We start from the raw sequence: 57,671 nt of genomic DNA, 5'->3' as shown, positions 1-57,671 counted from the left end.
CTTCAGGTCCTACAGTTGGTGCAACAGGATTAATCTCAGGTATGACTGTTGGTACAAGTTATACAGTAACCTCAGAAAATGGAAGTTGTACCTCAGTTGCATCAGCAAGTTTCAGCATTGATGAACAATTAGTTTCGCCTTTAGTAACGATAACACACGGTTGTAATGGAATAGATTATCAGTTAATTGCTTCGGAAACATTGAATGCAAGTTATCAGTGGTTTAATAGTAATGGCGATTTAATTGGCTCTAATTCTATGATTGTTGTAGCTACTCCTGATACTTATGAGGTTCAAGTTTCTTTAAATGGATGTATTACAAATGATTTCGTAACTATTAATTATACATTTTGTTCAATTCCTAAAGGTGTTTCTCCAAATGGAGATGGATTAAATGACAGCTGGGACTTATCAAATTTTGATATTGATAAAGTTGAAATATTTAATCGTTATGGGACAGAAGTTTATTCAAAACGTGATTATACAAATGAATGGAATGGAAGATCGAATAATGGTAATGAATTACCAACAGCAACTTATTATTACGTTATATTCTTTAAAAACAACACAACTAAAACAGGTTGGGTTTATTTAAACAGAGAAAATTAAAATTAAGATGAATAAATTTTATTTAGTTTCGATATTAATGTTAGGCTTTATCATAGAAGGCTTTTCACAACAAGATCCTCATTATACTCAGTACATGTATAATATGAGTGTTATGAACCCTGCTTATGCGGGAAGTAAGGAGAACCTTTCTATGGGTTTATTATACAGGAAGCAGTGGGTTGAGATAGAGGATGCGCCTACTACAGCTACATTTTTCGGGCATACACGTGCTGGAAAGAATGTTGGATTGGGTTTATCTGTTATATCTGACAAGATTGGTCCAGTTGAGGAGAATAACATTTATGGTGATTTTTCATACACATTAAACTTAGGTGAAGAGCATAGATTAGCTTTTGGATTAAAAGCGGGTGTTACTTTGCATAAAGTAGGTTTGTTTAGTGATGTCTATAATACATTGCCAGATGCAAATGACCCTGCCTTTTCTGAGAATACGAGTAATGCGTATTTGAATATTGGGTCAGGTTTGTTTTATTATACCAATAAATACTATTTAGGTTTTTCTGTACCTAATATTATCAAGTCAAAACATTTAGATTTTAATGGTAGGGAGTTTGGTTCAGAATATTCTCATTATTTCTTCACTGGAGGATATGTCTTTGATGTTAATGAGTCTATCAAGTTCAAACCATTTTTCATGTTGAAATCAGCCTTTAGCGCACCTACATCATTAGATTTATCAACTAACTTTTTGTTCAATGATAAATTTGAAGTTGGCGCAACGTATCGATTAGATGATAGTTTTGGTGCTATGGTAAATTATGCCATTACTCCTGATATTAAGATTGGTTATGCTTATGATCATATTGTTTCAGATTTAAAAGTAGCTACACCGTCATCACACGAGATTATATTGTTATTTGATTTGAAATTCTCTAAAAAAGTATCAAGTTCACCAAGATATTTCTAATAATAAAGCGACAAAAACATGAAGAAATTATATATCACCTTAAGTTTTGTAATCGCTAGTGGAATACTAAGTGCACAAAACAAAAACACAAAGACAGCTGATAAGTTATTTGATAGATATGAATATACTGAAGCTGCAACAGAATATTTAAAATTAGTAGAAAAGGAGCAGGCCGATAATTATGTTTATAAGCAATTAGCAGATAGTTACTATAATGTTTTCAACACAAAAGAAGCTATAAAATGGTTTGCTAAATTGGTTGAGGAGAAACAAGATGCAGAGACCTATTTTCAGTATGCTCAAATGCTAAAAGCAGAAGGCAATTATACTGAGGCTAATAATCAAATGAAGACATTTGCTTCAATGAAGCCAAACGATAGTAGAGCTAAAGCATTTACCGGCAATCCAAATTATGTTTCAGATATAAATGCTCAATTTAAATTATTTGGCGCAACCAAATCTGATATTAGTAGTGATAAAGCAGACTTTGGAGTTTTTTTAACCAATGATAATACACTTTACTTTGCAAGTGCAAGAAACACATCAAGAAAAGAGTATGGTTTAAACGAAGAGCCTTACTTGGACTTGTACAAAGCAACGTATAATTCAAATAAAACCATAAGTGAAGCTACTACAGTAGATAACTTAAACACAAAATGGCACGATGGTCCGGCTACGATTACTTCAGACGGATCAACTATGTATTTTGCAAGTGAGAGTTTCAACGAGAGTAAAGGTTTTGAAAAAGACAAAGAGAAGCAATTAAAGTTTGGTAAAATTTATCTTTACAAAGCAATAAAAGAAGGCGATACTTGGTCAAACAAAAAGGCATTACCTTTTAATGATAAAACATACTCGGTAAGAAATCCAAGTATTAGTAAAGATGGTAAAACATTGTATTTTTCATCAAATATGCCTGGAGGTTTAGGTGGAGAAGACATTTGGAAAGTAAGCGTTAATGGAGATTCTTACGGAACACCTGAGAATTTAGGTTCACGAGTAAATACAGAAGGGAATGATAGTTTTCCATTCGTTACAGATGATAATGTATTATATTTTTCATCAGATGCAAGAGCAGGTTTAGGAGGTTTAGATGTGTTTAAAGTTAATTTAAACGACAACTCAAGTGCAATGAATATTGGATTACCCGTAAACTCAGAGAAAGATGATTTTGCTTTTAGTTACAATACACAACACAAAATAGGATTCTTTTCAAGTAATAGAGATGGTGTAGATAACATTTACATTGCAGATCCAATCTGTGGAGTAGAAGCAACTATAACAGTTAAAGATGCTAAAACAGGTAAAGTACTTCAAGGAGCTACTGTTGCAATGATTGATGATAAATTAGAATTAGCAGGTAAATCAGAGACTTCAGAAAATGGAGAAAGCGTATTTAAAGTCAATTGCGAAATGGAATATGCAGTTCAAGCTTCAAGATTAGGATATGAGAATGGAGTAGGAACAATGGAAAAATCTGAAGGAGGTAAAGCGACAGTTGTAATAAACTTAGAGCCACTTAAACCAATTATAACAGAAACAGAAGTTATTTTACAACCGATATTCTTTGAATTCAATAAGAGTAACATTACTGCAGAAGGAGCAGCTGAGTTAGATAAATTAGTTGAAGTGATGAATGAGCATCCAGAGATGGTAATTTTTGCTAAATCTCACACAGATAATAGAGGTGGAGATAAATACAACTTGAATTTATCAGATAGAAGAGCAAAGTCTACTGTTCAATATGTAATTTCTAAAGGAATTGCAAAAGAAAGAATAACAGGTCAAGGATTTGGAGAGACTGAACCAAAAGTAGATTGTAAAAAATGTACTGAAGAAGAACATGCTCAAAACAGAAGAAGTGAATTCTTAATCGTGAAAAAATAAAAGTTAAAAATAATTTTGTTAGATTTTTTATTTTTAATTAAAAGTACCGTTTTTTTTAACGGTACTTTTTTATTTTCAGAAAGACTGAATTTTCAATTTTAAGTCATTTTTTTCTGAATTAAAATAAATTATTGCTATTGCATCCTTATTATATTGTTTGTAAGTCTTCTGTTGGTGAATTCTGAAATCAAAAAAACATTAATTTTTTGACTATTTTTTTAAAGTTATAGTGATAAATTTGGTTGTTGAAAGAATCTTGTTTTTAGATTGTTTTCTGATAATAAATAATTTATGAGTAATTTTATATCAAAGTCGAATTTCTTTTTTGCTCTTGTTTTTTTGACAATTTCGAGTATTAAAGGTCAAAATATTTTAATAAGCCAAGGAGGTACAGTAAATGTTTCTGGAGGGGAAATGTTTTATGATGCAGGAGGTGCTGCTGGAAATGATGGTAATGTTAGTTATACTATTACTTTATTACCTGCCATTTCAGGTCAAGGAATTTGTGTTGATTTCACATCTTTTAGCTCTTATGAAACTTTAGAAATATTTGATGGAAGTTCAGTTGCGGCTAACAATATAGGTACATTACAAGGTAATTATGGTGCTGCTTATAATGCGGCTGGAGCTCCCTTTAATACGGGGCAAGCTCTAACAGGAGCAATAGGTGCGGAGCTAAAACCTGGTATATTTTGTAGTAATAACATCAATGGTGCATTAACTTTTAGGTTTACAAATATAAACGGTTCACAATCAACTGGATGGGAAGGAAATGTTATAACTTATGTGAAGAATAATGTAGGTTGTAATGTGTCGATTACTGCTAATCCAACAACTGTTTGCTCTGGTGATGCTGTTACATTAACTGCAGTTGGTGCAGTTGGTTCATCAGCCTTAAATAATGATTTTAATTCTGGTACAATTGGCTCTGGATGGAATAGTACTCCTGGAGGTGTTGCATTCGTAAGTGCTTTAACTTGCGAACCAAACTATTTACATTCTACTATTAATGATGGGTCCCTTTATGCTTGGATGCAGAATGTTCCTGCACCTCGTGTATTAGAATCAAATGGTTTTGACGTGAGTAATGGTGGGGTTATCAGTTTTGATTTTAGAGAAGCATCCGATGATAACGGTGGAAATGGTTGTGAAGCTTTAGATAATAGAGAAGGTGTTTGTGTGCAATATTCTGTTGATAATGGAGTCACATGGGTAAATATGAAATTAATGTTTCCAAGTATTGAAACTGTATTTCCTTCAGCAGGAAATATAGGTTGTGGAACATATGTTTATGATTGGAATACTACAACTGTTCCTATTCCTGTATCAGCATTTTCTGCGAATACAAAATTTAGATGGTATCAAGATAGATCAACTTCAGGAACTCAAGATAGTTGGGGTGTTGACAATGTAAAAATAATTAAAAATAATACGAATACCTTAACAATTACTGATTTGTCAACAGGAATAGTTGTTGCATCTTCTACGACAACTTCAGTTTCAGTTACGGTAAATCCGACTTCTACTAGAACATATAGAGCAACAATTACAGATGGTGTAACTTCATGTACAAATGATATAATAGTAACGGTTAATGGGGGGTCTCCAACAACTATTAATTATGGAGGAAGTCCATATTTGCCAAATGCTGGTTCTTCAAATGTAACTGTAACTAACGGACCAGTTTCTGGAGTTTATACTGCTTCACCAGCTGGTTTAACTATAGATTCAACAACCGGAGCTGTAACTCCAAGTTCAAGTACTCCTGGTACTTACACAGTATCAGTTCCTACAACATGTGGAACTGCAACAGCAACTGTTGAAATTTTATCTTCTGCTTTTGCTACTTGTGCCACTGCAAGTTGTCCGGTAATTTCTATTACAGAAACTACCGCAGCATTAGGTCAAACAAATATTTCTACCGCTTTAGCAACGGCTGGTGATCAATTGGGAAATGCTCCTTTGGTTCCTGGAGATAATATAACAATATGTGTTCCAGTAACTGTAGTAGCTGGTTCATCTTTGTTAGGTTTTAAACAATTATCGTCATCAAGTCCTGGAGGTTGTGGTAATCCTGCTGAAGAAGTTATTACATATCAATTAACTAATTCTTCGTGTGGTGCAGTAATTCCACCTAGTAGATCTAATGCGTCATCTGTTTCAAGTGGTTTTAATCCGGAGTGGGATGGTTTAGCTCCTGGAAGTTACATATTATGCTTTACTTTAAATGTAACAAGTGGTGCAATATGTTCAAGTGTGGATTTACAAGGTCTTGGTTATTATAACGTTATTCCTGCTGCAGTACCATGTCAAGATTATCAAATTCAAATGTATTCAGATGATTTATTGATAAATCCTATTACTAAAACGAACTTCACGTGTTCTGATGCATCAGTTTTTTTAGGTCCGGATACTTTTTTATCTATATTTGACTCTGGTTTACCATATAATTCTGTTAATATTAACATTGTTGCCAATACGGGAAATTTAAATAATCTTGTTGTGTACAGGTATAATTCAGCAAATGTTTTAGTTGAAACCTTGACTGTCCCTCCCGGCGGAGTTTCAAACAATTATTTTTTACGCCCAACAGGTTGTTATTATTCTCTAGATAAAACTAATTTAGCAAGTGGAAATTATTCATATACTATTACAGACAATACTTCAGGAACAGTATTAGCTTCAGGGACTTGGATTATTACTGCTGGAGCAGAATCTTTAAAAACAGGATTGTTATTCTTTCAAGGTACAGGTGTTTATTCAGGTACAGGTGTTACAAATGGATTTGACCCAGCCCCTGCTGGTTCTGCAGGTGATGACTATACAGATGATAGAGGTATTGGTGTCTTTAATCCTCAAGCGGCTGGTGTTGGTTCTCATACCATAACTTATACATGGGATAATGGCTTGCCAGCCCCAAATAATTGTACTTTGACTAGAACAATGAATGTTACAGTCACTGGACCAAGTGCTCCAACAATTTCAAACATTTCGATTTGCTCTGGTCAAACGGCTACTTTAACTGCTTCTGGAGTTTCTGGAACTGTTAATTGGTATGCTACATCTTCGGGTGGAAGTTCTATATATACTGGAAATCCTTTTGTTACTCCTTCGTTAACTTCTGCAACTTCATATTGGGTATCTCAAACAGTTGGTTCTTGTGAAAGTGCAAGAACTCAAGTTGATATCAGTATTTCAGCAGCAACTCCAGCAACCTACACTACAACTTTAGTAAATTGCGAACCTGGTTCTATAACTTTATCATCTATTTTACCTTCTGGAACTACCTTCAACTGGGTAAGTGGACCTTCCGGTTATACTTTTCCTGCAGGTTATCAAACTCCGTTAACAACTAATACAACTTTAACTGGATTACCAGCTGGTAATTACTGTGTAGATGTTGCTTCTCCAAATTCTTTAGGTGGTATCATAACTCAAACTTTATTTACAGAAACTTTTGAGTCTGGTCTTGGAAATTGGACTATAGACAATTCAAATGGACCAAATATTTTTGTTTTAAATAATGACTATGTTGGAGGAAGTTGTGTGACTGGCTTAGGTACTTTTAATGTTCCAGCAGTTCCAAATCAACCTGCTATAATTACTTCTAGTCCAAATAGCAACTATTTACATATAAAAGCAACTACAACTTCAGGCGTTACATGTGGTCCTGGTTCTGTTAATTTTATTCCAAACAATGCAAACTTTGATGGTCAAGTTTCTGATCAAAAAGCAATATTAAATACTGTTTTTAATACTGTTGGTAAAACTAATGTAAGATTTAATTTTTATTGGTTAGCACAAGGAGAAACAAATGCGAATGGTGCGGATGATTTTGGAAGTATTGAATACAGTTTAAATGGTGGAGCTACCTGGATTCAAGCTGGAGCTAAACTTAGAAGACAAACTACATGGTTGTCAGATTTTAGAACTGATCCTTCTTGGGATAACCAAGCTAATTTAAGATTTAGAATAAGATGGCAGAATGATGCTAGTTCTAGTATTGACCCTCCAATTTCAATAGATGAAGTTGTAATAACTGCTGATGTTACATCTGTTGCGTCTTGTGGAACAACTACTCAAGAATGCTTTACAATTTTAGCTACACCAGCAGTTCCAACAATTACAACTTCGGCAGCTACTTGTTCAGCAGCAGGAAGTTCAACCATCACGAATTACAATGCTGCTAACACATATGTATTTACTCCTGCAGGCCCTACAGTTGGTGCAACAGGATTAATCTCAGGTATGACTGTTGGTACAAGTTATACAGTAACCTCAGGAAATGGAAGTTGTACCTCAGTTGCATCAACAAGTTTTAGTAATGCTGCTCAATTGACTACACCACCAGTTCCAACAATAACAACTTCGTCAGCTACTTGTTCAGCAGCAGGAAGTTCAACCATCACGAATTACAATGCAGCTAACACATATGTATTTACCCCTGCAGGCCCTACAGTTGGTGCAACAGGATTAATATCAGGTATGACGGTCGGTACGAGTTATACAGTAACCTCAGGAAATGGAAGTTGTACCTCAGTTGCATCAACAAGTTTTAGTAATGCTGCTCAATTGACAACACCACCAGTTCCAACAATAACAACTTCGGCAGCTACTTGTTCAGCAGCAGGAAGTTCAACCATCACGAATTACAATGCGGCTAACACATATGTATTTACTCCTGCAGGCCCTACAGTTGGTGCAACAGGATTAATCTCAGGTATGACGGTCGGTACGAGTTATACAGTAATCTCAGGAAATGGAAGTTGTAGCTCAGTTGCATCAACAAGTTTTAGTAATGCTGCTCAATTGACTACACCACCAGTTCCAACAATTACAACTTCGGCAGCTACCTGTTCAGCAGCAGGAAGTTCAACCATCACGAATTACAATGCGGCTAACACATATGTATTTACCCCTGCAGGCCCTACAGTTGGTGCAACAGGATTAATATCAGGTATGACGGTCGGTACGAGTTATACAGTAATCTCAGGAAATGGAAGTTGTACCTCAGTTGCATCAACAAGTTTTAGTAATGCTGCTCAATTGACTACACCACCAGTTCCAACAATTACAACTTCGGCAGCTACTTGTTCAGCAGCAGGAAGTTCAACCATCACGAATTACAATGCAGCTAACACATATGTATTTACCCCTGCAGGCCCTACAGTTGGTGCAACAGGATTAATCTCAGGTATGACTGTTGGTACAAGTTATACAGTAACCTCAGGAAATGGAAGTTGTACCTCAGTTGCATCAACAAGTTTTAGTAACGCTGCTCAATTGACTACACCACCAGTTCCAACAATTACAACTTCGGCAGCTACCTGTTCAGCAGCAGGAAGTTCAACCATCACGAATTATAATGCAGCTAACACATATGTATTTACCCCTGCAGGCCCTACAGTTGGTGCAACAGGATTAATATCAGGTATGACTGTTGGTACGAGTTATACAGTAACCTCAGGAAATGGAAGTTGTACCTCAGTTGCATCAGCAAGTTTTAGTAATGCTGCTCAACTGCCAACTACAATACCTTTATTTACACAAGTTTCACCGATTTGTTCAGGAGGCTCTTTGTCAGTATTGCCAACAACATCAAATAATGGAATAACTGGGACGTGGTCACCAGCGTTAAACAATACAACTACAACAACATATACATTTACTCCAAATAGTGGTAGTGGTGTATGTGTTTCCAACGCACAAATGACAATCACAATCACACCACGTCCAACAGTTATAATTACAAATAATCTTCCGAGTATTTGTTCGGGTTCATCTACAGATATTGTTTTAACTAGTAATGTTCCAGGAGCAACCTTCAGTTGGAATGCAGTAGGAACAAATGTAAGTGGATCAACAAATGGTACAGGTACATCAATCAATCAAATATTGACTACTACATCTGATTTAGTTGGAGAAGTAGTTTATACAGTAATAGCTACTGCAAATGGATGTTCAGGAGACCCAATAGAGGTAAGGGTTAATATCAATCCTATACCTGATGTTGTTGTTACACCAACATCAGAAACAATATGTTCAGGTACGTCAACTAATATTTCTTTTAGTGGTTCAATATCTGGAACAGTATTCAATTGGACAGTTGTTCAGTCAGGAGTTACAGGAGCTACATCAGGAACAGGAACAAGTATTCAGCAAACATTGGTAACAACTAGTTTGATTAGCTCTGGTACAGCTACATATACAATTACTCCAGTTTTAAATGGATGTTCTGGTACACCAGTTGATGTTATAGTTACAGTTAATCCAACACCAGAGATATTAGGAACACCGACTCATTTACCAATTTGTAGTGGAGAGTTCACTAATATTAATGTTTCGGCAATGGATCCAGCTACAGTATTTGATTATACAGTCAGTGCAGTTGGAGTTATAGGCGCAACAGGAGGAACAATTACAGCAGGAGCACCAATAGCACAACAATTAGAGACTATTTCAAACTCTCAAGGTTATGTAGATTATACCATAACACCAACTTTAAATGGATGTTCAGGAACGCCTATTGTAATTAGAGTGTATGTAAATCCATTACCATTACCAGTATTAGAAGATGGAGTTATTTGTGTTGAATTATCAACAGGAAATGTTTTCCAAACGTATTATTTCCATACAGGATTGAGTAATTCAACTCATACGTTTGTTTGGTATTATGAGGGAGTTATTATTCCTGGAGCTACATCAACAAGTTATGAGGCAACAGCAGCTGGATCATATTCAGTGATTGCTACAAATATCGCAACAGGATGTAGTTCATTAGAAGTGTTTGGAACAGTGAATGCGACGAATCCAGCAACAAGTTTTACATATACAGTTACAAACGCATTTACAGATAATGCTACAATAGTTGTAAATGTACCAGATGGAAATGGAACAATAATGTATCAAATAGACGATGAGGCATTACAAAGCTCAAATATCTTTACAGGAGTAAGTCCTGGAATGCATGTAATTACAGTTGTAGATACACAGGGTTGTACTTACTTAACAGAAGAGGTAATGGTTATTGATTATCCAAAATACTTTACTCCAAATGGAGATGGTTATAATGACTACTGGAATATTATTGGATTACAAAACCAACCAGGAGCTAAGTTATACATCTTTGATAGGTATGGTAAGTTGATTAAACAAATTAGTACAACTGGTCAAGGTTGGGATGGAACATTTAACGGACAACAATTACCATCAACAGATTACTGGTTTACAGTTGAGTTTGAAGAAGCAGGACAACAAAAAGTCTTTAGAGCTCACTTCTCTTTAATTAGATAATTTATTAGATATGGATAGGATTAAGAACATTGTTAATAATTCAATAATTATTATTAACACGTTAATATCTTTAGCATTGTTAATATTCGCAATAAAAATATAAAATAAATGAAAGTTATTATTTCAATTATTATTAACAGTAATATTCGTTGTAGATAATGAGTAGGGTTTGATTATGTTAACACCTTTCTCTTAAAAAAGAAAGGTGTTTTTTTTAAAATTAAAATGTATTAAAATGTATTACAATCAAGAAACAGTTATTTTTTTAAACGGAAAATTTGTAAAAGCAAATGAAGCAAATGCTAGTTTGTATAATCAAACAATGCATTATGGAAATGGTGTGTTTGAGGGTATTAGGGCTTATGACACTCCAGATGGTGTTAGAATTTTTAAAGCAAAAGAGCATTATGAAAGACTGCAATATTCTGCAAAAGTAATGCATATTGATTTACCATATTCAGTAAAAGAATTAGAACAAATTAGTTATAAACTTTTAGAACTAAATAATTTTAAAGACGCTTACATAAGACCATTAGTTTATTTAGGTGATAACATGTCATTAACTCCTACCAATGAAGTTCATGTTGTTATGATGGCATGGGAATGGGGTAAGTATCTTGGAGATAGTTTATTGAGAGTTATGTTGTCTTCTTTTCAACGACCGAACCCAAAATCGTGTTTTGTAGAAGCAAAAGTTGTTGGACATTATACGAATAGTATACTAGCTACAACAGAGGCAAAGTCAAAAGGTTATGATGAGGCTTTATTAACGGATATGAATGGATATGTGGCTGAAGGACCTGGGGCTAATTTTTTTATCGAAAAAGATGGTAAATTATTTACTGCTCCATTAGGAAATATCTTAGCAGGTATAACCAGACAAACAGTATTTGAAATTGGTCAAGAGTTGGGGTACGAAATAGTGGAAAAATTCTTTACACCAGAAGAGATATTCAATGCTGACAGTGCTTTTTTCTGCGGAACAGCAGCAGAAGTAATAGGTATACAATCTGTAAACGATTATAAATTTCCATTAGAATGGGAGGATAGTATAGGAGCAGTAATTCAAAGAAAATATAAAAGAAGAGTCGCTTTTAATGAATACCATAATGTATACTTATAATGGAGTTAAATAAACATAGTAAAACGATAACACAAGATCCTTCTCAACCTGCATCACAAGCAATGCTGTACGGAATAGGATTAACCGAAGAGCAATTAACAAAACCATTTATAGGTATTGCCTCTATGGGTTATGATGGAAATACTTGTAATATGCACTTAAATCATTTGGCTTCTTTAATAAAGAAAGAAGTTAATAATGAAGAAATGGTGGGGCTAATTTTTAACACCATTGGAATTAGTGATGGTATTACAAATGGTACTGATGGAATGCGTTATTCATTAGTTAGTAGAGAAATAATAGCTGATAGTATAGAAAGTGTTGTTTCAGGACATTATTACGATGGCGTTATTGCAATTCCTGGATGTGATAAAAATATGCCGGGAAGTATAATAGCAATGGGAAGATTAAATCGTCCGTCTATAATGGTATATGGAGGAACAATTGCTCCTGGAAAATACCAAGGAAAAGATTTAAATATTGTTTCAGCTTTTGAAGCATTAGGTGAAAAAATTGCAGGAACTATTTCTGAAGAAGATTTTAAAGGTATTATAAAAAATGCTTGTCCAGGAGCAGGGGCTTGTGGAGGAATGTATACGGCTAATACAATGGCAATAGCAATTGAAGCTTTAGGAATGAGTTTGCCTTATTCAAGTTCAAACCCTGCAATTAGTCATGATAAAATAGAGGAATGTGAAGCTGCAGCAAGTTATATGAAAATATTACTTGAAAAAGATATTTGTCCAAAAGACATAATGACTTTTGAAGCTTTTGAAAACGCAATAACGGTTTTAATTGCTTTAGGAGGAAGCACCAATGCAGTCCTTCATATTATTGCAATGGCAAAAAGTGTTGGAGTAAAGATTACTCAAGATGACTTTCAAAAAATAAGTAATAAAACTCCTTTAATTGCTGATTTTAAACCAGGAGGAAATTACCTTATGCAAAATCTTCATGAAAAAGGAGGAGTGCCAATGGTTTTAAAATACTTGTTAAGTGAAGGGATGTTACATGGTAATTGTTTTACGGTAACTGGAAAAACAATAGCTGAAAATTTAGAAAATGTTTTAGATATTGATTTTGAAGATCAAAATATTATTCGTCCAATCGAAAATCCAATAAAAACAACCGGGCATCTTCAAATTTTATATGGAAATCTTGCAACAAAAGGTTCAGTTGCAAAGATAACAGGAAAAGAAGGAGAGTTTTTTAAAGGTCCAGCGAGAGTTTTTAATGGGGAAAAAGAATTGATTAAGGGTATTGAGGACAAAAAAATTAAAGCTGGAGATGTTGTGGTTATTCGATATGTAGGTCCAAAAGGAGGACCAGGAATGCCTGAAATGTTAAAACCAACATCTGCAATTATTGGAGCAGGATTAGGAAAAAGTGTTGCACTTATTACAGATGGTAGATTTAGCGGAGGAACACATGGTTTTGTGGTAGGTCATATTTCGCCAGAAGCCTATGATAAAGGAACAATTGCGCTTGTAGAAGATAATGATGTAATTGAAATTGATGCTGTAAACAATATTTTAAAACTTCATGTCAATGATGAAGAATTGAAGACACGAGCGTCAAAATTAGAGTTACCAACATTAAAAGTTTCTAATGGAGTTTTATACAAATATGCAAAATTAGTAAAAGATGCTTCAGAAGGTTGTGTAACCGATGAATCATAAAATAAATAAAATGAATACATTAATAAAAGACACAGATAAAGTAACGATAACTGAAAAATTAGTTTCAGGAAGCTTTACTGTAATAGATGCGTTATTAAAAGAAAATGTAACTACTGTTTTTGGTTATCCAGGTGGTGCAATTATGCCTATCTATGATGCATTGTTTGATTTTAGGCAAGAATTAAATCATATTTTAGTTCGTCATGAACAAGGGGCAATTCATGCTGCTCAAGGATTCTCTAGAGTAAGTGGTAAAACCGGAGTTGTGTTTGCGACTAGTGGACCAGGAGCTACAAATTTAGTAACAGGTTTGGCAGATGCGATGATCGATTCTACTCCTTTAGTTTGTATAACAGGCCAAGTTTTTGCACATCTTCTAGGAACTGATGCTTTTCAGGAAACAGATATTGTTAATATTACAACTCCTGTTACAAAATGGAATTATCAAGTTACTGATGCAGCTGAAATTCCTTCAGTTTTAGCAAAAGCTTTTTTTATTGCAAAAAGCGGAAGACCTGGACCTGTTCTTATTGATATAACTAAGAATGCGCAACTTCAAATGCTAAATCATCAAGAATATCAATCCTGTAATTTTATTAGGAGTTATAAACCTTCTCCAGATATTCGTGTAGAATACATTGAACAAGCAGCTAAGGTTATTAATGAAGCCAAAAAGCCCTTTATTGTTTTTGGTCAAGGTGTTATTTTAGGCAATGCAGAGAATGAGTTTTTACGTTTTATTGAAAAAACTGGAATTCCTACAGCTTGGACCATAATGGGAATGAGCGGTATTCCAACAAATCACCCACTAGCAGTTGGTATGTTAGGAATGCACGGAAATTACGCACCTAATTTATATACAAATGAATGCGATGTTTTAATCGCTGTTGGAATGCGTTTTGACGATAGGGTTACAGGTCGTTTGGATAAATATGCTAAACAGGCAAAAATTATTCATTTAGATATTGATCCTGCTGAAATAGACAAGAATGTTCTAGTAGATGTTCCTGTTTGGGGCGATTGTAAAGAAACTATACCTATGTTGACGGATTTAGTTGATGAACAATCTCATCATGATTGGTTACAACAATTTAAAAATGCAAAAGAAGTGGAAGTTGAAAAGTTAATTCAACCCGAATTATTTCCTTCTGAAGGAGAAATTACAATGGGAGAAGTGGTTCAGCTGCTTAATGAATTAACAAATGGAGAAGCAGTAATTGTTACCGATGTTGGTCAGCATCAAATGATAGCTTGTCGATATGCGGAGCAAACAAAAACAAGAAGTAATATTACAAGTGGTGGTTTAGGAACAATGGGGTTTGCTTTACCAGCAGGTATTGGAGCTAAATACGGAGCTCCAGAACGAACAGTAGTTGCTATTATGGGCGATGGTGGAGCGCAGATGAACATTCAAGAATTAGGAACTATAATGCAGTTTCAACCGAATGTTAAAATATTGATTTTAAATAATAGTTTCTTAGGAATGGTTCGTCAGTGGCAAGAATTATTTCACGAAAAACGCTATTCATTTACAGATATTCAAAGTCCTGATTTTGTTCAGGTTGCAAAAGGTTATGGAATTGAAGGAAATAAAGTTAAAGAAAGAGAAGGTTTAAAAGCAGCTTTAATTGAAATGTTAGAATATCCTAAATCGTATTTGTTAGAAGTAGCTGTTCGAATGGAAGATAATGTTTTTCCTATGGTGCCTCAAGGTAAAGGTGTTTCAGAAATTGTTTTATGTAAAGAAGATATATAATGGAAACAGTTAAGAAAGAATATACATTAACAATTTATACAGAAAATCATGTTGGGTTAATCAATAAGATTGCCATTATGTTTTCAAGACGTAAAATTAGTTTGGAGAGTTTCAATACTTCACCAAGTGAAGTGCCAAATATCTACAGATTTACAATTGTAGTTATTGAAGCAGAATCGGTAGTCAAAAATCTAGTTAAACAAATTGAAAAAATCATCGATGTTTTCAGAGTGTATTGTAATACTAATGATGAGATTGTATGGCAACAAATGGCTTTGTATAAAGTTCCAACTAAGGTAATCATGCATGAAGTTCGTGTAGAACGGTTGTTGAGAGAATTTGGAGCGAGTGCAGTAGTAATTAGAGAAGATTATACCATTTTTGAAGTAACAGGGCAGAAGGAAGAAATCAATGCCTTCTTAGTGGAATTAGAAAAGTATGGATTAATAGAATTTGTGAGAAGTTCTAGAATTGCAATAATAAATAAGAGTGAAGGAATTCATAAATCTGTTTTAGAAATGGAAAAATTAAACCCGGCTTTAAAATCAATAAATAATGAATTTTTAGATAAAAAAGATCAAGTATTTCAAATGTAAATTTTAAAAATTAAGTAGTATGGCAACAATAAATTTTGGAGGAGTAAACGAAACAGTAATCACAAGAGATGAGTTTCCTTTAGAGAAAGCGTTAGAAACATTAAAGCATGAAGTAATTGCAGTAATTGGATACGGAGTACAAGGTCCAGGACAATCATTAAATTTAAGAGACAACGGATTTAATGTAATTGTAGGGCAACGTAAAGGCGGAAAAAGTTGGGACAAAGCAATTGCAGACGGTTGGGTTGAAGGTAAAAACCTTTTTGATATTGATGAAGCATGTGATAATGCAACTATTATACAGTATTTGTTGTCTGATGCAGGTCAAATAGATGCTTGGAAAACAGTTAAAAACCATTTAACAGCAGGCAAAACATTGTATTTTTCTCACGGTTTTGGAATTACATTTAATGAAAAAACAGGCATAGTACCACCATCAGATATCGATGTAATATTAGTTGCGCCAAAAGGGTCTGGTACATCATTACGTCGTTTATTTTTAAAAGGTGAAGGAATTAATTCAAGTATTGCAGTATATCAAGACGCAACAGGTAGAGCTCATGATAAAGCAATTGCATTAGGAATTGGTGTTGGTTCAGGATATTTATTTGAAACAGATTTTAAGAAAGAAGTATTTTCAGATTTAACAGGAGAACGTGGAATTTTAATGGGTGCTTTAGCAGGATTGTTTGAAGCTCAGTATAATGTTTTACGTAAAAACGGACATTCTCCATCGGAAGCATTTAATGAAACAGTAGAAGAATTAACGCAAAGTTTAATGCCTTTAGTTGCTGAGAACGGAATGGATTGGATGTTTGCAAATACTTCAGTTACTGCACAAAGAGGGGCTTTAGATTGGAAAGGGAAATTTAGAGACGCAACTACACCAGTATTTGAAAGTTTATATGATGAAGTTGCATCAGGTAGAGAAGCAACTCGTGTAATAACTGAAGGTAGTAAGGCAGATTATCGTCAAACTTTAGAAGTAGAATTAAAAGAAATACGTGAGTCAGAATTATGGCAAGCAGGTGCTGCTGTTCGTAAATTACGACCAAAATTAGCATAATGAATGTGTTTGATAAAATACTAGAAGCAAAAGAAAATTTGAATGAAGTGGTACTTAAAACGCCACTTCAATTCAATATAAATTTATCTGATAAATTCAAATCTAAAGTTTATTTAAAACGAGAAGATTTGCAGCAAGTTCGTTCCTATAAAATTAGAGGAGCTTATAATAAAATAAGCCATTTAAATCAAATTCAACAATCAAAAGGAATTGTCTGTGCGAGTGCTGGGAATCATGCTCAAGGTGTTGCGTATTCGTGTAATTTATTAAAGATAAAAGGCATTATTTACATGCCTAAAACCACACCTAAACAAAAAATTAAACAGGTTCAGTTATTTGGAAAAACATTTGTTGAAATTGTTTTAACAGGAGATACTTTTGATGATGCTTTTCATGCTGCAAAACACTTCTGTAATCAAGAACATTTAAATTTCATACACCCTTTTGATGATCTTGAAGTGATTGCCGGACAAGGTACTGTTGGACTAGAAATTATAGAGGAGCAATTACCTTCAATCGATTATCTATTATTACCGGTTGGCGGTGGTGGTTTAGCTGCAGGTGTTTCTACAGTATTTAAACACTTAAGTCCGGCTACAAAGATAATTGGAGTTGAACCTGAAGGGGCGCCTTCAATGCAAGAAGCTTTAAAACAAAATGCTCCTGTTGAATTAGATAGTATTGATAAATTTGTAGACGGGGCTGCGGTTAAAAAAGTAGGTGCTGAAAATTTTGAAATTTGTAAGTCAACATTAAATCGTATGATTTTAATTCCTGAAGGAAAAGTGTGTTCTACTATTTTACAAATGTATAACGAAGAAGCAATTGTTGTAGAGCCGGCTGGAGCTTTATCTATAGCTGCTTTAGATCTCTTAAAGGAGGAAATTATTGGTAAAACAGTTGTCTGTATCGTAAGCGGAAGCAATAATGATATTGAACGAACAGAGGAAATTAAAGAGCGTTCTTTAATATATGAAGGATTAAAGCATTATTTTATGATTCAATTTCCACAAAGACCTGGAGCTTTAAAGGAATTTGTAAATGATGTTTTAGGAGATACTGATGATATCACTTATTTTCAATTTATTAAAAAAAATAACCGTGATGTTGGACCTGTTATCGTTGGGTTGGAATTAAAAAAGAAAAAACATTTACTTTCAATAAAAGAAAGAATGTTGGAAAGTGGTTTTAATTTTCAGTATTTAAATGAGAAAGATCCATTGTTAGCATTACTGATCTAAAATTTCATTAGAAATCTAAATAAAAAATCCCTAAACAGTTGTTGTTTAGGGATTTTTTGTTTGTAGCGAGAGGCAGATTCGAACTGCTGACCTCAGGGGTATGAATTGATTTTTTTTTCAAAAATTATACCCCAAATACTAACTTATTTAAGTAAATCGTGTACGGTATCGTGTACTGTTATTTGTAGTCAAATATACTAAATAAATAACATTTATTTTCAATTTTTTTAGCCTAAATTATAAATCTTGTTTTCAAATCAAACATTTTGGAAACGACTGGAACGTAATGGCCGAGATATTAATTACACTATACGAACAATTTATAGAGAATAATACTATTACACACATTACTAAGAACCTCTACGCTTCAGAAATAGAAAAAATGTATGGTAATCGTTTGCGTTCTAGGATGCGTAACATGTTTAACGTGATCTCTTTTGAAGGTAATTAAAAAGATAAAAGATAGTTTTTACTTTAAATACGGAAAACCGTAAAGTTATATTTTTATTATTTCTTAAATTTGAAAATATTTATTTTATAAAAAATTACTGATAAAAAACACAAACTTATTCATAATTTGAATTGGTTAGTTTGTTTTAAATTTTTTAGATTTACAAAGTAATAATTTAATAAAAGTAGACTTCAATAAATGAATAATTTGACTGTCATAGATTTTTTTTGTGGTGCTGGAGGTTTTTCCGAAGGTTTCAAACAAATGGGTTTTGAAATTAAACATGGTTATGATCATTGGAAACCAGCTATTGATACATATAACCATAATTTTAATTTAGAATGTCAAGTAAAAAATATTTTAGATTTCAAGAAATCAATTGAAGAAATAGAAAATCTTCCCGACACTGACATAATAATTGGTAGTCCGCCTTGCGTAAGCTTTTCAAGTTCAAATAAATCTGGTAATGCAGACAAATCTCTAGGAGTTGAATTAACTGAAACATTTTTAAGAATAGTTGCAGTAAAGAAACATCAACCTAACTCCATTTTGAAAGCTTGGTTTATGGAAAATGTAGTTAATTCTAAAAGATACTTACAAACTCAATATACATTTAAAGATCTAGAATTAACTGAATGGGCAAACAAACACAGAATTAGTCCATTAAAAATTGCTATTGATTTATTTGATAATACTTCAGTTATAAATTCAGCAGATTATGGTTCTATTCAATCAAGAAAAAGAGTCATATCCGGCGAAATTATAAAAAAGAAAAAATTAATTGTACCTCAGCCAACTCACCAAAAAAAAGAGTCTCAACTAAATTTACCTCTTTACAATTCAATTAGTTTAATTAAGAGAAATTTCCCTTCTCCTTTTGAAATAAAAAGTAAAGTATTAATTGAGGATATTCAATATCCTATAAAACTTGAGCTAGACAAAATTACTGATCATTTCTATGACACTGGAGTGTATGAAGCAGAATGGAGATTTTCTAAACACTGGAAAACAAACCATCCATTTATGGGTAAAATGTCATTCCCTGAAAATGAAAATAATCCAAGCAGAACGATAACTGCTACTAAAATAGCCAATTCAAGAGAATCTATAATTTATAAATCTGAAATCAACAGAACTGGTGACGGTGAGTATAGGTTACCAACAGTAAGAGAAGCTGCTATAATTATGGGTTTTCCAATTACATATCAGTTTATAGGTTCTGATAATGCAAAATGGCGATTAGTTGGCAATGCTGTTTGTTCTTCTGTAAGTAGAGCATTTGCATCAACTGTATTAATTACACTTGGAATAAAACAAGGAAAAACATTAATTATTAATACTGTTCCTAATTTAAAGGGGGTATTAAACTTAAATAATTATTCAAGAAAAGTATTTAACAATCCACCTATAAAAAATAAAAATGCTAGATGTAGATGGCAACCGTTTAAGGAAGGAAATATGACAGTTACACTTTCAAATTACAATATTGAAAAAAATAATAAAGCAGATGGAAAATGGAGAACTTCAATACAGTACGGAACAGGTAAAGGATTCCCTATTCAGCATATTGATGATCAATACTATATGAAATTAGAGTCTATTATTTCTAAGATTAAAGGTGGACCTAAATTTTTAAAAGTGATTAATAATGGTTTTTCGGAAAAAATAGGTAGTTCACAAGAACTTCAAGAGATGTTTGAATTACAAAAGTCCACAGCGAATTTTTTAGAACCAACTCTTCTTGTAGATGAAGTAGGTAATGTTATTCAAAATACAAAAATTGATGAAACTAATTTTATCCAGTCTGATATTAATATTTTTCTTAAAAACATTGTTCCTGCTAAACAACTTTTTGCCTTGTATGCTATTAATAAAATAGCAACAATTGCTAATTCAAAATAACTTATGCCTGTAATTTTTCATCCAAATAATCCTATTGACGCTTTAGAGAAAATAATTCTTCATAAAAATGGAAATCCATTAAAAGGTGAAATATCTGTTTACAGAACACTTTTTAATGAGTTAAAAGATAGTCCAGAAGATTTTTTTGTTTGGCACGATTTAAAATTAGGCACACATTCAGAAACTCGAAATCCATACAAAAAAAATGAAGCCCAAATAGATTTTTTACTTATTTGTAAAAAAGGAATCTGCGTTATCGAAGTTAAAGGCGGACATGTTGAATTTCATAATAGTGAATTTAGTTTTCGACATGAAGGAAATTTGGATTTAATGAAACAGAGTCCATTAAAACAGGTTGAGGGTTATAAATTTACCTTAAAAGAGAAAGTACTTCAAAAATATTCAAAAAAATTATTTATAGATGTTTGTGTATTTCCATTTACAAAAATTGATTTTTCACAACAAAAAAAATTATTCGGTGATGTCGTCTACACTAATGTTCAATCACAAAGAGGTATTTCATTAACCCAATTTATATCTAACAGGTTTGATTCTACTAAAAATAAAATAGAAAGCAAACACCATTTCAAATTTGATGAAATAACAGACAAGGATTTAAATAATATTAAAAGTATATTATCACCCAGTCTTGCAGATTCAAACCCATTCATTAGTAACAAAGAAACTTATGAGTGGTTAGGTCTTATGAATTTTGAAATTTTTAGTGGTTTAAGTAAAAACCAGCGTGTTTTAATCGAAGGCATTCCTGGTTGTGGTAAAACAACTTTTGCTCTTGCTTATGCAGATCAAAAAAGGCATTTAAAAGGTCTTTACTTATGTTGGAATAGGCTACTAAAAATTCAAATTGAATCAAGGGTCAAGGAAAGACAATTGACTAACTTAGAAGTAAATACCTACTTTTCTTTTTTAAAAGAATTAGGTTTAAATAATCTTTCCTTTGATGATACTATCGATGATTTTAGGAATAAAGTATTGACTTTTTTCTCCATGAACATAAAGAACCAGTATGATTATATTATTATAGATGAAGGACAAGATATTATTAACCGAGGAGTAGAAAGCTTAATGGATAAATTAAGTGCTAATGGTAAAGGTTTGGAAAACGGCAATTTACTTTTTTTGTGTGACAGCGAACAAGCATATTCATTAAGCGAAGAAAACATAAACGATGACATTGATTTGTTAAGTATGTATTTTACTCATTATCAAATGAATCTTGCACATAGGTCTGTGAATAATCCAATTATAAGACAGTTAGCCTCAATAATTCTAGAAGATGTTTATCAGCTTGATACAAATTTAACAATGGATTTATATCCTGATATTGTAATGCAATTTTCAACTTTCAAAGAAGCAAAAAATCAAATGGTTAAAGATTTTTTAAAATCAATAAGAAAGCCAGATAGTAGTTTGAGAGGGAAGGATTGTATTTTGCTTGTTGAATCCTCTCTGCTAAAAAGTGAAAATCTCGAAGAATTAATTATGAATGATTGCGAAGCTTTAACAGAAAGTAATCTTACAGATAAATCAAATGTTCTTAGATATATTTCACCATTGAAATTTAAAGGACTAGAAAAAGAGAATGTAGCTTTAATTGTAAAAAAACCTACAGCCATAAACCAACATGAAATTTATGTTGGTATTACAAGAGCTAAAAGTAACCTAAAAATTTATGTTGTTTATGAGTAGGATTATCACTGATAACTATATTAACAAACTAAATGATTTAATTGAGAAACTCGAGAGCTCTCAAATTTTTTGTTCTTTACTGGATTTTTTTATAGATGAAGTTAAAAAAGATCAAAATAGAAAAGGAAATAGAAATCAAAAAGTTTTCTCAGTAAAAGATCTTGAAAAGCTAAATGAAATAAAAAAATGTGATGAATTAAATAGAATTTTTGACTACATTAATATAATAATTAAAGCATTTTCAGGTCAATATTTACACATTCATATAAATGCAAATTTATCTGACTACTTCCTTGATAATCTTACGTCTTTATTTGCATGGAAAACTTTAGTTGGATGTTCATATGATGAAGATTTTTTAGATAATGAAATAAACTTTTTGAAAAAAGTTACTAAAAGTGATCTTTTAATGCCAAGTGACAATAACGGACATGCCACTAATCAAATATTTAGAAAGAGGCATGGGCTAAAACATAAGTTAAAATTTATTGAAAAAATAAAAAGCATAAATAGTAATAATCAAAAAAATGGATTGCTACTAAACTTCAATTCAAGTGCAGGAAAATGTGTCAATTTATCAGATTTTTCAATATTCCCTAAGTCGTTGAATACTTATGTGAATTTTGGAAACAGTTTACAAAATATTTATGATATTGATGATTTTATTCTTCAAAACATTGGCACTATAATAAGTTTATTTCCAGCGGAGAGAGGAAAAAAAGTTTGGTATAGTGATTTTATATCTGAAAACATTAATGCTTGGAATCAATTGCCAGGAATTAACTTCACTAAGGTTATTACAATAACTTCAGGAGAAAAAACACCTGAAGCACTTTTGGAAATGTATAAACAAAATAAATTTCAGTCCGAAGAAATATATACCGTATTTTCTTTTGAATTATAAATTACAAATATGAATATTAATTTTTATAATATAGAAGAAGCTCAATTACTTTCCTACCATTTTTTTGTTGCTCAAGTAAACAATAATAACTTGAAGGAATTAAACGGTTATAAAATACGAAATATATTATCCCTCGTATTTAATTCAAAAATTAAAGATTTTATTTTAGAAGATTTGTTTAATGAGAATGGCTCATTTCTGTCAAGTGATACAAAACAGGAACTATTCAGATATTTATCATTAGATGAGAGAAATGATTTGAAAATTTATCTATCAAACTATCTAGATTACCAAATAGATTCTAAATGGTACAATTCACTAACTGAATTTTTGAACAAAAAATCCATAAATACAATTGTTATTTCAACACAAATATTAAATCATGATTTAATATTTGATCTTCTAAAGACACTATTTCCAAAAAAGAAGTTTGTAGATTGGTTAAGTTTCAATGAAAAATCAAACTCACTTGTTCTAGATTATAATCATGCTTGGAAAAAGCAAAATATCTTTACTATAAATGAATTTAGTTCTTATGCTTATTTTCTAAAACACTTTTTTGAAAATACTTATTTATGGAAAGCATATAACGATGATAGACATCTTTTTAATAGGATGAATACACAAACAAGAGAATTATTAATTGGAAAAGAAGTTATATCTGAAATAAAAGAAAAGCTTACATCATTCAGACCTCAAAAATCATTAAATGAATGGGATATATTGCATGAAAGTGAACATAAAAATTCTTTTAACCCGCAAGAGGAAATTATTATTCACTTCAACTCTACCAATAGTTATAGATACCGATTTAGTTCATCTTTTCTTTTAGAGAAAGACAAAAAATTCTATATTAAAAGTGCTAAAGAATTAATGATCAATACTGACTCGTTAGAGGGAAAATTTCTTTTTTCAAATTTAGAAAATATTATTACCCAAATAGATTTAAGTAAATTAAATAAGGCTATTGAAAAAGATGAAAGTATATTTCAAATTATACAACCACTATGGGAGAAATTTAATTTAAATGAACATGATGGTAGGTTATGGAAACAGTTACTTCAAAGTAAGGCCAAAGAATATGGAGTTGAAAATGTTTTCAATGAAATCGAGAGTGTTTCAGGTATCAAACAATTTGTTAGTTTAAATACTTTTGAAAACGCATACTGCAATCCTGAAAATAATACTATAATCCCTAGAGAAAAAAAAGTTTTTAAAGCTATTTGTAAATATTTGGGTCTACCGCTTGAATACCGAGCTGCTATGCATAGAGAACGTAATTTAATTGGTGGCCATTCACAAGAGTTACATAGTAAATTAAAAGAGCTTATTAAAGCCATTGTTGAATATGGTATCCTTGATAAGCATATAAATGATGATGCTCTTTTAGATATTTTAACCTTTTCGATTGATAAAATAGAAAAAAGAGTTGACATGGATTTCTTTGGGTTTACCAAAGACTCACTAAATTATGCGTGTATTCAAATATGCTATGAAATAATTGAAAAAATGAAATTAAAACCTATCCATAAAATTGAACACATTGTTCCTAATTAATTATGTCTAATATTAAAACAAAAAGAGCTTCATTAGAAGCGTATCTAAGAGAACAAGTAATAGGACCTGGTGCTGGAAGAAATAGAGTCGTTAGAACTAATAATGAAACTGAATTCACCTTTCTCAACCAAAATTATTCTGATAATAGTGAAGAAGCACTTACTGTAGTTCCGGGTATTTATTATAGTTCGGGTATTTTATTTCCTAATAAAGGTAAGAAAAAAGCTGAAGCGAACACTGTTGAAGAAACTGACAATAACACCGTTGAAGGAGTTATTGAGAATCCTATTGAAGATACCGATGATAACAATATTTTGGAAGAAAGAAATTTATCAGATGATGATGATGAAACTCAAATGGATCAGATGTATCCCAAAACAATGGGGTTTACGTTTTGCATGAAGGAAGATGATTTAACAAAGGAAGGTTTTGAAATTTTATTAACTGGGCGTCACTACAAAAGAGTCAATAATGATGATGTTAAGAATTTTGGAATACGAATTGAGTTACCTAAAGATGAATTCATAAAAGTATTAAATACAAAGTTAGGTGATTTCGGAACTTTAGGAATTTATTTTAAAATAGAGGAAATCGGTAGCTTTTCTTTTGCAAAACAATTTTCAAACTACCCAGTAATTAATTTAGTTGATAGCAATGGAAATCCAATATTAAATTCACAAGGAAAACAAAAACAAAGAATTGAAAATATTTTAAATCTTGCCTCCAGTGAACTAGGAAATCATTTTTATCAAGACAATTTAAATTTGTTTACAGAAGGTTTTAGTCAAGAGAATGTTAAAACAGTAGATAGTCTGTTAAAGCATTTATGTAATCAGCTGCTAAAGTTTTGTAAAGATTCCAATCAGAGAAAAATTTTATATGAAGCCAGTCAACAGTTAGAAAAATATCAAAATATTTTAAGCCATTTAGCTGATGCACATGAAACATTTACTGGGCGTTATGGTGTTTGGGAATCAAAAACCCTAAAGAAAAAGATTAATGTTAAAAAATTAGAGTTAGGTAAATCAATTAAGAAGATTTTTAGTGGAGATAAATTGCATCAAGCTGATTTTATTGATGAGGAAGGTAATAGCTTTTCAACTTTAAAGGACCTAATTAAAGTTGATTTAAATGATGCTCAAAAAGCAGCATTAAGTATTAACCTTCAGTTGAGTAAAGATACAAGAGGAAACAATGATTTAATATATTGTAAAATACAAGTATTAAATACAAGTAGTGATTTTATTGAAACGGATAAGAAATATTTCTCCATGGCTACTGAAGGAGTGAATGAACGTTGCTTTTTCGGTGTTGAATGTAAAGTGGTCTCCAAAAAATTAGAAGCATACAATGATAGAAATACTGATACAGCAATAGATGATAAAGAAGGTGCTGCGATTCGATTCCTATACAGAGAAATGAAGGATTTTGGGATTGGTCATGGATGTAGCGTTTCTTGGGGAAATGGTTTCGTAAAAACTAATTATATGCCATATTGTGATACTCCTGATGTGGACCCTACACCAAGAGACACATCACAAACACCTATTAATGGTAGCGCTCCAGAGTTTTTAAAAAACACCAAAATTCAACAAATTAAGTTCTTATCAACACTTTCTGATGCAAGGGATGAAGAAATTATTAAAGGTCTTAAAGAATTTATTGAAGCTTATGGAACATGGATCTCCCAAAAACAAAAGTTTGTTGATAAGGAAAATTTAAATCAAAAGGAAAAAGAAATTGCTAAAAATGAATTGGCGAAGTGTTCTGGTGATTATCAAAGACTAAAGTATAATGTTGAAACATATCTCTTAAAAGGCTCTGATAATTTGAAGAAATTTAGATTAATGAATACTTCCATGTTTATACAGATGTGGCATGGTAAATATTCAGACAAAAAGTTCAAACAGGAAATAAAAAGCCTTATGGACGATGACCAGTTTTCAGGTTTTAACGCCAAATTTTATAAAGATAAATGTAAAGATGATATTTTCCAAAAAGGAGTATCAGCTGGCTGGAGAGCTTTTCAATTAGCATTTATACTACTTAATTTGGATGGCATTTTTGACGATAATTCAGAAAACGAAAAAAGAAATGAATTAGTTGACTTAGTTTGGTTTCCTACTGGAGGAGGTAAAACCGAGGCTTATTTGGGATTAATTTCTTTAACAATTATCCACCGTAAAATGAAATATGGCGCAACAGGAGGAGGAACAGCTGCTATAATGCGTTACACATTAAGGTTGCTAACTTTACAGCAATTTCAGCGTGCAAGCAAGTTGATTATTGCACTAGAATTGATGCGTAGAGGGCATGAAAGTTTTGGTCAAGACTTAGGAGTTGAACCCATACGAATTGGATTATATGTAGGAGATAACCAAATACCTAATAAAACCAAAGATACACGAAACCAAGGTAAAGGTTTGATAGATGAATTTAAGAAACTAAATGACAAAATACCATCAAAAATTCCATTCGAAAAATGTGTTTGTTGTGGTTCACCTATTAAAGGTTTAGAGAAAATTTTAAATGATCAAAATAACAATTTCAATCATGATATTGGACGTTTAGAGTGCACAAATATTAAATGTGCAATGAGGACACCTTTAGGTCCTCAAGTCAAACAAAGGCCTGACATGGGCTTTTTCCCATTTTTATTATCAGATGAAGCTATTTATCAGCATCCTCCCGCATTATTATTTGGTACAGTTGATAAATTCGCTCAATTAGCGCATAGAATTGATAATTCAAACGAAGGCAGAAAAAAAGATTCTAGACGTATATTTGGAAGAGGGAATTGGGAAAGTTACAAACCAAATAACGGATATTTACCACCTGATTTAATTATTCAAGATGAGCTGCATTTGTTATTAGGACCTTTAGGCACTGGGGTGGCTTTATTTGAGAGTGCTTTTGAACAACTCTGTACTAGAGAAGACGGTACTAAACCAAAGGTAATAAGTTCAACTGCTACTACTAGAAATACTGGTTTACAAATTGAAGCTTTATTTAATAAAAACTTAAGCATATTCCCAAAGCCAGGTATAGATTGCGACGATAGTTTCTTTGGAATGTATAAAAGAGACTACAAACATGAATACCCAAAAGGATACAATTACGCTTCTAACAGGAGATATATTGGCATTTTACCTACCGGAAGAACTCAGGTTTGGATGCAAATGAGAATTGATGCACTCTGTTTAGCTCACAGGGCTTTATTTGAATTAGAGTATCATAAAGACGATACTATAACTCCTAATTTTACTGATGAATTAGAAAAAACACAAGACTATTACCACTCTGTAGTCTCATATTTTAATAGTGTTAAAGAAGTAGGAAGAACACAATCTCAAGTACAAACATATATCCTTAAAGAAACACGAAAGGTACTAAATCGAAGTATGCGAAGCCAAAAACTTCTTAAGCCGATTTATGCAATGAAGGACAAATTGGTAGAAGCAGAATTAACTGGTAGGCTTTCTGGTGAAGAAGTAAAAAAAGAATTGGAAAGAGTTGAAAGTAACTGGAGTCCTAATCGCTTTCCAATAGAAGAATTAGATAAAGAGGGTAAAATCTGGGTTAAACAACAATATAACACTGTTCCTGAGTTTGTGGTAGCCACAAACATGATTTCGGTTGGATTGGACGTAAGCAGGTTCAATACAATTGTCATGAACTCAATGCCAAGAAATACGGCCGAGTATATTCAGGCTAGTTCACGTGTAGCAAGAAATGATTTAGGATTGGTAATAACAGTACATCATCCTTTTAGAGCTAGAGATCTTTCTCATTACGAAAAGTTTATCGAGTTTCATGAGAAAATGTATAGTTACGTAGAGCCCATTTCTATAACTCCATTTACTAAAAAGGCTGTAGATAAGTTTATGCCATTGTATGTGGCTACAATTGTGAGACATTTTTTTGAAGAATTTGCGAATAGAAATACAGCAAATAATATCACCCAAACGGATGTTGATAATATAGTACAGCGATGTATTTCATATTTTGAAAATAGACAAACTAGATTAGCGAATCATACAGAAAAAGCAATACGAGAATTGTTGTCAGAGACTGATTTAAATTATATTAAAGAATGGATAATAATTGCTATTAGGAGTTGGTTAAATGGAAAAAATATTTCTAATATAGACAACCTAGAATTGGTTTTTAAAAACGCTAATTTTGGAAAAGCTGAGGCTGAGGCTGATTTATACAGTCCGTTAAATAATTTAAATATTAAAGAGTATCAAAAAAAATGGCAAGTTGCAATGAGTTTAAGAAATATAGAGCCTACTGCACTAATTCATATAAACCAATTTTAAAATGAGTATTTTAACACGAAATCAATACAACTTAGGGATGGACAAGTATAAATTACTATCATCCACATCAGGTGTAGGAGCAATAATAGCAGCTAAAACGGGTAATTATATTTTAATATCATCTATAAATAAATGGCCTTTTATTCAAAGTGCTGTTAATATTATTCAAAATGAAAGAGAGACTAATATGGCTACTTTGTTGGAGAATTCAACAAAAAGAATAAAAAATGAGTTAGGCTTAAGTACAATTGATGACGATAGGTTTGTTGGATTTTTAAAAATCTCTGAAAACTTATCGGCATTACTACTACTACTACCTATCCCCGAAATAAATCTTAATGACTTTTTCAACACTCCTGAATGGAATAATCATCCTATAAGACTGTCTGTTAATAATGCTGTTTCAAACAACTACATGATTCAAGCAACTCATTTTCCTAAGTGGTTTGTGGGCAAAAATAATAAGCTTCAAACACTAGATAAGTGGAGGTTAGATTGGGGAAATTTGGTACAATGCAATGCAAATGTTAAAACCAGTCACTTCGCACCTCCAAGAGATCCTGGGCTATTAAAAAGTAAAAATGTACGCAGAAAAACTGATGCGGATGGTAATTATGAAACAATGGATATTTATAATGAATTAACCCAGACCAATTTGGCCTTAATTTGCGAACATGGGCATTTAATGGATATTCCTTGGAGCAAATATATTAATAACTTCAATTCTGGAAATGACCCTGTAAATCTTGATGAAATTGAATATTGTTGTGGAAATCCATCTCTAAAATGGACAGAAAGCACAAACAAATCAGAAGGGTTTGAAAATGTTTTTGTAGAATGTATTTGCGGTAAGAAAAAAAATCTGGGTGGTATAAACAGTTTTAAATGTTTATGTAAAGGACATAAACCATGGGAAATAAATGTAGACGGAAAGTTTACGGAAAATAGTAATATTCATAATGAATTATGTTCATTTAATGGTAACCGAGGTGTAATGCAAGTTTCATTAGTTACAGCTAATAGAATGTATTATGCTACTGGTAAAAACAGTTTATATGTACCTCTCCAATTAAAACCTAATGGCTTTGAAAATCAAGACCTAGCAAAAGGTTTAAGTTTTTGTGAAGTTAGGTTTAATAAACAATTTTTAAGAAATCAAAAGTTATTAAAAGAAGAGTGGTTTGATGGTAAAGTTGATGAAGACTTTTTAATTGATGAAGCGGGAATTGATGAGAATATAGTTAACCAAGATTTCATAATCCAATTAAGAAGTGTTTTTTTTAATAAAGAAAATTGTACTCAGAAAGACTTAAAAGAATATGACGATGAAAATTATCGTCTCTATGAATATAAATGTTTTACTGATAATTTTGAAGTTAATGAAAGCGGCTTAAGATTCAATAATGTTAACTTATCTGATAATTTAACTCAATATTTTACATCTTTAAAACAAGTTTCTGAACTAAAGCTTACCCAAGTTCAATTATCCTTTAACCGCAATAAGCCTAGGGTAGGATTTCAAGATCAAAATGGTAATATTGGTTATTCTTCTAATGTTAAAAGGATTTATGAAGGTGAAGATGACCAACAATATGTTTTACCTTCTGTTCAAAATTATGGAGAAGGAATTTTTTTTCAATTTAACGAAGACAGTTTGAATAAGCTTGTAAATGACACAAGGATTCAAAACATTATTGTAAGAAACCTCGATAAACATGACCAAGGTTATGGTACATGGGAAATGCTAAATAGATGTGGACAAAAGTATTTTATTATTCATAGTTTTTCTCACTTGATTATGCGTGAGTTAGAATTTGCATGTGGTTACCCAACAGCTAGTTTAAAGGAACGATTGTATATATCTTCTGATAGCAAAGAATTTATGGCTGGAATTTTAATTTATACGACAGATGGGTCAGAAGGAAGTATGGGAGGCCTTGTTTCGCAGGCATCTGAACACAATATAGAAAAGCTAATTAAAAATGCATTGCTAAGAGGTGTAGATTGTAGTTCTGATCCTTTGTGTTGGGAATCAGAAGGTCAAGGTCTTTTTGATTTTAACTTGGCAGCTTGCTTCTCTTGTTCCTTAGTAGCTGAAACAGCATGTGAAGTAATGAATTTAGGTTTAGACAGAAGGATATTAGTTGATGAAGAATATGGATATTTTTCTAAAATGATAAAATAGCAACAGCTTTTGAAATCAACAAACAGTTTAATTCAGAGAGTAAATAATCAATAGTTTAAATAAAGTAAACTTAATAACAAACTATATGTGGATTAACCATCCAAGATTAAAAAAAAAAAACAATATAATTAGCTTTAAAGTTTGTGAATAACTTTTCCTTTTATTTAAATAATTTATTCCAACTTTATACTAAATTAGACAAAATTTGACAAGTCAATTACAGTAACATGAAGTTTGGAGAATACATAAAACAATTACGGGAACAAAACCAACTATTGCAAAGACAATTAGCAAATGTACTAGATATGGATACTGCAATGCTAAGCAAAATTGAACGTGGAGAAAGAAGAGCCAAAAGAGAACATATTCCTATCCTAGCATTACTTTTAAAAGCAAATGAGAAGGATTTGTGCACAATTTGGTTAGCTGACCAAGTTTGTAATTTAATAAAAGAAGAGGATAATGCAACTGCTATATTAAAATTATCCTTAGATAATTTAGAACGCAAATAATCAATTTGAAAGAAGAACAAGAAATAATGATAGAAGCTTTTGATAATAAAAAATTTAAATTGAGATTTATTGACAATATTGATAACAAAAAGGCTATAGTAACTCATTTTTTACATAATCTTCAAAATGGTATTGGAAATCATTTTGAAGAAGAAGCGTTTCAATATCTTGACGAAATTATCGAATTTAAAAATGATACTGACAATCTTAAATTAAATCGTAACGATGTTGTACAGCAAATCCAAGAAAACATTATAAATGTACCATTCCCTACACCTAATAATTTTACTTTTACTTTTATAGACCTTTTTGCTGGGATAGGTGGTTTTAGATTAGCCCTTCAAAACAATGGAGGTAAATGTGTGTTTTCAAGTGAATGGGATAAATTTGCCCAAATAACTTACAAAGAAAATTTTGGAGAAGTACCTTTTGGAGATATTTCTCAAGAAACAACAAAATCTTATATACCTGAGCAATTCGATGTGCTCTGTGGAGGTTTCCCATGCCAACCTTTCTCAAACGCAGGATTAAAAAGAGGTTTTGAAGATACAAGAGGAACACTTTTTTTTGATGTAGTAGATATTTTAAATCGAAGAGTAGAGTCAGGCAATCCAGTTAGTGTTGTTTTTCTTGAAAATGTAAAAGGGTTAAGAGGTCACGATAAGGGAAATACATTAAAAACAATAATTAGAACTTTAGAAGAATTAGGATACACAGTTGCTTCACAAGTTTTAAATTCTAAAAATTTTGGGATTCCTCAAAACAGAGAGCGCCTTTTCATTGTTGCTTGGCGTACCAATTTAAATTTAACATTTAATTTCCCATTAGGTATCGACCAAGATGAAAATTTAATTTTTCATGTAAATGAATTAATTAATGCAACCAATACTAATGTTGGACAAATATTAACCGAGAACCCAGATCCAAAGTATACAATTTCAGATAAATTATATGCTGGACATATAAGACGAAGAAAAGAGCATAAAGAAAAAGGAAACGGATTTGGCTTTTCATCAGTTAACGAAAACACACAATATACAAGTACAATATCAGCTAGATATTACAAAGATGGAAGTGAAATTTTGATTGAGCAAGAAGATGCAAACCCAAGAAAATTAACACCTAGAGAAGCTGCAAATTTACAAGGATACCCAGAAAATTTTATAATCCCAGTTTCTGATAATCAAGCATACAAACAATTCGGAAATAGTGTGTCTGTTCCTGTTATTCAAACCATATTTCAAGAAATAAACAATCAATTACTATGATTTCAGAAGATTTAAAACAATATCTCGTTGATGTAAATAATAAGTCGAAATTTAAAGCACTTCTTAGTGAAAGAGGCGGATATATTTCCTTTTCTAATACTAGTGATAAGTATTTCGTTCTTGGATTAGATTCTTTTATTTTAATTATAAAAGACATATTGAATAATACTGGTATTTTCTATGGACACCAAACTTACGTTGAAAAAGAATGGAGAGATTTAGGAGCGTTACATTTTAAGGATCCAGCTGCAAATGCAATTGTTACCGTCCAAACAAAACCTCTTTTTACAACTATTTCAAAACTAATACTTTGGGCAAACAAAGTTGACATCAATCTTTATTCAGATAATGAAATTGATTTGAATGAAAATATTTTAAATACAACTATTCAAGAACTCGAAAATTTAGCTCAAAAATATGAGCCTAAAATAGCTTCTAGTCTGAATAATATTATTTTTGAAAAACAAAAATTAAAGTGGATAATATTTAATTCCTTTAAGTATTTACTTAAAAATCATGATGTTAAGTTATTATTAAAGAACTCTAAAATAAAAGAAAGTCAAATAAATGAAACAAAATACTCAGGTATATCAATTCCAGATTATTTTAATTCAGATAATTTAATTGGACAGTTTAAGACTGAACAATTAAAAGAACAACTCACATCAAGTAATACCATAAGATATTTTGAGGATGGATTTACTATTTTAGAGAATGATTTTTCTTATTTTTCAACTCAATGGGGAGATGTCGAAGGAAATGGATTGACTCTTAAAAATTTCAATCGTTATTTAAGTGATATTACTAATAATACTTTAGAAATAATAAAAGAAGGAAAACTATACTCTCTAATTTTTATAAACAAAAACAAATCACCTTTAATAAAAACCGAAAACACTATCTATTATGGTGCGCCAGGAACAGGAAAATCTTTTAAGGTTGATAAAATAATAGAAATATTAGATCCAAAATATTACGAAAGAATAACTTTTCATCCTGAATATGATAATTCAAGTTTTATTGGTGGCTACAAACCAATTTCTTTCAAAAATGAAAACGGCGATGATATAATTAAGTATGAATTCGTTCCACAAGCCTTCACTAATATCTATGAGCGCGCTTGGAAAGATTTAGAAAATCAATATTATTTAGTGATTGAAGAAATCAATAGAGGTAATTGTGCTGAAATATTTGGAGAAATCTTTCAATTATTAGACAGAACTTCAAATTATACAGTATCTCCAGCCAAAGAGTTAAAAGAATATTTGATAAATGAAGCTTTTAAAGATAGAAATCATTTAGGAGTTATAAATGGGTTAAAACTACCTCCAAATTTAAGTATTCTAGCAACAATGAATACTTCCGATCAGTCATTATTTCCAATGGACAGTGCTTTTAAAAGACGTTGGGATTGGGAGTATATTCCTATTTGTTATGCTCCAGAAGATGATTTTGGAAAAGATAATGATTCTTTCAATTTTGAAATTGATATTGAAGATGGCAAGCAGTATAGTTGGATTAAATTCATTGAAAAAGTAAATTTAAATCATATAAAAAACAATCCTTCTTTAGGTATGGATAAGTGTATTGGCAATTACTTTATCAAACCCGATAAGGATAAAACTATTACATTAAAACCATTTATAAATAAAGTACTGTTTTATTTATGGAATGATGTTTTTAAAGACGAAGATGATAAAGTATTTGAGGAAAACACTTCCTATGAAGATTTTTTCCCAATTAACACAAATGGTAAAAAGAAAATCAAAGAATTATTTGACAGAATTGAATTACAACCAAAGAAATCTCAAGAAGTCATAGAGAATGATTCTCAATTAGGGCAAGCTACTGAAGCCAAATAAAAGGAATTCTAAATAATGAAAATTCTAATTGAGAACGAAATATATCCAATCGATTTACTTCAAGAAGTATTCGATGATCCAAAGTTTTACAAACAAAATGGCTTGGACGGAACAATTACGTCTGTAGGGTATTATCATTCATTTGAGAAAAACAGCTTGGTTTTTATGCTTCCAAAAGTTTTTATGAGGGATAAAGATAAAACGGTATTTGGTTGCGAAAAAAGTGATTTAGTTGATTTAATTAAAAATGAATCAATAAAGCACAAAACACAAAACAATTGGGTTCGTCAATTATCAGTACATTTTTATAACAGTTTAACCGAATTTAAAAAGAGGTATACAGATACTTCTATAATTCATAATACAGAAACATTTGAACTAAATACAAATTTAGGAAATAAAGAATATTCTTTTCTAGACCTTTTATTAAGCTTTGTAAACTTCTATAAAAAGAACAAACAACAGATATTATTCAAACACATAGAGTTTGTCTCAAATCAAGCCAAAAAGCCAAAATGGGAAAAAACTATTAAGAGGTCCTTGCCTGTTTTATCAAATGGTAAAACACCTGTATATTTTGAAATTACAAATAAGAAGAAAATAATAAATACTGAAGAAGAATTACTAACTTATTTCTTTTCTATACTAAACCATCTTAATACTGAACACAATTTAAATCTTAAAATTGATAAATCCTTTAATCTTATAAAAGGTAAAACTTTTGATAGATTATGTCTAAATGGTAGTGTAAAACTTAGAAAAATAAAACACAGGTACTTCAATGACGCTTTAAAGAAAATGTATGTATTATGTGAATTGTATTTTTCACAATTTGATAAAAGTAGTATTAAAAGAAAAAGAGAAGATTTTTTAGCAATCAGTAATTATAACCTTGTTTTTGAGGACATGGTAGATAAATTATTTTCTGACAAACTAAATGACCTTGAGGTTGATGGCATAACTATTAATAAATTAAAACACAATGATGATGGTAAAATTATCGACCATATTTACGACTATACATCATTAATTGACACAAGTAACATATTCTACATAGGTGATTCAAAATATTATAAATCAGACAGTACAGCGAATAATGTATCTAAGTACAAACAATTTACTTATGCTAAAAATGTGATTCAGTTCAACATAGATTTATTAAATAAAAAAGGTCAAAATCATATAGGAAATTTAAGATATAGGGATAAAATAACAGAAGGATATAACATATCACCTAACTTCTTTATCTATGGATATATAGATGACATTGAAAACTATGATATACATTCAATAAAGAAAAAAGGTAGGCCTGTTCCTTCATGTCATTTTGCAGAAAGGCTATTTGATAGGGATACATTATTCGTACACCAATATAAAATCAATTTTTTATACGTTTTAAAGGCATATACAAACTTCAACGAATCTGAAATACTAACATTCCGAAAAGAAATTAAAGACACCTTTAGAAATCATTTTTTAAATTTTTTCAATGATAAAGAAGATTGTGGTTTTGAATTCTATGAATGTAATCTAATTCCTAACGAATACGAAAAATTTATTGAAAATAATTTTAAAGCACTGAATGGAAAATGCTTTTGTACATTAGACAATAGGTTATTACTTGCAAAACATAAATTTGACGATTCATTGATTGATTTGCTATATAATTTCAAAAGAATTGAAAAACTAGAATAGTAAATTTAAGAATCTAAAAGTGTATTTTATTTGATTTAAAAAATTGTAAATATTAACTTTCTACTAAAATCAATATAATGGAAAACCCTTTTGAATTATCTCCAAGACCTCACGACTAGATAGAATTGGAAATTAAATAAAAGTGTTAAAAGAAAAAATAAACCCTACTATTAATATTGAAAAAATACAACGGATAATATCGAAGTATCAACTTACTTAAAAAGTGTTATCAATCCACTTTTTTTAAAATAACACTAAGACAATAGTTTTTATGAACACAATCACATATCTAATATAGATAGTAAATGGGGTGAATTTCTTTGAACAATTTAAAACAACACTTTATTAAATTCTAAATCATTCCAATATCTTTCGCAAGAGCAACCAGTTGAATCGTATTTTTAGCTTTCAGTTGTGTTTTTAATTTATTGATGCGCTTTTCAATTGCACTTACACTTGATGGACTTACGTTTTGTGCATCAAGGTGAGTTGAAATTTCATTTTGCGTATACCCTTCAGATAACAAGCCTAATATAGTAATATCATAATCGGTTATTTCTTCAGCTTCTTTTGTATATAAATAATGAGCAATGTCTTTTGAAATGTATTTTTCACCAACTTTTAATTTGCTAACTGCTTCTCTTAACTCTAGTGAGCTATACCTTCCTTTTAACACAAAAGCATTAATGGTATATAAATCGAATAAACATTTTATACGATAAGGTTTATCTTCAATAGAATATACTAAAATAGGCAGGTCTGAATTAATCTCTTTAATGGCTGATATTAAATCTTCTCCATTGGCTAAAACAGTTTCTTTATGATCTTGTTTAAAAGATAAATCCGTGATGAGTAAATCATAGGGATCGTTATCTATAAGTGCTTTTTTGTATTTCAATAATGCTTCATCACAATATTTAGCATGTGTAGTTTGAACACCTGGAATGCCTTCTAATACTTTTTCAATACCATAATTGATACTATCTATATCTTCAGCTATCAAGACTTTTTTAAACATATTTTTTAAATTGGAAGGTTGATTTTTACTTTTAACCCATTAACAGATTCAAAAGTAATTCTTCCTTTTATGCTTTTTATACGGTTTTCCACATTTGACAAACCATTTTTAAATTTTTCTTCTTTAAAGCCAACTCCGTTGTCTGCATATTTTATTTCCAAATCGTTGTCAGCTGCCGCTATTGTTATATAAACTACTGAGCATGAACTGTGTTTTTTCATGTTAATCATCAACTCTTGTAATACCCTATAAATAATTATTTTTTTACTAGAGTTAATACTATTCCAAGTGATACTGTCAATACCCTTAGTGATGACTTGTACATGTTGCGTCCTAAAATTACTCAATAACATTTGCAATTCAGTATTGTATTTTTCTCCTACATCTATCGAACTGTTTTCATGCGAGATAGATCTAGTTCTTTTATAAATGTTATCCAATTCTTGAATGATCTTTTCTTTATTATCTGAAGTTGAAATATCTTGATTTTCAGCAAAAGTCAAAGTGTTAAAAACATCATTTGCAAGTTCGTCATGCAATTGTTTAGAGATACGCGTTTCAGTATCGTAAACGGTTTTCAGTTGTTTTTGTTTGTTTTTAATTCGAATTAGGATAAAACTTATAAGTGAAAGCAAAACAATAGCCACAATGGCAATAGTCAGTTTTTCTTTTTGCTCCTTATGTAATTTTGCTTTGTTTTCTGCTTTAGTAGCGTCGTATTTTATTTGAGCAAATTGATTTTTATTAATATTCCTATCCTTTAGGATACTGTCATTTATATGCGCATACTTTAAATACCATTCTTTATTGTTAGAATTGTTTTTAATGAGTAGGTCTAATGCTTCTAAACGATCATCCGGACTCTTCGATGCAGTTGCAATTGAATACGCTTTTAAAGCAAATTCATTTGTTTTTTCTATATCTGATTGTTGCTCATAGTAGTTTGCCAAATGAACATAAGATGCTATTTTACTGAAATTATCATCAATGCTGTCTCTTAGCAGTAACCCTTTTTCTATAAAAGTTTTAGCCTCAGGTAAGCCTTTTTTTAAATAGGCATAGCCTAAATTATCAATAACTTTTGAAAAGTAAAATGGATTGTCTTTTAATGCTTTGTTGTTTAAAAGCGGTTCTAAGGTTTGTATCGCTTTACTGTACTCTTCATTATCTAAATACACAAGGGAAAGGTTGCTTTGAATCACTGCATTGTGTAGTGAGTCGGTAGTGTTTTTTGAGGCTAAATCTAATTGCTCTATTGCTTTGTCAAATTTTCTTTGTTCTTGAAAAGCAGTACCTAACATATTGTGTAAAAATGAATTATATACAGGATTTGTATTGATGGCTATGGCTTCAATAGTTTCTGCTTCAGATTCAATGTAATCACATTGTAAATAATACAATCTGGCTTTTTCAAGTTTTGCATAAACTCGATTGTCAACTATGTAATTTTCATCATTTGAAATGGTGTTCAAATAATAAAATGCACTATCTAATTTAGTATTATGTTCAGCATCTAATGCCTTTTGCTTAATGATTTCAAAATCTACTTTAGGCTCTTTTTGTTCTAAAAAGGAACACGAATTTAATACTAGAATTAGTAATAAAATTAGGGAATAAAAAAGGTTGTTTTTCATGTCTTAAAAATATAAAAAAAATACCCTTTGATAATAGGTTTATTATAAAATTAAAATAGCAGTTAAAAGAAATAGTATTCTCTTAACTGCTATGTGTAGAAACATCAGTAATTCTAAAATTTATTTTTCAAGTTGTACTAAGTGGTTTTTCCACGCTGTTGGAATCTCATCCAAAGCATAAATTTTAAACTCTTCTTTTTGCAAACTTGCAGTAGATTGAACTAAAGTCTCATTGATAAATTCAGTATCTAACTTATACATAGCTCCTGTAGCAGGATCGATAATCAACATTCCTAAAACACCTCCTAAAAGCAAGTTTCCAAAATACCAACCATCAAGTTTAAATTCAACCGGAACTGTTTTTGTATTATAACCTTTTTTCGTAAAAGTTACTTGGTATCTTGCTTTACCAAAAAATCCACTTCCAGATTTAAGTTTTAAAGTTGCAGGTGTTTGACCTGAAAAAATTTCAACACCTTTTTTGTCTTTAATAACAATTTGTGCTTCACTTGGAGCACTATTAATAGTTATTGGATAACTGCTTTTACTTACAATTGACGCGCAACTAGATAGTAAAATTGATGTTGCCATTAAAAGGGCTGTTACTTTGAAATAAGATTTTTTAATCATTTTTAATAGATTTTTAGTTCCTACTCTATAGGTTTTTCGGTTACACCTCGTTTTTTGTGTGGTCTCTGAACTCCACTATTCTGACAAAAATAGAAGTAAGATTAGGAACTATTTTACGGTTTACCTCATTTACAGTTTTTTTATTGCATTAATTTATTTCATTAACTAGTTTTTTTACTAAAAACAGTTTTCAATAAAAATGCAATTGCATCTTCTTTGTTTAATTTTTTCTTTTTTGGTTTTTTCTTTAATAAGAAGGAGTATATTTCAGAGTCGGGTTTTATAATCTCACTTTTCATGGAGTTCAAATCTGGTAATTGCAACAAATTGAAATTAGTTTCAATTTGTTGCAATGATTCAAAATGCGTTTTGATCTCATTACTATGATTTTTGATTATGGTTAGTTGAAGTTCTAAAATATTTTTTAAGTCGTTTGATTTTTCGTTGCAAAATTCTTCATAGTTATCAACTAAAAGAGTTGCTGCTGTAAAATGAAAAATTAATTGATCTTGGTATTTTTTTAAAATAAATTTAAAAGTGTCAGGTTGAAGGTTTTCTTTTAAATCAAAAAGATGAAATGTGTTTTTACATAGATTGTTAATTTTAAAAGTTAATTCACTTATTTCAAAAGGGCTTTTTTTAAATAAATAAAAGTTTTGATTTTCTATGTATGTTACTTTATTTATGAAAGGATCTAATTGACTTAATTTATCATAGTCAATTTTATATTCCTTTAAAAAATTCATAAAAGAAGATTTGGGTATGTAAAAAATGAAGTAGTTGTGTAACTCTTCAATTAATAAATTTGTTTTGGTACTTATATCTGTCATTTTAGTAATGCCTTCTTATTTTATTTTCTAATTCAATTGCAATAAATTGCAATTTCTTTATTTAAATTAAATACCTGTTTATTAGTACTTTATACCTTTTAAATACAGCGATTATTACATTGTAAATCTAAGTTGCAATTCCTTGCAATTTAAATCAACAGTTTTGAATAATCTTCTGGAAGTTCTGCATCTATATCGCGTAAATATTTTTCGAGAGCTGTCATAGTTGTATGACCAGTAATGCCCATTAAAATACTTTTTGCTTCAAATTGAGTACTTTCTTCTCTAATATTTCGGTATAGTTTAGTTATAAAGGTGTGTCTAAAACTGTAAAGACCATAATCAGGTCCTAGTTTAAATTGATCTTTAACAACTTCTTTGAAACGTTTTGTAAAATGATCTCTTCTGTTGTTTTCTGTTGCTTCCCATTCAAGACCATATCCTATAGGAGTAAACAGATAATTATCTTGATTTAGTTTTGTCAAATCAGGTAGTTCTTTGATTAGTTTTTCTGGGATAATCTTAATTTTTACTGCTTTGTTTTTTGCTTTAATGTAAAGCTTTTTGTCTTTAACATCAATATCACGAACTTTAAGTCTACAAACTTCTACAGGTCTTAAAAAATTATAACTCACAAACTTTATAAATAACAATAACAATGGATCTGATTCTTCTAAATAATTAAAGATATCATTTTGCATTGTTGGGGTATATGTTTTGTTTCTCTCTGGGACAGTTTTTAAAAGACTTATGCTTTTGATGAAATTTGTAGCTATCATTTCGTTGTCTTCTAAAACTTGAAACAATGAACTTAAATCTACTCTGGTATTGTTTCGGGTTCTAGCTGATGTCTTAACTAATACATCGTTTAAAAAATCATTTACACTTTTCTTTGTTATTGAACTAATAGGTAAATCTTCATTTAAACTTCTACGGTATTTTCTAATTCTTAATTCAAAGTTTTTAAATGAATTAGCGCTTAATACTCCTTTTTTCATTTCTAAGGCAAAATCAAGTGCCTCTTTAATGCTTGTGAAGTCATTTGGTTGATCTTCATTGCAATCTGTTGCAACAACTTTAGATTCTTTTATTTGTATTGTTTTTTCAACCTCAATTGGCTTTTTAATTTTTGAATCAGCTTTTGGTTTTTCATTTAAACATGTAAGATCATTTTGCTCATAGGGGTTGAGTCCTTTTTCTAATAAATAGAGTAGGGAGTCACTCATGATTTTAAGATAACTCATTCTTTCACTCATTGTTTTGAGTCTGTTTACTCCGCCTTTTACATTGGGCATTCTTTTTAGTTTTCCAGTTTCTTTGTCTCTAAAACTATAATAGATATACCAGTCTTTTGAAAGAGCTCTCTTTTTATCTTGAGGGGAAAGTTTTTTCCAATCATTAATATCCACACCACCAGTGAATATTTTAGGAGTGGAAAAGTTGCTTTTAATCATGCTTTTTTGGATTGCGTTATACCCTAAATCGTGTACGGTATCGTGTACTGTTTGTAAAAATAAGAAATACTTAGACATAAAAAAACGGTTTAGTGTACACTAAACCGTTGATTTTTATAAACTTATTTTCTGTAGCGAGAGGCAGATTCGAACTGCCGACCTCAGGGGTATGAATCCTGCGCTCTAACCAACTGAGCTACCTCGCCATTAAATACACACTAAGTCTCTCCCTCAATGCGGGTGCAAATATAAAACTATTTCTATTTTAAACAAATAAACTTTTTAAAAAAATATAGCCTTTTTTGTTTTTGTAATTTCAATTTAATTTCTATATTTCCAAAATAAATGAATATAAAATGAGTGATAAAGTAAAATACGAATTAGAATTCCCAATACACGCCTCAACCTCAATGCTTTATAATTATATTTCAACTCCATCTGGTTTGTCAGAATGGTTTGCAGATAACGTAAATTCTCGTGGAGAACTTTTTACGTTCATTTGGGATGACTCTGAAGAAAAAGCTAAACTGATATCTAAACGTACAGGTGAACGAATAAAATTTAGATGGCTTGATGAAGATGGTAATGATAGTGAGTATTTTTTTGAGATTAAAATCGAAGAAGATGAGATTACAAAAGACGTCTCTATTGTGGTAATTGATTTTGCAGAAGAAGATGAATTAGAAGAATCAAAGTTGTTGTGGGAAAATCAAATTTCTGATTTAAAACATGTAATCGGTTCGGTTTAATAAAACCAATTAATAACTTATATTTGTCCCGCATTAAAAAGCGGGATTTTTTTATGGTAAATTTTAACGGTACAATACAGGATTCAAGTAATTTAGTTATAGAGAACAATAGAGGTTTCTTATTTGGTGATAGTGTATTTGAAACAATGAAAGTTGTAAATAATAAAATATTGTTCCTAGAGGATCATTATTTTAGGCTAATGGCTTCTATGCGAATTTGTAGAATGGAAATTCCTATGAATTTCACTATGGAATTTTTTGAAAATCAAGTATTGAATCTTTTAAATGCATCAACTCAAATTGATAATGACTGCAGGGTAAGATTTTCTGTATTTAGATCTGGAAATGGTTTTTATCTACCAAAAACAAACGAAACCGAGTTTGTTGTCACAATATCAAAATTAGAAAATGTTATGTATTCAATAAATGATTCAGCATATGAAGTTGAATTGTTTAAGGATTCTTATGTTACAAAGCAATTATTGTCTACTTTGAAGTCTAATAATAAAATGATTCAAATAACGGGTAGTGTTTTTGCGAATGAAAATGGTTATGATAATTGTTTGCTTTTAAATGACGATAAAAATGTTGTTGAGGCACTACAAGGAAATGTTTTTATGCTTTTAAACGATGAATTGATTACTCCTCCATTGTCTGACGGTTGTTTAAATGGAATTATGAGAAAGCAAATTATTGAAATTGCTTCTAAAATGGAAGATGTAAAGTTTGTTGAGAAATCAATTTCTCCTTTTGATTTGCAAAAAGCAGACGAGTTATTTATTTCAAATGTAATTATTGGAATCCAACCAGTTTCAAAGTACCGTAAAAAAGAATTTACTTCAACTCTCTCAGCTAAAATAATTGGACGATTAAATGCTAAGATAAGGCTTAATTAAGGTTAGGATCTTCAGGTGCATTTGAATATAGAATATAATCTCCACCTTGTTCTTTTATTTTTTCTTTCCAAAAATCTTGAGTAGACTTTGATAGTATTTTACTTTTAAGTTCATTTTGGGTAATTATCCAAGAGTTTTCTTTAAGCTCTCTGTTTAGTTGTTTTTTATCCCAACCACTATATCCTAGGAAAAATCTAATATTTTTCTTAGAAATTCTCTCTTCATTAATTAAGTCTTTTGCAGTTTGAAAATCTCCACCCCAAAAAATTCCATCAGCAATTTCTATACTCCCAGGAATTAATTCGGGTACATTATGAATAAAATATACATTGTCTTGTTCAACTGGACCTCCATTATATATTTTGAATGGGATTTTAATATCAGGAATTAAATCACTTACCTTGTATTTTAGCGGTTTATTTAAAATAAAACCAACTGAACCTTCATTATTATGTTCAGATAATAAAATAACTGAGCGATTAAATGAATTATCACCAAGGTTAGTAGGCTCAGCTATTAGTAAATGTCCTTTTTTTGGTAAAACTGAAATCATAGTCACAGTATTTTTTACTAAAATTATCAAAAAATGTTTACAAAATCAAGAAAAAGTTTTTTAAATAAAAAAAGTCCTGCAATTTGCAGGACTCTTATTTATAAAATAATAGTTAATTATTTTTTATTTACAGCTCCGTCTAAATCAGCACCAGCTTTAAATTTTACTACATTTTTTGCAGCAATTTTGATAGTTTTTCCAGTTTGAGGATTTCTACCATCTCTTGCAGCTCTGTTAGAAACTGACCAAGATCCAAAACCTACTAATGAAACTCTTCCACCTTTTTTAAGTGTACCACCTACGTTTTCTAAAAAAGATTCTAAAGCTAATTTAGCAGCTGCTTTTGTAATTCCAGCAGAAGCTGCCATTGCATCGATTAATTCTGATTTGTTCATAATAAAAGTGTTTATATTTGGTTAAACTTATTTAATTCTTTACAAATTTAGTAGTATAACTGAACTATGCAAGTGTTTAGTGTGTTTTTAGGTTGAAATGTTAATAAAACAAGGTAAATGTTAATAACATTTGTTGTTTTTTAATATTTTACGTGAGTACTAGTGTTTTCAAGGGTTAGATTACCATAGCATTTTCGGTCAATTGTATTCCGTTTAATAATTCATGAGTCTTCATTTTTTTCTTTCCTGGGAATTGTAATACTTTAATTGAAAGCATTCCTTTTTTTACAGCAATAGATAATTCTTTTTTAGAGGTTATAACTGTTCCTATTTTTAATTGGTGTTCTTCTTCTGTAAATATTGATTCATAAATTTTCATATTCCATTCATTTTCATTGTCTTTTAAAATAGTCCAAGAAGCAGGATATGGCGATAATCCTCTAATATGATTATGGATTTCAACTCCAGATTTATTCCAGTCAATTTTACAATTGTCTTTATTTAGTTTATAAGCTGTTTTGGTTATTAAACTATCATCTTGTTGTTGAGGTTTAGCATTGCCTTTTTCTATTAGTTCTAAGCTTTCTATAACTGCTTTACTTCCTATTTCTATTAACCTGTCGTGTAATTCTCCTGCTGTTTCATTTTTAGAGATAGAAGTTTCTGATTGAAGAATCATTGCTCCTGTATCAATTTTGTCATCAATAAAAAATGTAGTTACTCCTGTTTTTTCTTCTCCATTTATAATCGCCCAGTTAATTGGGGCTGCGCCTCTATATTGAGGAAGTAAAGATGCGTGTAGATTGAATGTTCCAAGTTTAGGCATTTTCCAGACTACTTCTGGTAGCATTCTAAATGCAACTACAACAAATAAATTTGCGTTAAGCGATTTTAGTTCTTCGATAAATACTTCATCTTTAAGGTTTGTAGGTTGTAGGAGTCTTAAATTATTTGTAACAGCATAATCTTTTACGGCGCTTGTACTTACTTTTTGTCCTCTTCCAGCTGGTTTGTCGGCAGCTGTAATTACTCCTACAACTTCATATTTATTTTGACAAATAGTATCTAAAATTCCTACTGCGAACTCTGGAGTTCCCATGAATACAATTTTTAATTTTTCCATTATATGAGCGTGTATTGATTTATGTTGTTAATTTTAATTTTTTCTGATTCTAACAAAACTTGTAAAGCGCTTAAAATTTCTTTTGTAGAAAATGTTAATTGGTTTTCAATTTCACGAGAAGAAATAGGGGCTTCTTTTTCTAATAGTTTTATTATTTGATTCTGAATTAAAGTATTGTCTGTTTTTTTTAATGATATACAATAAGAACAAATTCCGCATTTTTCATCTGTTTTTTCATCAAAATAATTTAAAATGAAATTGGTTTTACATTCTTCATTTTTAATGTAGTGAATAACTTCTTTGAATTGATTTTTTTTTAGGTTATTCTGGTTTTCTAGATATTTTGAAACTCTATTAATGGTTAAGTCGTCTTCTCGTATTTCGTTAAAAGTTATACTACTGTCGTTGTTTAATTTTGAAATTATAATGCAGCCACTTTTCTCTAAATTTTCAAGAGTTTTTACTACTTCTTTTTCTGATACATTTGATTTTTTTGCAATTAAAACAGTGTTTATGTTAGTTTCAATATCAAATATACCAGTATATGTTCGAAGAATATTTGTAATAATATCTTCTTCATTTTTATGAAGACTCATGTAGCGTATAATTTCCTTACTTTCTAATATAAATTGAATACTTGTTTTTTCTGTAAACTCAGTGCTAAGTGAAATGATGCTTTGACGGTCTAAAAATTGTAGAGCATTATATGTTTTCATTACAGGTAGTTTGTACTGACTACAGAAATGATTTAAATTAAACGAAAAATTAAAATTATAACCTTCTCCATAGGCAATTTGAAAAAAGCTGTTTAACTTGTGATAAACGTCTTTCAAAAAAGCTTTGTTGGGTAATACTTCTATAAATTGATTTTTTGCTATTTCAATATCACCCGGACTTGTAATTAATATGGCAAATGCTTTTTCTTCATTCCTTCCGGCTCTTCCTGCTTCTTGATAATAATTTTCAATATTTTCGGGTAATTGAATATGAATAACAGTTTTTACATCTGGTTTATCAATTCCCATTCCAAATGCATTGGTAGCAACCATGGCCTGACATTCGTTGTTCATCCACTTCTTCATGTTTGAGTTTTTATCTTTTACAGATAAGCCTCCGTGATAAAAAGTGCTTGAAAAACCAAGTTTATTTAAATTTTCAGATGTTTCAATACAAGATCTTCTATTTCGAACATAGATAATTGAAGATTGTTTGTTTTTATTTAATATTTGTTCAATTTTATAAAGTTTATCTTCTGTTTGAACTACATAGTAGGATAAGTTTTCTCTTTTAAAGCTACTTGTGTAGGTTGATACGTTCTCTAATTTTAAATTCTCAATAATATCTTTTTGAACTCTTGAGGTCGCTGAGGCAGTTAAAGCAATAAAAGGTGTTTTGTTAAAATGCTGTTTTAAAACGTTTATTTTAAGATAAGCAGGCCTAAAATCATGTCCCCATTGGCTTACACAATGTGCTTCGTCAATTGCAATTAAATTTATCGGCAGTTTTTTTATACGTTCTAAAATCCAGTCTTGCTGAAGTCTTTCGGGAGATAAATACAAGAACTTATAGTTTCCAAATTCGCAATTGTCTAGTAAATCACTCGTTTCGTTTTGGGAAATTCCGCCCAAAAGTGCAATAGCTTTAATGTTTTTTTTCTCTAAGTTTTCTACTTGATCTTTAATTAAAGCAATTAAGGGAGAAATAACCAAACAAATTCCGTTTAGCATCATACCAGGAACTTGAAAACAAATCGATTTTCCGCCTCCAGTTGGTAATAGCGCAAGTGTATCTTTTCCTTCTAAAACATTTTGAATAATTTGTTCTTGAGGTTGTCTAAATTTATCGTGTTTCCAATATTTTTGGAGAATTAATAATGCTTCACTTGACATTCAAATACTAAAAATTAAATTCGTTCAAGAATATACGCTGCTCTTTTTTCTACAGTATCTTTTGGTACTTCTGTAATTTGATATCCAAAATTTTCGTAGGTTTTTACCAAATGATTATGAATTTCTAAAGCCTGCTCAAAGGTTTCATATCGTTCTTCATCACTGGTGTAAATCTCTTTCCATGGGGGAAGCATAAAAACATTAGTGTATTTATGATTAGTACATGTGTCAGTAAAAAAATCAGGATACGTATCTCCAATAAAGTCCATGTATGCAACAACATCTGGTAAACCTCTATCAATGAAAACAATATTTGATTCGTGATTTTGAGCCTCTAAAAATTGCTTTTTCCTTCCTTCTAAAAGTAATTCACTAAAAAGTAATGGGTTTTCAAGAAACAACTGGTCAATACCGTCTTCTTGAGCTTTTTTTATTATTTCTCTTGATATTTCTGGGAAACAAGTATGTCCGTTTTTTATCAACTCATTGATTAAAGTTGATTTTCCAGAACTTGGTCCTCCGATTAAAACTATAATTTCATTTTTCATTCTAAATCTAATATAAAAAAGCAAAAGTAAGTTTTTTTTAAAAATGAGCTGTAATTTATCTATATTAAGCATTTTCAAAATAGTATTTATTAACTTAAAAAAGTATATTTGCTACTTTAAAGATTAGGAAGATGGATAAGAAAACAGAAGAGTTTTATATAAGGTTGAAAGACGAATTAACGAATACTTCTATTTGGCCAACAGAATACTTATACAAATTTATTGTACCTTCAGACAAAGAAAAAGTATTAAAAGTTGAGGATGCTTTTAATAACATGGGAGCAGTTATTAAAAGTCAAAAATCTAAAACAGGTAAATACACGAGTGTATCAATTAGTGTTCAAATGAAAGACCCTGATCATGTTATTGAAAAATACAAAGAAATGTCAACTATTGAAGGAATAATTTCATTATAAAAATATGAATTTTAAAGCAGAAGAAGCAGTAAGCAGTTTAGAATATAATTCTTTAAGGTCTGATTTAATAATACCAGAGTACGGAAGACATTTGCAAAAATTAGTCGATCAAATGGTACTTATTGAAGATAGAGATCGAAGAAATAAAGCGGCTAATTATATTATTTCGGTAATGGGAACTTTAAATCCTCATTTAAGAGATGTTGCCGATTTTCAACATAAATTATGGGATCAGTTATTTATAATGGCCGATTTTAATTTAGATGTTGATTCTCCATATCCAATTCCTTCTAGAGAATTGTTAACTAAAAAGCCTGATAAATTAGCGTATCCTCAAAATTTCCCAAAGTATAGATATTATGGAAATAATATTAAATACATGATTGATGTTGCGAACAAGTGGGAAGAAGGAGAGCTTAAAAATGCATTAGTATTGGTTATCGCTAATCATATGAAAAAATGCTATTTAAGTTGGAATAAAGATACAGTTGAAGATGGCGTAATTTTTAACCATTTATTAGAACTTTCAAATGGTAAAATAAATTTAACGCAAGCAAATGAAGAGCTTTCTCAAACTCATAATTTGATGAAAGTAAACAAAAAGATGTCGAATAAATCGAATTATGGTACTAATTCTAAGAGTATTCATAAAAAGAAAACAGTAAATCCAAAAAATATTAAACGTAAATAATAGTAGTTCATGGGAACATTTCAAATAGAAGGAGGAAAACAATTAAAAGGAGAAATTACACCTCAAGGTGCTAAAAATGAAGCATTACAAGTTTTATGTACGGTTTTGTTAACTTCTGAAAAAGTTACAATTACAAATATTCCAGATATTATTGATGTTAATAAGCTAATAACGTTATTAGGTAATTTAGGAGTAAAAATTAAGAAAAACGGACATGGATCTTATACCTTCCAAGCAGATGAGGTTAATGTTAATTATTTAGAAACAGAAGCTTTTAAAAAAGAAGGTGGTTCGTTAAGAGGTTCAATTATGATTGTTGGCCCACTTTTAGCTCGATTTGGAAAAGGATATATTCCAAAACCAGGTGGAGATAAAATAGGGCGTAGGCGTTTAGATACACATTTTGAAGGTTTCATTAATTTAGGCGCTAAGTTTAGATACAATAGAGAAGATCATTTTTATGGTGTAGAAAATGAAGGAAAGCTTAAAGGTGCTTATATGTTGTTAGACGAAGCGTCTGTTACAGGAACAGCTAATATTGTTATGGCTGCTGTTTTAGCAGAAGGAGTAACCACAATATATAATGCAGCTTGTGAACCTTATTTACAGCAGCTTTGTACTATGTTAAACTCTATGGGAGCAAAAATCTCTGGAGTAGGGTCAAATAAATTAATTATTGAAGGTGTTGATACGTTATCTGGATGTGAACATAGAATTTTACCCGATATGATTGAAATAGGTTCTTGGATTGGTCTTGCGGCTATGACAAGAAGTGAAATAACAATTAAAAATGTAAGTTGGGATAACTTAGGACAAATTCCAAATGTATTTAGAAAGTTAGGTATTACATTAGAGCGTAAAGGTGATGATATTTTTATACCTGCACATACAAATGGTTACCAAATTAAAACAGATATTGACGGCTCTATTTTAACGATTGCTGATGCTCCATGGCCAGGTTTTACACCTGATTTATTGAGTATTGTTTTAGTAGTGGCAACTCAAGCAAAAGGAGAAGTTTTAATACATCAAAAAATGTTTGAAAGCCGCTTGTTCTTCGTAGATAAGTTAATTGACATGGGCGCAAAAATTATTCTTTGTGATCCACATAGAGCTATTGTTATTGGGCATAATTTCCAATCGCAATTAAAAGCTACAACTATGTCTTCTCCAGATATTAGAGCAGGAGTTTCTTTATTAATTGCAGCTCTTTCTGCAAAAGGAACAAGTACAATTCAAAATATTGAACAAATAGATAGAGGTTACGAAAGAATAGGAGAACGTTTAACTGCTATTGGAGCAAGTATTGTTCGCGCTTAATGAAATATAATTTTTAATAAATATAAAGGCTAAGTTCAATATTGAACTTAGCCTTTTTTTAGTTTATGGATACATACATTATCATAATTCTTTGTATTGCTTCGTTTGTAGCAGGTTTTGTAGATGCAATAGTAGGTGGTGGTGGGTTAATACAAACCCCTGTTGCCTTAATAGCTTTACCCAACTTAAGTGTTGCTTCAATTATTGGGACCCTTAAAATTCCCGGTTTTAGTGGAACAAGTATTGCTACTATTCAATACCTTAAAAAAGTAAAAGTAGATTGGAAGTTATTCGGAGTAATGGCTATTGTTTCTTTTACATTTGCTTTTATTGGTTCTAGTTTACTAAATGTAATGCAAAACGATTTTATGAAACCCGTTCTGTTTATCATTTTAGTTTTATTGCTTGTTTATACCTATTTAAAAAAGGATTTTGGTCAATTTGAAATAAGTTTACTATCTACAAAACGAAAATATATCTATGCAGTAATTATTTGTATACTCATAGGTTTTTATGATGGCTTTATTGGTCCTGGAACGGGAAGCTTATTAATTATGGCGTTTGTTGCCATTTTAGGATTTGATTTTTTGCAAGCTTCTACAAATGCTAAATTAGTAAACTTGGCAACCAATATTGGTTCAATTACTTTGTTTGTAATTAAAGGGAAGATTGTATGGACAATTGCTATTCCTATGGCTGTTTGTAACGCTACAGGTGCTTTTATAGGTGCACGACTAGCTATATCAAAGGGAAATGGTTTTATTCGAGTTTTCTTTTTGGTAATTGTAGCAATAACGTTATTGCGATTTGGTTACGATGTTTTTATAAAATAAAACCCATTAATTATATAATGGGTCATTTTAATGTTATTTGTTTGAATTAAGATAGCCAATTCTTTTTATCTGAAAATTTAGAAAACCAAAGTAAGAATAGTGCAAAAGCGATTACCATAATTGGCATAATTGCCGCACCAGGACCATATATTGCTACCGAATCAATCACAAATAAATTATGATACATTTGAGCGATAATTCCAATTAAAGATACAATGAATAATACAATGGCAATCTTTTTTCTTAATAAGAGTGCTAATGATCCAAGTAAACCTCCAAATACTGCAATTGCAAAAACAGCAATGACCCAAGATGGAGCAGATGTTATTATAGCTAATTGTTCTTCTGTATACATTGCTTTAAAAGCATCAGTCATGTAAGCTTGTTGAAGGTATTGGTTTACACCCATAGCATTCCATAAAAGCGCAACACCGCTTATTATCCAAAAAGCTTTACTCGGTTTAGTAGTCGACATAATTAATTGTGTTTTGGTTAGTTAAAAACTAAAATACGAAATTTATTTCATTTTTTAAAACTGAACGCCAAACATAACCCCGTCTCCTAAATATCCATTTTGATAAGCTCTAACATAATCAATTCTAAGAAACCTAAATTTTCCAAAGCCAATATTGTCAAAACCAACACTAAATTCTTGATAAGGTTTGGTGTCAGGAACATTAATTTGATTAAAACTTCCTATTAAATTCCATTGTAATTTATTTAGTAAGGGAATTTTATTCATAATATACCCTTTAAAGTTATGCTCAACATGTGTTTCAACATAAGCATCATTAGTTGAATTACTATAGTATGGTAAAAGGTTGAAAGCATTTAAATAATTTCCCCTGAAGTTTACATGCGTTTGATTTCCATTAAAATGTTTGTAGTCTATAAATGAAATAGTAGAGGCATTAAAGAATTTACCTGCTTTTAATCTAAGTGCAAAATTTCCTTTATTACCTATAGACTTATCATAGTCAATTCGTCCAGAAATAAAATCATAAGTATAATTAGAATTTGAAGCTGAAAAGGCTTTTTCGTAATTGAAACTTAAAACTGGATAATTTTCATTTGGAACATTTAATTTTCCGTCTGGGCGTGAAATGTATTTTTGACCAAATAAAATACGTGTTCCAATATTGAACTTCATAATATGATGAGGTGCAAAAGGAATACTAAATTCATCTGTTGGATTTAAAGGATTATTTGAACTGTAAAGATCATCAGATTGTATAAAGGTATAATCAGTATTGTTAAATAATGCATGTCGGTTTTCATATTCTAGGCTGGTGTTCATAAAAAGTCCATTGGTAACTTCCATACCGTATACGGTTTTTACAAATTCTTTATTGTACAATTTCATGAAATTGTTTTTAAATAAAAGTGTACTTAAAGTATTAATAAAAGGAGCAATTGGTTCACTATTGTTTATTTGAGAAACTGCGCTACCACCACTTAGGGAAAAATTTGCATAATTTTTGTTGTTAAATCGATGATAAAGCCGCGCTTGAACTCTCAGTCTGTCTTCTGCAAAGCCATAATTAAAAGTTGATAATATTGAAGTGAATTTACCAGATTCTTCATTCCATTTTCTAAATGAAAATCCACTGTCTAAATTCCAACCTTGTACAGTATTAAAACTTAAGGACGAAAAATTTAAAAGTCCCTGATAATTGAAATTCCATTTGTTATACGTGTCTTTATAACTATATCCAGTAATGATTTTAGTTAACTTAAATTTATTTCCCTTACGGTCAATAGAATCTAAATAGGTTTGAGATTTTCTAATAGTTTGTATGCTGTCTTTTTTAAAATAACTAGAGGTTTCTTCTTCAGTTAAAGGAACAGGTCTAAAGTTATTCCAATATGCATCTTCTTTTTTATTTGCATTTTCTGCAAACGAAACAATTTCATTTCCAAAAGTTTTCTTTTCAAATGAATCTTTGAAAGTATAGTTGCTGAAAACATAGGTAAATTTACCAGTAAATTTCATTCCAAATATTCCTGCGTCAAAATCTAAAGATTGAATGTTTTTAACCCATAAATTATTTTCCTTATTGAAACTAAAATTTTGAATCAATTTCATGGTTTCTAATATAGGCTGTTGCATTCGATAACCTTTTAAGTCTAAATCTAATCCATAAATAGCCCATGTGTCTTCTACAATATAAATATGCCCCTCAAAAACAGGTTCTTTGTCTCTTTTGACCGAGACAGCAATTTTGTTAATTAACTGATTTTTATCGTCGTAAAATGTTCCATCTAGTTTGTATTTGTAATAATTGAATGCATTATCAGCAATAGGGGAAATCATTTTAATACCAAAATCAACATAATTATCATAAAAATCATAATTAGTATTTAAAGCTGTATTGTAACTAAATCCATTGTCATCTCCAGCAACTTTTGATGCAATAATTTCTTCTTTCAAGTTGTCTGGTTTTTCAAATTTTATTTTTGATACCGTTTCTGATAAATAAATAACACCACTTCTTGTAGAGTCTAAACTTCCTTCGAGGTCTCCTATTTCTACACCCATGAATTTTTTAGGAATGTCTTTTGCTTTAAAAATTCCTCTAGAGTAAAAATCTGCTTCAAACTTATCAGTCATAGCACTGTTTATTTTTTTAGCATTAATAGCTTTCTTAATTAACTCATCTGCAGGATTTATTCCATTAGTAACTACTACTTCATTAAGTGTAAAGTTTTCTTCAACTAATTTTACATCTAATAGGTATGGAAACGATTCAACTTCTATATGTTGCTTTTGAGTTTTATAACCTAAATATTGAAAAAGGATATTAACTTTATTACTAGTAGTGTAGTTTAATTCATATTTTCCTATTTCATTTGTCGTTGTTCCAATGTATGTATTTTCTATATATATGTTTACAAAAGGCAAAGGGTTACCCTCCATATCTGTTACAGTTCCTTTTATTTGACTAAAAAGAGTTGCAGAAAAAACACAGAATAAAAGGGTGTAAAAATATTTCATAGGATGTTATTGTTCGTTTGTTATATAGACGAGATTAATAGTGAAAAGGTTGTATTATAAGTAAGCTTCAATGGCCAAATCATAACTCTTTAGTCCAAAACCAATAATTACGCCTTTTGCATTTGGAGATATATAAGATTGATGCCTGAATGTTTCTCTTGAAAAAGTATTAGATATATGGACTTCAATAGTAGGAGTTGAAACCGCTTTTAAAGCATCTGCAATTCCTATTGAGGTATGTGTATATGCACCAGCATTTAATATGATTCCGTCATAATCAAAGCCTACTTCTTGAATTTTAGAAATCAATTCTCCTTCAATGTTACTTTGATAATAAGTCAATTTAATATCAGGATATTTTTGAGTTAATACTTTTATATAGTCATCAAATGAAGTTGAACCGTAAACTTCAGGTTCACGTTTGCCTAATAAATTTAAATTAGGACCATTAATGATTATTATTTTCATGAGTTTGGTTTTCTGTAAAAATAAAAAAAACCATCCGTTTAAGAATGGTTTTTTAAAAGTTTAATAAAATTAAAACATTATACCAATTGAAACTTGTACAACACTATTTTTGGCATCAGCATTTTTAGAAATTTCGGTGAGACCAAGTGAATATCTTGCCTGTGCAAATAGCGTCTCAGTAATTTTTAAACCAAAACCTGCATTTGCGCTAAAATCGAATGTATTGTAATCATTTAAATTAAATTCATCTTTTTTACTCAATAAGAAAGAAGCTTGTGGACCTAGTTCTAATGAAAAAGAATCGGATAAATGGATTTTTAACATTACAGGTAAAGACAGGTAGCCTAATTCATTTTTATATTCATCAATAAAATTTTCATAGGACGCCCCTTGTGTAGAATAAAGAAGTTCTGGCTGTACTGATAGCTTGTTAAGTAAACTAATGTCAGCTACAATTCCTGCATGATAACTTGTAATTGCATCTGTTTGAATGTCAGAACCACTAAGATTAGCGTAATTTAAACCGGCCTTAATACCAAATTTTACAGTTTGTGCATTAGCAATTCCAACCCAAAGGCACAGTATTAATGTAATAAATAGACTTTTTCTCATGATGTTTTAGTTTATTAGTTAACGAATTTTAGTTGTTTTTAGTATTACAATCGATAAAGTGCTTTTTTTAACGATATACGGAATTTGTTGATAGTCAGTGATTTATTAACAATTGTTAATAACTTTTGTTAACAACAAGTCTGTTTTTACCAGTAAAATAGGGGGTTTTATTCGTTTATAACTTTTTGATAATCAATGTAAAAGCCTTTGTTTGTTGAAAAAAATGACAATAAAATGCATTTTTTTGTTAGGTGTTTAAAAAAAATAATATAAATTTGTCTCATAACTTTAAAATTAAACTAAACATGAAAAAAGTTTTATTATCTGCAGTAGCATTATTAACAATAGGTTTTGCTAACGCACAAGAAGAAGCAACGACTTCAAACGGAGGTTTTGCTCAAGGAGATGTATTTGTAACAGGTGCTTTGGTTTTTGGAAGCTCTTCAACTGGTGATGCTAAATCAAATTCTTTTGAAATTGCTCCACAAGTAGGATACTTTGTTACTGAGAACATTGCAATTGGAGGTAAAATTGGTTACATGTCAATGAAAGCTGATAATGGTTCATTTGACACTCAAGACGACGCTGGATTTGGTGTTGGTGCTTTTGGACGTTACTACTTTACTCCATCTAACCAATTTTCATTATTCGGACAATTAGGTTTAGATTACAATTCAATGGAAAACAAATTAGCAGATTTCAAATACAATGTAATTGATGCTGGTTTAGGTTTAGGTATGAACTATTTCGTATCTTCAAACTTTTCTATCGAAGCTGGTGTAGCTGTATTAGGTTTCTCATCTAATGACAACGGTGGAGATGGTGCAGATGCAACTACAAACTTTGGTTTCGGTGGAGACTGGAGAGCTGTAACTTTTGGAGTTAACTACAAATTCTAATTTGTAACCCAAATAATAATCAAAATCCCGCTTCGGCGGGATTTTTTTGTTTAGAATAATTTGTATTTTTGATGCATGAGCAATTGGCAATCTTATTTAAAAGAATATCAAAACTACCTTAAGCTAGAAAGAGGTTTGTCGGCAAATACAATTGAAAATTATTCTTTTGATATTGAAAAACTTATTGCTTTTTTAGTATCTAATTCTATAGAAGTCACCCCAATAACAATTACTGAAGAAATTGTACAACAATTTATATATGAATTGTCTACCAAAGTAAATGCCAGAAGTCAATCGAGAATTATTTCTGGATTAAAAAGTTTTTTTAATTACTTAATTTTCGAAGATTACAGAGTAGATACGCCTATGGAGCTAATAGAAGTGCCTAAAACAGGTAGAAAGCTTCCAGATACGCTCTCAACGTATGAAATAGACCAGTTGATTGCGGCTATTGATTTATCAAAACCCGAAGGGGAAAGAAATAGAGCTATGCTTGAAACGCTTTATAGTTGTGGATTGAGAGTTTCAGAGCTGGTTAATCTTAAATTGTCGGATTTATTTTTTGAAGAAGGTTTTGTAAAAGTGACTGGAAAGGGAAATAAGCAGCGTTTCGTTCCAATTGGTGAAAGTACTGAAAAGTATATTGTTTTTTATAAAGAATTAATTCGTTCTCATCTTCAAATTCATAAAGGTCATGAAGATACTTTGTTTTTAAACAGAAGGGGGAAGCAATTAACAAGGGCTATGGTTTTTACTATTATAAAAGACTTAGCGGTTAAAGTGGGTTTGAATAAAATCATAAGTCCACATACATTTAGACACTCATTTGCAACGCACTTACTTGAAAATGGTGCAGACTTGCGTTCAATACAATTAATGCTTGGACATGAGTCAATAACTACAACTGAGGTTTATATGCATTTAGACAGGAAGTTTCTTACTGAGGTGATTAATAATTTTCATCCAAGAAAATAAGTTTTCAGTTATCAGATTTTAGAAGGCAGTTAACAGAAAATAGAAAGCAGAAGCCCCAAGTTTGTATAAATAAGAAAGTAGTTCGTTCTCAGCGGGGAGAATATATTGCATAAAAAAATCGCGATAAAATGAATTAACGCGATTTTGTATTTATAATTACTGTTTACTAATTATTGAGCACTGAATACTAACTACTTA

General features: G+C 30.7%; 43 protein-coding genes and 1 tRNA gene (1 of these 44 running past the window's edge). 29 read left to right on the top strand and 15 right to left on the bottom strand.

The window, feature by feature from the left end; translation table 11 throughout:
• The 21 genes from ACQ65T_RS00220 to ACQ65T_RS00120 form a co-directional block, all read left to right on the top strand.
• Positions 1-608: the 3' portion of a choice-of-anchor L domain-containing protein gene (locus tag ACQ65T_RS00220; RefSeq protein WP_430399109.1), read on the top strand. Its footprint begins 3,412 nt before the window's first position; the window shows 608 of its 4,020 coding nt (coding positions 3,413-4,020); its start codon lies beyond the left edge, outside the window; the stop codon is at positions 606-608.
• 7 nt (positions 609-615) lie between these two features.
• A complete protein-coding gene (locus ACQ65T_RS00215) occupies positions 616-1,536 on the top strand; it encodes a PorP/SprF family type IX secretion system membrane protein (protein WP_430399108.1) in 921 nt (306 codons plus the stop codon).
• Positions 1,537-1,554: 18 nt separating this feature from the next.
• The gene (locus tag ACQ65T_RS00210) at positions 1,555-3,423 is read left to right on the top strand and encodes an OmpA family protein (RefSeq protein ID WP_430399107.1); all 1,869 of its coding nucleotides are present in this window, start codon (positions 1,555-1,557) and stop codon (positions 3,421-3,423) included.
• A 291-nt stretch (positions 3,424-3,714) separates the two neighbouring features.
• Positions 3,715-10,716, top strand: coding sequence for a T9SS type B sorting domain-containing protein (locus tag ACQ65T_RS00205; RefSeq protein WP_430399106.1), 7,002 nt, complete (start codon positions 3,715-3,717; stop codon positions 10,714-10,716).
• A 235-nt stretch (positions 10,717-10,951) separates the two neighbouring features.
• Complete coding sequence (locus ACQ65T_RS00200; RefSeq protein WP_430399105.1) at positions 10,952-11,839, top strand: branched-chain amino acid transaminase; 888 nt, start codon at positions 10,952-10,954, stop codon at positions 11,837-11,839.
• Entirely contained in the window at positions 11,839-13,518 is a 1,680-nt protein-coding gene (gene ilvD, locus ACQ65T_RS00195; protein ID WP_430399104.1) for a dihydroxy-acid dehydratase, read from the top strand. The genes ACQ65T_RS00200 and ilvD overlap by 1 nt, the downstream gene beginning before the upstream one ends.
• 10 nt (positions 13,519-13,528) lie before the next feature.
• Positions 13,529-15,274, top strand: coding sequence for a biosynthetic-type acetolactate synthase large subunit (gene ilvB / locus ACQ65T_RS00190; protein WP_430399103.1), 1,746 nt, complete (start codon positions 13,529-13,531; stop codon positions 15,272-15,274).
• Positions 15,274-15,870 carry an acetolactate synthase small subunit gene (gene ilvN, locus ACQ65T_RS00185; protein ID WP_430399102.1) on the top strand — a complete coding sequence of 199 codons (597 nt, stop codon included), beginning with the start codon at positions 15,274-15,276 and terminating at the stop codon, positions 15,868-15,870. Before ilvB ends, ilvN begins: the two co-directional genes overlap by 1 nt.
• Positions 15,871-15,889: 19 nt before the next feature.
• A complete protein-coding gene (gene ilvC, locus ACQ65T_RS00180) occupies positions 15,890-16,936 on the top strand; it encodes a ketol-acid reductoisomerase (RefSeq protein ID WP_430399101.1) in 1,047 nt (348 codons plus the stop codon).
• Positions 16,936-18,177, top strand: a complete 1,242-nt coding sequence (gene ilvA / locus ACQ65T_RS00175) for a threonine ammonia-lyase IlvA (protein WP_430399100.1) — start codon at positions 16,936-16,938, stop codon at positions 18,175-18,177. The genes ilvC and ilvA overlap by 1 nt, the downstream gene beginning before the upstream one ends.
• A 286-nt stretch (positions 18,178-18,463) precedes the next feature.
• Entirely contained in the window at positions 18,464-18,628 is a 165-nt protein-coding gene (locus ACQ65T_RS00170) for a hypothetical protein (RefSeq protein WP_430399099.1), read from the top strand.
• 198 nt (positions 18,629-18,826) lie between these two features.
• On the top strand, positions 18,827-20,530 hold the full coding sequence (locus ACQ65T_RS00165) for a DNA cytosine methyltransferase (protein ID WP_430399098.1): 1,704 nt from the start codon (positions 18,827-18,829) through the stop codon (positions 20,528-20,530).
• Between the two features lie 3 nt (positions 20,531-20,533).
• On the top strand, positions 20,534-22,240 hold the full coding sequence (locus tag ACQ65T_RS00160) for an NERD domain-containing protein (protein ID WP_430399097.1): 1,707 nt from the start codon (positions 20,534-20,536) through the stop codon (positions 22,238-22,240).
• On the top strand, positions 22,233-23,144 hold the full coding sequence (locus ACQ65T_RS00155) for a hypothetical protein (protein WP_430399096.1): 912 nt from the start codon (positions 22,233-22,235) through the stop codon (positions 23,142-23,144). Before ACQ65T_RS00160 ends, ACQ65T_RS00155 begins: the two co-directional genes overlap by 8 nt.
• A 9-nt stretch (positions 23,145-23,153) precedes the next feature.
• Entirely contained in the window at positions 23,154-24,701 is a 1,548-nt protein-coding gene (locus ACQ65T_RS00150) for a hypothetical protein (protein ID WP_430399095.1), read from the top strand.
• A 2-nt stretch (positions 24,702-24,703) separates the two neighbouring features.
• Positions 24,704-29,023: a helicase-related protein gene (locus ACQ65T_RS00145; RefSeq protein ID WP_430399094.1), complete on the top strand. Its 4,320-nt coding sequence runs from the start codon at positions 24,704-24,706 to the stop codon at positions 29,021-29,023.
• A gap of 1 nt (position 29,024) precedes the next feature.
• On the top strand, positions 29,025-31,208 hold the full coding sequence (drmB, locus tag ACQ65T_RS00140) for a DrmB family protein (RefSeq protein WP_430399093.1): 2,184 nt from the start codon (positions 29,025-29,027) through the stop codon (positions 31,206-31,208).
• A gap of 227 nt (positions 31,209-31,435) precedes the next feature.
• Complete coding sequence (locus tag ACQ65T_RS00135) at positions 31,436-31,720, top strand: helix-turn-helix domain-containing protein (protein WP_430399092.1); 285 nt, start codon at positions 31,436-31,438, stop codon at positions 31,718-31,720.
• A 5-nt stretch (positions 31,721-31,725) separates the two neighbouring features.
• Positions 31,726-32,988, top strand: a complete 1,263-nt coding sequence (gene dcm, locus ACQ65T_RS00130; RefSeq protein WP_430399091.1) for a DNA (cytosine-5-)-methyltransferase — start codon at positions 31,726-31,728, stop codon at positions 32,986-32,988.
• The gene (locus ACQ65T_RS00125; RefSeq protein WP_430399090.1) at positions 32,985-34,850 is read left to right on the top strand and encodes an McrB family protein; all 1,866 of its coding nucleotides are present in this window, start codon (positions 32,985-32,987) and stop codon (positions 34,848-34,850) included. The genes dcm and ACQ65T_RS00125 overlap by 4 nt, the downstream gene beginning before the upstream one ends.
• 15 nt (positions 34,851-34,865) lie before the next feature.
• Entirely contained in the window at positions 34,866-36,545 is a 1,680-nt protein-coding gene (locus ACQ65T_RS00120; RefSeq protein ID WP_430399089.1) for a hypothetical protein, read from the top strand.
• 352 nt (positions 36,546-36,897) lie between these two features.
• Here the strand turns inward: ACQ65T_RS00120 and ACQ65T_RS00115 are convergent, their stop codons facing one another.
• The 6 genes from ACQ65T_RS00115 to ACQ65T_RS00090 all read right to left on the bottom strand — a co-directional run bounded on the left by ACQ65T_RS00115 (position 36,898) and on the right by ACQ65T_RS00090 (position 42,317).
• A complete protein-coding gene (locus ACQ65T_RS00115) occupies positions 36,898-37,563 on the bottom strand; it encodes a response regulator (RefSeq protein WP_430399088.1) in 666 nt (221 codons plus the stop codon).
• A gap of 5 nt (positions 37,564-37,568) precedes the next feature.
• Complete coding sequence (locus ACQ65T_RS00110; protein ID WP_430399087.1) at positions 37,569-39,197, bottom strand: tetratricopeptide repeat-containing sensor histidine kinase; 1,629 nt, start codon at positions 39,195-39,197, stop codon at positions 37,569-37,571.
• A 120-nt stretch (positions 39,198-39,317) separates the two neighbouring features.
• Positions 39,318-39,827 carry a hypothetical protein gene (locus ACQ65T_RS00105; protein ID WP_430399086.1) on the bottom strand — a complete coding sequence of 170 codons (510 nt, stop codon included), beginning with the start codon at positions 39,825-39,827 and terminating at the stop codon, positions 39,318-39,320.
• 161 nt (positions 39,828-39,988) lie between these two features.
• Positions 39,989-40,573 carry a hypothetical protein gene (locus tag ACQ65T_RS00100; protein ID WP_430399085.1) on the bottom strand — a complete coding sequence of 195 codons (585 nt, stop codon included), beginning with the start codon at positions 40,571-40,573 and terminating at the stop codon, positions 39,989-39,991.
• 233 nt (positions 40,574-40,806) lie between these two features.
• Positions 40,807-42,189 carry a tyrosine-type recombinase/integrase gene (locus ACQ65T_RS00095; RefSeq protein ID WP_430399084.1) on the bottom strand — a complete coding sequence of 461 codons (1,383 nt, stop codon included), beginning with the start codon at positions 42,187-42,189 and terminating at the stop codon, positions 40,807-40,809.
• Positions 42,190-42,243: 54 nt separating this feature from the next.
• A tRNA-Met gene (locus tag ACQ65T_RS00090) sits at positions 42,244-42,317 on the bottom strand.
• A gap of 150 nt (positions 42,318-42,467) precedes the next feature.
• Here ACQ65T_RS00090 and ACQ65T_RS00085 point away from each other — a divergent pair.
• The gene (locus tag ACQ65T_RS00085) at positions 42,468-42,860 is read left to right on the top strand and encodes an START-like domain-containing protein (RefSeq protein WP_430399083.1); all 393 of its coding nucleotides are present in this window, start codon (positions 42,468-42,470) and stop codon (positions 42,858-42,860) included.
• A gap of 53 nt (positions 42,861-42,913) precedes the next feature.
• Entirely contained in the window at positions 42,914-43,756 is an 843-nt protein-coding gene (locus ACQ65T_RS00080; RefSeq protein WP_430399082.1) for an aminotransferase class IV, read from the top strand.
• On the opposite strand, the gene ACQ65T_RS00075 is transcribed toward ACQ65T_RS00080, so the two are convergent.
• The 5 genes from ACQ65T_RS00075 to ACQ65T_RS00055 form a co-directional block, all read right to left on the bottom strand.
• The gene (locus ACQ65T_RS00075) at positions 43,749-44,309 is read right to left on the bottom strand and encodes a YqgE/AlgH family protein (RefSeq protein ID WP_430399081.1); all 561 of its coding nucleotides are present in this window, start codon (positions 44,307-44,309) and stop codon (positions 43,749-43,751) included. The two genes, ACQ65T_RS00080 and ACQ65T_RS00075, sit on opposite strands and share 8 nt — an antisense overlap.
• A gap of 116 nt (positions 44,310-44,425) precedes the next feature.
• A complete protein-coding gene (locus tag ACQ65T_RS00070) occupies positions 44,426-44,704 on the bottom strand; it encodes an HU family DNA-binding protein (protein ID WP_430399080.1) in 279 nt (92 codons plus the stop codon).
• Between the two features lie 175 nt (positions 44,705-44,879).
• Positions 44,880-45,827, bottom strand: a complete 948-nt coding sequence (gene fmt, locus ACQ65T_RS00065; RefSeq protein WP_430399079.1) for a methionyl-tRNA formyltransferase — start codon at positions 45,825-45,827, stop codon at positions 44,880-44,882.
• The gene (locus tag ACQ65T_RS00060; RefSeq protein ID WP_430399078.1) at positions 45,827-47,716 is read right to left on the bottom strand and encodes a RecQ family ATP-dependent DNA helicase; all 1,890 of its coding nucleotides are present in this window, start codon (positions 47,714-47,716) and stop codon (positions 45,827-45,829) included. The genes fmt and ACQ65T_RS00060 overlap by 1 nt, the downstream gene beginning before the upstream one ends.
• A 14-nt stretch (positions 47,717-47,730) precedes the next feature.
• Positions 47,731-48,264, bottom strand: a complete 534-nt coding sequence (locus tag ACQ65T_RS00055) for an AAA family ATPase (RefSeq protein ID WP_430399077.1) — start codon at positions 48,262-48,264, stop codon at positions 47,731-47,733.
• Between the two features lie 131 nt (positions 48,265-48,395).
• On the opposite strand from ACQ65T_RS00055, the gene ACQ65T_RS00050 reads away from it, so the two are divergent.
• The 4 genes from ACQ65T_RS00050 to ACQ65T_RS00035 all read left to right on the top strand — a co-directional run bounded on the left by ACQ65T_RS00050 (position 48,396) and on the right by ACQ65T_RS00035 (position 51,524).
• Positions 48,396-48,680: a DUF493 family protein gene (locus ACQ65T_RS00050; RefSeq protein WP_430399076.1), complete on the top strand. Its 285-nt coding sequence runs from the start codon at positions 48,396-48,398 to the stop codon at positions 48,678-48,680.
• A 4-nt stretch (positions 48,681-48,684) separates the two neighbouring features.
• Positions 48,685-49,371: a DUF4290 domain-containing protein gene (locus ACQ65T_RS00045; protein WP_430399075.1), complete on the top strand. Its 687-nt coding sequence runs from the start codon at positions 48,685-48,687 to the stop codon at positions 49,369-49,371.
• A 9-nt stretch (positions 49,372-49,380) separates the two neighbouring features.
• On the top strand, positions 49,381-50,691 hold the full coding sequence (gene murA, locus ACQ65T_RS00040) for a UDP-N-acetylglucosamine 1-carboxyvinyltransferase (RefSeq protein WP_430399074.1): 1,311 nt from the start codon (positions 49,381-49,383) through the stop codon (positions 50,689-50,691).
• A 65-nt stretch (positions 50,692-50,756) separates the two neighbouring features.
• Positions 50,757-51,524, top strand: a complete 768-nt coding sequence (locus tag ACQ65T_RS00035; RefSeq protein WP_430399073.1) for a sulfite exporter TauE/SafE family protein — start codon at positions 50,757-50,759, stop codon at positions 51,522-51,524.
• 46 nt (positions 51,525-51,570) lie between these two features.
• Here the strand turns inward: ACQ65T_RS00035 and ACQ65T_RS00030 are convergent, their stop codons facing one another.
• The 4 genes from ACQ65T_RS00030 to ACQ65T_RS00015 form a co-directional block, all read right to left on the bottom strand.
• Positions 51,571-51,999, bottom strand: coding sequence for a hypothetical protein (locus tag ACQ65T_RS00030; RefSeq protein WP_430399072.1), 429 nt, complete (start codon positions 51,997-51,999; stop codon positions 51,571-51,573).
• A gap of 54 nt (positions 52,000-52,053) precedes the next feature.
• Entirely contained in the window at positions 52,054-54,519 is a 2,466-nt protein-coding gene (locus ACQ65T_RS00025) for a DUF5686 and carboxypeptidase regulatory-like domain-containing protein (protein ID WP_430399071.1), read from the bottom strand.
• Positions 54,520-54,573: 54 nt separating this feature from the next.
• On the bottom strand, positions 54,574-54,987 hold the full coding sequence (gene aroQ, locus ACQ65T_RS00020) for a type II 3-dehydroquinate dehydratase (RefSeq protein ID WP_430399070.1): 414 nt from the start codon (positions 54,985-54,987) through the stop codon (positions 54,574-54,576).
• Between the two features lie 69 nt (positions 54,988-55,056).
• On the bottom strand, positions 55,057-55,599 hold the full coding sequence (locus ACQ65T_RS00015) for a porin family protein (protein WP_430399069.1): 543 nt from the start codon (positions 55,597-55,599) through the stop codon (positions 55,057-55,059).
• 305 nt (positions 55,600-55,904) lie between these two features.
• Between ACQ65T_RS00015 and ACQ65T_RS00010 the strand changes: the two genes are divergently transcribed.
• Both ACQ65T_RS00010 and xerD read left to right on the top strand, forming a co-directional pair.
• The gene (locus tag ACQ65T_RS00010; protein ID WP_430399068.1) at positions 55,905-56,498 is read left to right on the top strand and encodes an outer membrane beta-barrel protein; all 594 of its coding nucleotides are present in this window, start codon (positions 55,905-55,907) and stop codon (positions 56,496-56,498) included.
• A 75-nt stretch (positions 56,499-56,573) separates the two neighbouring features.
• On the top strand, positions 56,574-57,473 hold the full coding sequence (xerD, locus tag ACQ65T_RS00005) for a site-specific tyrosine recombinase XerD (RefSeq protein WP_430399067.1): 900 nt from the start codon (positions 56,574-56,576) through the stop codon (positions 57,471-57,473).
• Positions 57,474-57,671: the final 198 nt, after the last annotated feature.

It is taken from the genome of Flavobacterium sp., from assembly GCF_965284515.1.
Taxonomy (GTDB): domain Bacteria; phylum Bacteroidota; class Bacteroidia; order Flavobacteriales; family Flavobacteriaceae; genus Flavobacterium.
The sequence above is the reverse complement of the archived record's forward strand: the minus strand, read 5'-3'. Positions and strand labels throughout refer to the sequence as shown.

Coding starts and splice junctions, on each gene's coding strand:
- ACQ65T_RS00030 (WP_430399072.1), bottom strand. CDS start 51,999: ATGTCGACTACTAAACCGAGTAAAGCTTTTTGGATAATAAGCGGTGTT.
- ACQ65T_RS00170 (WP_430399099.1), top strand. CDS start 18,464: ATGGCCGAGATATTAATTACACTATACGAACAATTTATAGAGAATAAT.
- ACQ65T_RS00115 (WP_430399088.1), bottom strand. CDS start 37,563: ATGTTTAAAAAAGTCTTGATAGCTGAAGATATAGATAGTATCAATTAT.
- ACQ65T_RS00150 (WP_430399095.1), top strand. CDS start 23,154: ATGAATATTAATTTTTATAATATAGAAGAAGCTCAATTACTTTCCTAC.
- ACQ65T_RS00015 (WP_430399069.1), bottom strand. CDS start 55,599: ATGAGAAAAAGTCTATTTATTACATTAATACTGTGCCTTTGGGTTGGA.
- ACQ65T_RS00135 (WP_430399092.1), top strand. CDS start 31,436: ATGAAGTTTGGAGAATACATAAAACAATTACGGGAACAAAACCAACTA.
- ACQ65T_RS00165 (WP_430399098.1), top strand. CDS start 18,827: ATGAATAATTTGACTGTCATAGATTTTTTTTGTGGTGCTGGAGGTTTT.
- ACQ65T_RS00055 (WP_430399077.1), bottom strand. CDS start 48,264: ATGAAAAATGAAATTATAGTTTTAATCGGAGGACCAAGTTCTGGAAAA.
- ACQ65T_RS00215 (WP_430399108.1), top strand. CDS start 616: ATGAATAAATTTTATTTAGTTTCGATATTAATGTTAGGCTTTATCATA.
- aroQ (WP_430399070.1), bottom strand. CDS start 54,987: ATGAAAATAATAATCATTAATGGTCCTAATTTAAATTTATTAGGCAAA.
- ACQ65T_RS00100 (WP_430399085.1), bottom strand. CDS start 40,573: ATGAATTTTTTAAAGGAATATAAAATTGACTATGATAAATTAAGTCAA.
- murA (WP_430399074.1), top strand. CDS start 49,381: ATGGGAACATTTCAAATAGAAGGAGGAAAACAATTAAAAGGAGAAATT.
- ACQ65T_RS00050 (WP_430399076.1), top strand. CDS start 48,396: ATGGATAAGAAAACAGAAGAGTTTTATATAAGGTTGAAAGACGAATTA.
- ACQ65T_RS00110 (WP_430399087.1), bottom strand. CDS start 39,197: ATGAAAAACAACCTTTTTTATTCCCTAATTTTATTACTAATTCTAGTA.
- ACQ65T_RS00200 (WP_430399105.1), top strand. CDS start 10,952: ATGTATTACAATCAAGAAACAGTTATTTTTTTAAACGGAAAATTTGTA.
- ACQ65T_RS00045 (WP_430399075.1), top strand. CDS start 48,685: ATGAATTTTAAAGCAGAAGAAGCAGTAAGCAGTTTAGAATATAATTCT.
- ACQ65T_RS00145 (WP_430399094.1), top strand. CDS start 24,704: ATGTCTAATATTAAAACAAAAAGAGCTTCATTAGAAGCGTATCTAAGA.
- ACQ65T_RS00025 (WP_430399071.1), bottom strand. CDS start 54,519: ATGAAATATTTTTACACCCTTTTATTCTGTGTTTTTTCTGCAACTCTT.
- ACQ65T_RS00035 (WP_430399073.1), top strand. CDS start 50,757: ATGGATACATACATTATCATAATTCTTTGTATTGCTTCGTTTGTAGCA.
- ilvB (WP_430399103.1), top strand. CDS start 13,529: ATGAATACATTAATAAAAGACACAGATAAAGTAACGATAACTGAAAAA.
- ilvA (WP_430399100.1), top strand. CDS start 16,936: ATGAATGTGTTTGATAAAATACTAGAAGCAAAAGAAAATTTGAATGAA.
- drmB (WP_430399093.1), top strand. CDS start 29,025: ATGAGTATTTTAACACGAAATCAATACAACTTAGGGATGGACAAGTAT.
- xerD (WP_430399067.1), top strand. CDS start 56,574: ATGAGCAATTGGCAATCTTATTTAAAAGAATATCAAAACTACCTTAAG.
- ilvN (WP_430399102.1), top strand. CDS start 15,274: ATGGAAACAGTTAAGAAAGAATATACATTAACAATTTATACAGAAAAT.
- ACQ65T_RS00105 (WP_430399086.1), bottom strand. CDS start 39,827: ATGATTAAAAAATCTTATTTCAAAGTAACAGCCCTTTTAATGGCAACA.
- ACQ65T_RS00160 (WP_430399097.1), top strand. CDS start 20,534: ATGCCTGTAATTTTTCATCCAAATAATCCTATTGACGCTTTAGAGAAA.
- ACQ65T_RS00080 (WP_430399082.1), top strand. CDS start 42,914: ATGGTAAATTTTAACGGTACAATACAGGATTCAAGTAATTTAGTTATA.
- ilvD (WP_430399104.1), top strand. CDS start 11,839: ATGGAGTTAAATAAACATAGTAAAACGATAACACAAGATCCTTCTCAA.
- ACQ65T_RS00155 (WP_430399096.1), top strand. CDS start 22,233: ATGAGTAGGATTATCACTGATAACTATATTAACAAACTAAATGATTTA.
- fmt (WP_430399079.1), bottom strand. CDS start 45,827: ATGGAAAAATTAAAAATTGTATTCATGGGAACTCCAGAGTTCGCAGTA.
- ACQ65T_RS00125 (WP_430399090.1), top strand. CDS start 32,985: ATGATTTCAGAAGATTTAAAACAATATCTCGTTGATGTAAATAATAAG.
- ACQ65T_RS00010 (WP_430399068.1), top strand. CDS start 55,905: ATGAAAAAAGTTTTATTATCTGCAGTAGCATTATTAACAATAGGTTTT.
- ACQ65T_RS00060 (WP_430399078.1), bottom strand. CDS start 47,716: ATGTCAAGTGAAGCATTATTAATTCTCCAAAAATATTGGAAACACGAT.
- ACQ65T_RS00210 (WP_430399107.1), top strand. CDS start 1,555: ATGAAGAAATTATATATCACCTTAAGTTTTGTAATCGCTAGTGGAATA.
- ACQ65T_RS00120 (WP_430399089.1), top strand. CDS start 34,866: ATGAAAATTCTAATTGAGAACGAAATATATCCAATCGATTTACTTCAA.
- ACQ65T_RS00085 (WP_430399083.1), top strand. CDS start 42,468: ATGAGTGATAAAGTAAAATACGAATTAGAATTCCCAATACACGCCTCA.
- ilvC (WP_430399101.1), top strand. CDS start 15,890: ATGGCAACAATAAATTTTGGAGGAGTAAACGAAACAGTAATCACAAGA.
- ACQ65T_RS00205 (WP_430399106.1), top strand. CDS start 3,715: ATGAGTAATTTTATATCAAAGTCGAATTTCTTTTTTGCTCTTGTTTTT.
- ACQ65T_RS00075 (WP_430399081.1), bottom strand. CDS start 44,309: ATGATTTCAGTTTTACCAAAAAAAGGACATTTACTAATAGCTGAGCCT.
- ACQ65T_RS00095 (WP_430399084.1), bottom strand. CDS start 42,189: ATGTCTAAGTATTTCTTATTTTTACAAACAGTACACGATACCGTACAC.
- ACQ65T_RS00070 (WP_430399080.1), bottom strand. CDS start 44,704: ATGAACAAATCAGAATTAATCGATGCAATGGCAGCTTCTGCTGGAATT.